This window comes from Salinisphaera hydrothermalis C41B8 (assembly GCF_000732535.1).
Lineage (GTDB): Bacteria > Pseudomonadota > Gammaproteobacteria > Nevskiales > Salinisphaeraceae > Salinisphaera > Salinisphaera hydrothermalis.
The window spans coordinates 1-57,004 of record NZ_APNK01000022.1 but is presented as its reverse complement, the minus strand read 5'-3'; the positions used below and the strand labels follow the sequence as shown (position 1 = coordinate 57,004).

The 57,004-nt window shown below is 64.6% G+C and carries 54 protein-coding genes (1 of these 54 cut by a window edge); 28 read left to right on the top strand and 26 right to left on the bottom strand.

Features of this window, described 5'->3' with window-relative positions:
- Positions 1–1,454 carry the 5' portion of an ATP-dependent DNA ligase gene (locus tag C41B8_RS13350; RefSeq protein WP_037339098.1) on the bottom strand. It extends 178 nt beyond the left edge of the window, so only the first 1,454 of its 1,632 coding nucleotides appear in the window; the start codon lies at positions 1,452–1,454; the stop codon falls past the left edge of the window.
- Between the two features lie 252 nt (positions 1,455–1,706).
- On the opposite strand from C41B8_RS13350, the gene C41B8_RS13345 reads away from it, so the two are divergent.
- The 3 genes from C41B8_RS13345 (at position 1,707) to budC (ending at position 4,316) form a co-directional block, all read left to right on the top strand.
- Complete coding sequence (locus C41B8_RS13345) at positions 1,707–2,564, top strand: glycine/sarcosine N-methyltransferase (RefSeq protein WP_084188969.1); 858 nt, start codon at positions 1,707–1,709, stop codon at positions 2,562–2,564.
- Positions 2,565–2,582: 18 nt separating this feature from the next.
- Positions 2,583–3,416, top strand: coding sequence for an SAM-dependent methyltransferase (locus C41B8_RS13340; protein ID WP_037339094.1), 834 nt, complete (start codon positions 2,583–2,585; stop codon positions 3,414–3,416).
- A gap of 129 nt (positions 3,417–3,545) precedes the next feature.
- Positions 3,546–4,316, top strand: coding sequence for a meso-2,3-butanediol dehydrogenase (gene budC / locus C41B8_RS13335; protein WP_037339091.1), 771 nt, complete (start codon positions 3,546–3,548; stop codon positions 4,314–4,316).
- 55 nt (positions 4,317–4,371) lie between these two features.
- Here budC and C41B8_RS13330 read toward each other — a convergent pair whose 3' ends face one another.
- The gene (locus tag C41B8_RS13330; protein ID WP_037339088.1) at positions 4,372–4,803 is read right to left on the bottom strand and encodes an RrF2 family transcriptional regulator; all 432 of its coding nucleotides are present in this window, start codon (positions 4,801–4,803) and stop codon (positions 4,372–4,374) included.
- A gap of 78 nt (positions 4,804–4,881) precedes the next feature.
- Here C41B8_RS13330 and hmpA point away from each other — a divergent pair, with 78 nt between their 5' ends.
- A complete protein-coding gene (hmpA, locus tag C41B8_RS13325) occupies positions 4,882–6,108 on the top strand; it encodes an NO-inducible flavohemoprotein (RefSeq protein WP_037339085.1) in 1,227 nt (408 codons plus the stop codon).
- A 42-nt stretch (positions 6,109–6,150) separates the two neighbouring features.
- Here hmpA and C41B8_RS13320 read toward each other — a convergent pair whose 3' ends face one another.
- Both C41B8_RS13320 and lipA read right to left on the bottom strand, forming a co-directional pair.
- On the bottom strand, positions 6,151–6,606 hold the full coding sequence (locus C41B8_RS13320; RefSeq protein ID WP_051883506.1) for a pyridoxamine 5'-phosphate oxidase family protein: 456 nt from the start codon (positions 6,604–6,606) through the stop codon (positions 6,151–6,153).
- A gap of 114 nt (positions 6,607–6,720) precedes the next feature.
- On the bottom strand, positions 6,721–7,716 hold the full coding sequence (gene lipA, locus C41B8_RS13315; RefSeq protein WP_037339082.1) for a lipoyl synthase: 996 nt from the start codon (positions 7,714–7,716) through the stop codon (positions 6,721–6,723).
- A 220-nt stretch (positions 7,717–7,936) separates the two neighbouring features.
- Here lipA and C41B8_RS13310 point away from each other — a divergent pair, with 220 nt between their 5' ends.
- Complete coding sequence (locus C41B8_RS13310; RefSeq protein ID WP_232226074.1) at positions 7,937–9,013, top strand: DUF5924 family protein; 1,077 nt, start codon at positions 7,937–7,939, stop codon at positions 9,011–9,013.
- Between the two features lie 9 nt (positions 9,014–9,022).
- On the opposite strand, the gene C41B8_RS13305 is transcribed toward C41B8_RS13310, so the two are convergent.
- Together C41B8_RS13305 and C41B8_RS13300 are read right to left on the bottom strand one after the other, a co-directional pair.
- On the bottom strand, positions 9,023–11,200 hold the full coding sequence (locus C41B8_RS13305) for an acetyl-CoA hydrolase/transferase C-terminal domain-containing protein (RefSeq protein WP_037339080.1): 2,178 nt from the start codon (positions 11,198–11,200) through the stop codon (positions 9,023–9,025).
- Between the two features lie 12 nt (positions 11,201–11,212).
- Positions 11,213–12,133 (bottom strand): lipid kinase, encoded by a 921-nt coding sequence (locus tag C41B8_RS13300; protein ID WP_051883505.1) that lies wholly within the window; start codon positions 12,131–12,133, stop codon positions 11,213–11,215.
- Between the two features lie 156 nt (positions 12,134–12,289).
- Between C41B8_RS13300 and C41B8_RS13295 the strand changes: the two genes are divergently transcribed.
- A complete protein-coding gene (locus C41B8_RS13295) occupies positions 12,290–12,847 on the top strand; it encodes a YIP1 family protein (protein WP_037339077.1) in 558 nt (185 codons plus the stop codon).
- A gap of 114 nt (positions 12,848–12,961) precedes the next feature.
- Here C41B8_RS13295 and C41B8_RS13290 read toward each other — a convergent pair whose 3' ends face one another.
- The 5 genes from C41B8_RS13290 to cydD are packed head-to-tail and all read right to left on the bottom strand — an operon-like array spanning position 12,962 to position 19,445.
- Positions 12,962–13,150 carry a hypothetical protein gene (locus C41B8_RS13290; protein ID WP_037339075.1) on the bottom strand — a complete coding sequence of 63 codons (189 nt, stop codon included), beginning with the start codon at positions 13,148–13,150 and terminating at the stop codon, positions 12,962–12,964.
- A gap of 9 nt (positions 13,151–13,159) precedes the next feature.
- Positions 13,160–14,293, bottom strand: a complete 1,134-nt coding sequence (gene cydB, locus C41B8_RS13285; RefSeq protein WP_037339073.1) for a cytochrome d ubiquinol oxidase subunit II — start codon at positions 14,291–14,293, stop codon at positions 13,160–13,162.
- A gap of 3 nt (positions 14,294–14,296) precedes the next feature.
- Positions 14,297–15,877, bottom strand: a complete 1,581-nt coding sequence (locus C41B8_RS13280) for a cytochrome ubiquinol oxidase subunit I (RefSeq protein WP_037339071.1) — start codon at positions 15,875–15,877, stop codon at positions 14,297–14,299.
- A gap of 44 nt (positions 15,878–15,921) precedes the next feature.
- Positions 15,922–17,700, bottom strand: a complete 1,779-nt coding sequence (gene cydC / locus C41B8_RS13275; RefSeq protein WP_051883504.1) for a thiol reductant ABC exporter subunit CydC — start codon at positions 17,698–17,700, stop codon at positions 15,922–15,924.
- Positions 17,697–19,445 carry a thiol reductant ABC exporter subunit CydD gene (gene cydD / locus C41B8_RS13270; protein WP_037339068.1) on the bottom strand — a complete coding sequence of 583 codons (1,749 nt, stop codon included), beginning with the start codon at positions 19,443–19,445 and terminating at the stop codon, positions 17,697–17,699. The genes cydC and cydD overlap by 4 nt, the downstream gene beginning before the upstream one ends.
- Before the next feature lie 193 nt (positions 19,446–19,638).
- Here cydD and C41B8_RS13265 point away from each other — a divergent pair, with 193 nt between their 5' ends.
- Positions 19,639–20,382, top strand: coding sequence for a helix-turn-helix domain-containing protein (locus tag C41B8_RS13265; RefSeq protein WP_051883503.1), 744 nt, complete (start codon positions 19,639–19,641; stop codon positions 20,380–20,382).
- Between the two features lie 84 nt (positions 20,383–20,466).
- On the opposite strand, the gene C41B8_RS13260 is transcribed toward C41B8_RS13265, so the two are convergent.
- On the bottom strand, positions 20,467–21,153 hold the full coding sequence (locus tag C41B8_RS13260; protein ID WP_037339066.1) for an OmpW/AlkL family protein: 687 nt from the start codon (positions 21,151–21,153) through the stop codon (positions 20,467–20,469).
- A 183-nt stretch (positions 21,154–21,336) separates the two neighbouring features.
- Here C41B8_RS13260 and C41B8_RS19685 point away from each other — a divergent pair, with 183 nt between their 5' ends.
- The 3 genes from C41B8_RS19685 (at position 21,337) to C41B8_RS13245 (ending at position 23,594) form a co-directional block, all read left to right on the top strand.
- Entirely contained in the window at positions 21,337–22,206 is an 870-nt protein-coding gene (locus C41B8_RS19685) for a universal stress protein (protein ID WP_051883502.1), read from the top strand.
- Positions 22,207–22,294: 88 nt separating this feature from the next.
- Positions 22,295–23,266, top strand: coding sequence for a DnaJ C-terminal domain-containing protein (locus C41B8_RS13250; protein ID WP_037339065.1), 972 nt, complete (start codon positions 22,295–22,297; stop codon positions 23,264–23,266).
- A 1-nt stretch (position 23,267) separates the two neighbouring features.
- On the top strand, positions 23,268–23,594 hold the full coding sequence (locus C41B8_RS13245) for a chaperone modulator CbpM (RefSeq protein WP_037339063.1): 327 nt from the start codon (positions 23,268–23,270) through the stop codon (positions 23,592–23,594).
- 67 nt (positions 23,595–23,661) lie between these two features.
- Here the strand turns inward: C41B8_RS13245 and C41B8_RS13240 are convergent, their stop codons facing one another.
- On the bottom strand, positions 23,662–24,474 hold the full coding sequence (locus C41B8_RS13240) for a universal stress protein (protein ID WP_037339061.1): 813 nt from the start codon (positions 24,472–24,474) through the stop codon (positions 23,662–23,664).
- Positions 24,475–24,582: 108 nt separating this feature from the next.
- A complete protein-coding gene (gene dusB, locus C41B8_RS13235; RefSeq protein ID WP_037339059.1) occupies positions 24,583–25,557 on the bottom strand; it encodes a tRNA dihydrouridine synthase DusB in 975 nt (324 codons plus the stop codon).
- Positions 25,558–25,693: 136 nt separating this feature from the next.
- On the opposite strand from dusB, the gene C41B8_RS19680 reads away from it, so the two are divergent.
- From C41B8_RS19680 to sppA, 7 genes are all read left to right on the top strand, one after another.
- A complete protein-coding gene (locus C41B8_RS19680) occupies positions 25,694–26,260 on the top strand; it encodes a BON domain-containing protein (RefSeq protein WP_051883501.1) in 567 nt (188 codons plus the stop codon).
- 157 nt (positions 26,261–26,417) lie between these two features.
- The gene (locus C41B8_RS13225; protein ID WP_037339057.1) at positions 26,418–26,792 is read left to right on the top strand and encodes a glycine zipper 2TM domain-containing protein; all 375 of its coding nucleotides are present in this window, start codon (positions 26,418–26,420) and stop codon (positions 26,790–26,792) included.
- Positions 26,792–27,223 carry a PepSY domain-containing protein gene (locus C41B8_RS13220; protein ID WP_037339055.1) on the top strand — a complete coding sequence of 144 codons (432 nt, stop codon included), beginning with the start codon at positions 26,792–26,794 and terminating at the stop codon, positions 27,221–27,223. The genes C41B8_RS13225 and C41B8_RS13220 overlap by 1 nt, the downstream gene beginning before the upstream one ends.
- Positions 27,224–27,248: 25 nt before the next feature.
- Positions 27,249–27,956 (top strand): response regulator transcription factor, encoded by a 708-nt coding sequence (locus C41B8_RS13215; protein WP_037339052.1) that lies wholly within the window; start codon positions 27,249–27,251, stop codon positions 27,954–27,956.
- Entirely contained in the window at positions 27,956–29,302 is a 1,347-nt protein-coding gene (locus C41B8_RS13210) for an ATP-binding protein (RefSeq protein WP_037339049.1), read from the top strand. The genes C41B8_RS13215 and C41B8_RS13210 overlap by 1 nt, the downstream gene beginning before the upstream one ends.
- 55 nt (positions 29,303–29,357) lie before the next feature.
- Positions 29,358–29,873 carry a hypothetical protein gene (locus C41B8_RS13205; protein ID WP_037339046.1) on the top strand — a complete coding sequence of 172 codons (516 nt, stop codon included), beginning with the start codon at positions 29,358–29,360 and terminating at the stop codon, positions 29,871–29,873.
- A complete protein-coding gene (sppA, locus tag C41B8_RS13200; protein ID WP_051883500.1) occupies positions 29,873–30,865 on the top strand; it encodes a signal peptide peptidase SppA in 993 nt (330 codons plus the stop codon). Before C41B8_RS13205 ends, sppA begins: the two co-directional genes overlap by 1 nt.
- A gap of 74 nt (positions 30,866–30,939) precedes the next feature.
- On the opposite strand, the gene C41B8_RS13195 is transcribed toward sppA, so the two are convergent.
- The 6 genes from C41B8_RS13195 to C41B8_RS13170 all read right to left on the bottom strand — a co-directional run bounded on the left by C41B8_RS13195 (position 30,940) and on the right by C41B8_RS13170 (position 37,224).
- Entirely contained in the window at positions 30,940–31,212 is a 273-nt protein-coding gene (locus tag C41B8_RS13195; RefSeq protein ID WP_037339042.1) for a hypothetical protein, read from the bottom strand.
- An 80-nt stretch (positions 31,213–31,292) separates the two neighbouring features.
- Positions 31,293–33,785 carry a glycerol-3-phosphate 1-O-acyltransferase PlsB gene (gene plsB, locus C41B8_RS13190; protein WP_037339039.1) on the bottom strand — a complete coding sequence of 831 codons (2,493 nt, stop codon included), beginning with the start codon at positions 33,783–33,785 and terminating at the stop codon, positions 31,293–31,295.
- Positions 33,786–33,791: 6 nt separating this feature from the next.
- On the bottom strand, positions 33,792–34,457 hold the full coding sequence (locus C41B8_RS19675; protein WP_156962530.1) for a protein kinase family protein: 666 nt from the start codon (positions 34,455–34,457) through the stop codon (positions 33,792–33,794).
- A 37-nt stretch (positions 34,458–34,494) separates the two neighbouring features.
- On the bottom strand, positions 34,495–35,286 hold the full coding sequence (locus tag C41B8_RS13180) for an MlaA family lipoprotein (protein ID WP_037339036.1): 792 nt from the start codon (positions 35,284–35,286) through the stop codon (positions 34,495–34,497).
- Positions 35,287–35,319: 33 nt separating this feature from the next.
- Positions 35,320–36,402, bottom strand: coding sequence for an NAD-dependent epimerase/dehydratase family protein (locus tag C41B8_RS13175; RefSeq protein ID WP_156962529.1), 1,083 nt, complete (start codon positions 36,400–36,402; stop codon positions 35,320–35,322).
- A gap of 3 nt (positions 36,403–36,405) precedes the next feature.
- Positions 36,406–37,224 (bottom strand): lysophospholipid acyltransferase family protein, encoded by an 819-nt coding sequence (locus C41B8_RS13170; RefSeq protein ID WP_037339034.1) that lies wholly within the window; start codon positions 37,222–37,224, stop codon positions 36,406–36,408.
- Positions 37,225–37,321: 97 nt separating this feature from the next.
- Between C41B8_RS13170 and C41B8_RS13165 the strand changes: the two genes are divergently transcribed.
- Positions 37,322–38,155: a ParB/RepB/Spo0J family partition protein gene (locus tag C41B8_RS13165; RefSeq protein WP_051883498.1), complete on the top strand. Its 834-nt coding sequence runs from the start codon at positions 37,322–37,324 to the stop codon at positions 38,153–38,155.
- A 69-nt stretch (positions 38,156–38,224) separates the two neighbouring features.
- On the opposite strand, the gene C41B8_RS13160 is transcribed toward C41B8_RS13165, so the two are convergent.
- Positions 38,225–38,908, bottom strand: a complete 684-nt coding sequence (locus C41B8_RS13160) for a hypothetical protein (RefSeq protein WP_037339032.1) — start codon at positions 38,906–38,908, stop codon at positions 38,225–38,227.
- A gap of 56 nt (positions 38,909–38,964) precedes the next feature.
- Here C41B8_RS13160 and C41B8_RS13155 point away from each other — a divergent pair, with 56 nt between their 5' ends.
- On the top strand, positions 38,965–39,237 hold the full coding sequence (locus C41B8_RS13155; protein WP_037339029.1) for an acylphosphatase: 273 nt from the start codon (positions 38,965–38,967) through the stop codon (positions 39,235–39,237).
- Between the two features lie 341 nt (positions 39,238–39,578).
- Positions 39,579–41,198 carry a peptide chain release factor 3 gene (locus C41B8_RS13150; protein WP_037339026.1) on the top strand — a complete coding sequence of 540 codons (1,620 nt, stop codon included), beginning with the start codon at positions 39,579–39,581 and terminating at the stop codon, positions 41,196–41,198.
- Positions 41,199–42,003: 805 nt separating this feature from the next.
- On the opposite strand, the gene C41B8_RS13145 is transcribed toward C41B8_RS13150, so the two are convergent.
- The gene (locus C41B8_RS13145) at positions 42,004–43,542 is read right to left on the bottom strand and encodes a Ppx/GppA phosphatase family protein (protein ID WP_084188957.1); all 1,539 of its coding nucleotides are present in this window, start codon (positions 43,540–43,542) and stop codon (positions 42,004–42,006) included.
- 118 nt (positions 43,543–43,660) lie between these two features.
- On the opposite strand from C41B8_RS13145, the gene C41B8_RS13140 reads away from it, so the two are divergent.
- Complete coding sequence (locus C41B8_RS13140; protein ID WP_232226073.1) at positions 43,661–44,254, top strand: C40 family peptidase; 594 nt, start codon at positions 43,661–43,663, stop codon at positions 44,252–44,254.
- A 12-nt stretch (positions 44,255–44,266) separates the two neighbouring features.
- Complete coding sequence (locus tag C41B8_RS13135; protein WP_232226072.1) at positions 44,267–45,151, top strand: ion transporter; 885 nt, start codon at positions 44,267–44,269, stop codon at positions 45,149–45,151.
- A gap of 302 nt (positions 45,152–45,453) precedes the next feature.
- Here the strand turns inward: C41B8_RS13135 and C41B8_RS13130 are convergent, their stop codons facing one another.
- The 4 genes from C41B8_RS13130 to C41B8_RS13115 form a co-directional block, all read right to left on the bottom strand.
- Positions 45,454–46,659: an acyl-CoA desaturase gene (locus C41B8_RS13130; RefSeq protein ID WP_051883496.1), complete on the bottom strand. Its 1,206-nt coding sequence runs from the start codon at positions 46,657–46,659 to the stop codon at positions 45,454–45,456.
- Between the two features lie 146 nt (positions 46,660–46,805).
- A complete protein-coding gene (ttcA, locus tag C41B8_RS13125) occupies positions 46,806–47,645 on the bottom strand; it encodes a tRNA 2-thiocytidine(32) synthetase TtcA (protein WP_084188955.1) in 840 nt (279 codons plus the stop codon).
- Between the two features lie 61 nt (positions 47,646–47,706).
- Positions 47,707–48,585 (bottom strand): fructosamine kinase family protein, encoded by an 879-nt coding sequence (locus C41B8_RS13120; protein WP_037339023.1) that lies wholly within the window; start codon positions 48,583–48,585, stop codon positions 47,707–47,709.
- Positions 48,582–49,466 (bottom strand): 5'-3' exonuclease, encoded by an 885-nt coding sequence (locus C41B8_RS13115; protein ID WP_037339021.1) that lies wholly within the window; start codon positions 49,464–49,466, stop codon positions 48,582–48,584. The genes C41B8_RS13120 and C41B8_RS13115 overlap by 4 nt, the downstream gene beginning before the upstream one ends.
- Positions 49,467–49,534: 68 nt before the next feature.
- Between C41B8_RS13115 and C41B8_RS13110 the strand changes: the two genes are divergently transcribed.
- The 6 genes from C41B8_RS13110 to C41B8_RS13085 all read left to right on the top strand — a co-directional run bounded on the left by C41B8_RS13110 (position 49,535) and on the right by C41B8_RS13085 (position 56,646).
- A complete protein-coding gene (locus C41B8_RS13110; protein ID WP_037339018.1) occupies positions 49,535–50,302 on the top strand; it encodes a hypothetical protein in 768 nt (255 codons plus the stop codon).
- Positions 50,303–50,504: 202 nt separating this feature from the next.
- Positions 50,505–51,710 (top strand): Re/Si-specific NAD(P)(+) transhydrogenase subunit alpha, encoded by a 1,206-nt coding sequence (locus C41B8_RS13105; RefSeq protein WP_037339015.1) that lies wholly within the window; start codon positions 50,505–50,507, stop codon positions 51,708–51,710.
- A 55-nt stretch (positions 51,711–51,765) separates the two neighbouring features.
- On the top strand, positions 51,766–52,050 hold the full coding sequence (locus C41B8_RS13100; RefSeq protein ID WP_037339012.1) for an NAD(P) transhydrogenase subunit alpha part 2: 285 nt from the start codon (positions 51,766–51,768) through the stop codon (positions 52,048–52,050).
- A gap of 32 nt (positions 52,051–52,082) precedes the next feature.
- Positions 52,083–53,480, top strand: a complete 1,398-nt coding sequence (locus tag C41B8_RS13095) for an NAD(P)(+) transhydrogenase (Re/Si-specific) subunit beta (RefSeq protein ID WP_037339010.1) — start codon at positions 52,083–52,085, stop codon at positions 53,478–53,480.
- A gap of 151 nt (positions 53,481–53,631) precedes the next feature.
- Positions 53,632–54,168, top strand: a complete 537-nt coding sequence (locus tag C41B8_RS13090) for an NUDIX hydrolase (RefSeq protein ID WP_198025187.1) — start codon at positions 53,632–53,634, stop codon at positions 54,166–54,168.
- Positions 54,169–54,453: 285 nt separating this feature from the next.
- Positions 54,454–56,646, top strand: coding sequence for a primosomal protein N' (locus C41B8_RS13085; protein ID WP_037339006.1), 2,193 nt, complete (start codon positions 54,454–54,456; stop codon positions 56,644–56,646).
- The last annotated feature ends 358 nt before the right edge of the window (positions 56,647–57,004 follow it).

The window sequence follows — 57,004 nt, the reverse complement described above, 5'->3', positions numbered from 1 at the left end:
TACGGCGTCACCGAACGCACCGGGCCGAAGCGCTCTTTTGTGTTTTTGCGAATCCACGAATCGACCTGCCGGATCTCTTTGTCGGTCAGTCCGGAGTAGGCCTTGGCGAACGGGACGAGTTCGTCGCCGTCCCAGACCGCAAACGTATAGTCGGTCAGCAGATTCGAGCGCCGGCCGGAACCGGGCTGGGCATACAGCAGCACGGCGTCGATCGCATAGGGATCGACCTTCCATTTCCACCAGTCGCCGCGTACGCGCCCGACCCGATAGGGCGAGCCGCGCCGCTTGAGCACGAAGCCTTCGGTCGCAAATTCGCGCGAGCGCTCGCGCAGAGCGGCCAGTTCGTCCCAGGAGTTCGCGGCCAGATGTTCCGACAGCGCAATGCGCTCATCGATACCCGCAAGCGCGTCGGCCAGCAGGGCCCGCCGCTCTTCCAGCGGGCGTTCGCGGATATCGGCGCCTTCATATTCCATCAGGTCATAGGCGAAAAACCGTACCGGATGCTTTTTCTGCATGTTGGCCGAGGGCTTGAGCCGGCCGATGCGGCGTTGCAGCCGGGCGAATGGCAGGGGCAAGGCCTCGCCGGGGACCCAGGCCAGGATCTCGCCATCGAGCACCGAGCCGTTCGGCAACGCGGCCGCGGCGGCTTCCAGCTCGGGGAACCGGCCTTCCATGAGATCTTCACCACGCGACCAGATATGACATTCCCCGGCCCGACGGATGATCTGGGCGCGAATGCCGTCCCATTTCCATTCAGCCTGCCAGTCGGCCACGGGCCCGAGCTCGCTGATCGACTCGATCGGCGCGTTCTCGATCGGCGAAGCAAGGAAGAACGGATACGGCTGCGCCGCGTCCTCACCCCGATCGGCCGGGTCGACGAGCCGTTCGAAGAATTCGGGCGTGGGCTGCCAGCGCCCCATTAGCCGATGCGCCACCCGGGCGGGCTCGATATCGGCCACTTCGGCCAGGGCCCGCGTGACCAGTCGGCGCGACACACCGACCCGGAACGCGCCGGTCAACAGCTTGTTGAGCGTGAAGCGCGCATCGGTCGGCAACTCGCGCCAATAGCCGAGCAGACGGGCTTTCTGTTCGCTCTCGTCGAGATCCTTCAGCGGCAGGATACGATTTTCGACCCACGCATGCAGCGGCACATCCAGCCCGGCATCGCCGGCCTCGATCTCGTCGAGCAGCAGCGTCATGGTCTCGGCGGAGTCGCCGACCGCCGAATAACTTTCCTCGACCAGCCACATCGGCATGCCGATCGCCTCGGCAACCCATTCCCGAAGCCGCGTTCCGGGGATCAGCCGCTTGATCCGGCGGCCACACAGAAACGAGACCGCCCAGGCCGCGTCGGCCGGCGGCGCCGCGGCGAAATAATCGCGCATGGCGGCAACTTTCGGGTGGGTCGCCGTGGTGGCGTCCAGATGTGTGTACAACTCAGTGAATCGGCGCATTAGCCCACTCGATTTGCGCAGATCGACGCGCTTCCGCCGACGATTACAACGCCGTCACAAAAAATACATGGATCGCCCCGGGCCTTGGCTTAGCTGCCTTACAGGACATCGGACGCAGACAATCCGCGATATCTTGCGTACAAGCCAAATTGAAGTTCATCCGTAACTCTGACTAGGGTGGAGGCGATCCATTTGAAGAGCTTGTGGCCGGCGCCCAAAGCGCAGCAACGGCTGCAACAAAAGGATATGCGTATGAGTAGCGGCTCGACCGCCGACCCGATGTTTCAACGCACGCAGGACTTCGGCGACACGCCGACCGAAATCCGCGAAACCGACCACTACCAACACGAATACGTCCACGATTTCGTCGAACGCTGGGACGACCTGATCGACTGGGACGGCCGCGCTGCCAGCGAGGGCAGTTTTTTCATCGATGTGCTCAAGCACTACGGCTGCGAAACCGTCATCGATGCAGCTTGCGGCACCGGCTTCCACTCCGTCCAGCTGCTGCGCGCCGGCTTCGAAGTCGCCAGCGTCGACGGCAGTCCGCAGATGCTCACCAAAGCCTTCGACAACGCCCGTGAGCGCGGCTTCATTCTCAAGACCGTACACAGCGACTGGCGCTGGATGAGCCGCGATCTGGTCGGCCGCTACGACGCCATCATCTGCCTCGGCAACTCCTTCACCCATATCTTCAACGAACACGACCGCCGCCGCACGCTGGCCGAGTTCTACTCGATGCTCAAGCACGACGGCATCCTCATCCTCGACCAGCGCAACTACGATGCCCTGCTCGACGGCAAGACCGGCGGCCCGAGCCACAAGTTCTACTACTGCGGCGAAGGGGTATCCGCCCAGCCGGAGCATGTCGACGACGGCCTGGCACGCTTCCGCTACGAGTTCTCGGACGATGGCTCCGTCTACCACCTCAACATGTTCCCGCTGCGCAAGGCCTACGTGCACGACCTGATGCACCAGGTCGGTTTCCAGCGCGTGACGACCTACGGCGATTTCCAATCGAGCTATCGCGAGGACGACCCGGATTTCTTCATCCACGTCGCCGAGAAGAGCTATCTCTCGGCTGATGAAGACGACGACGTCAGCGAATAAACCGAGGGGGGACAACCGATGAGCGAATATTCCACGGCGGTGAAGACCGCCCAGAATTATTACAACAGCAGCGACGCCGATACGTTCTATTCCCGGCTCTGGGGCGGCGAGGATATCCATATCGGGCTGTACAAGTCCGACGACGAACCGGTGCTGAAAGCCAGCCGCCGCACCGTCGCCCGCATGGCCGAACTGGTCGCCGACAAGCTCGGTCGCGACACGCGCGTGCTGGATATCGGCGGCGGCTATGGCGGCTCGGCCTGCTATGTCGCCGAGCACTACGGCGCCCATGTGGTGTCACTGAACCTGTCCGAAGTCCAGAACGAACGCGGCCGCCGGCAGATCGACGAACGAGGACTGGAGGACAAGGTCACCATCGTCGACGGCAATTTCGAAGACATCCCTTACGAGGCCGACAGCTTCGAAGTGGTCTGGTCGCAGGACGCCATCCTGCATTCCGGCAACCGGCGGCGGGTACTCGATGAAGTGGTCCGCGTACTCAAGCCGGGCGGCGTATTCGTGTTCACCGATCCGATGTCCGCCGACGACGTATCGCCGGATGCGCTGCAGCCGGTACTCGACCGCATTCAGCTCGAGACCATGGGCTCGCCGGGCTTCTATCGCGAACAGCTGACCCGGCGCGGCCTGACCGAGCGGACGTTCGAGGATCATACCGAGCAGGTGCCACGCCACTATGACCGGATTCACCGCGAGCTCGACGCCCATCGCAGCGAGCTCAACGGTCATATCTCCGAGCGCTATGTGTCGAATATGAAGAAAGGCCTGCAACACTGGGTCGAGGCCGGCTCGGCCGGCCGCCTGGCCTGGGGCATCATGGTGTTCGAAAACTGAGCGGATATCGTCACTCCGTATCGGCCCGGATTTGGGTTGTGACGCCCAACGCGTCATAGTCCCGATCACTGGCTTTAAGCGCCGCCCGGCCCAGCCGGCGGCGCTTTTTTATCGACTAAGGATAAACGCATGACTGAACGATTCTCCGGCAAGACCGTCGTCGTCACTGGCGCCGGCTCCGGCATCGGCGCCGCCACCGTCAAGCGCTTCGCCGCCGAAGGCGCCAACGTGGTGCTGGTCGGGCGCACGCGCGAGAAACTCGAGACGCTGCTCGGCGAAGTGGCGGACAAGAACAAGCTGATGATTCACGCCGCCGACGTATCCGACGCTCAGCAGGTCGATGCACTCTTCCAGGCCGTGATCGACCGCTTCGGCCGGCTCGATGTGCTGGTCAACAATGCCGGCGTGGCCTCGGGCGGGCCGATTGCCGAAGTTTCCGACGACGACTGGAAGCGCGTCATGGCGATCAACGTCGACGGCGTGTTCCATTGCACCCGCGCGGCCATGCCGCATCTGCAGGAATCCGGCGGCTGTATCGTCAACACCTCGTCCGTATCCGGCCTCGGCGGCGACTGGAACTTCGCCACCTATAACACCAGCAAGGGTGCGGTCAGCAACTTCACGCGCGCGGTCGCGCTCGATTATGCGACCACCGGCGTGCGCGTGAACGCGGTCTGCCCGAGCCTGACCCGTTCGGAGTTGACCGACGACATGTTCGAAAAAGACGACCTCATGGCCAAGTTCGCCGAACGCATCCCGATGGGGCGCGGCGCCGAACCCGAGGAAGTCGGCGACGTGATCGTGTTCCTGGCCAGCGACGACGCGCGCTTCGTCAACGGCGTGAACCTGCCGGTCGACGGCGGCCTGTCGGCCTCGAACGGCCAGCCCGCGCTCGGCTGATCGGCAACGACACGACGTACGATGGCCCCGGTCGCTGCATGGCGCCGGGGCTTTTTCATGTCCCGCCGAGCAATGCGCGCAACTCCGCGCCATTGGCAGCGATCTGCTCGAGCGTATAAGCATCGAGCACTTGGACGAACGCCTGCTGGGCCTCGCCCAGCGCCTGCTTCAACCGGCATGCCGGGTCGATCGGACAGGTCGAGCCCGGCCCGAAACACTCCAACAGCTTGAAGCTTTCGGTCTGGCGCACGACGGCACCGATATTGATCCGCGCCGGCGCCATGGCCAGCGCAACCCCGCCACCCCGACCGCGATAGCTGTGGATATAGCCGAGCTGCACCAGCGTCTGCGCCACCTTGGCCATGTGATGGGCCGAAATGCCGTAGCGCGCGGCCACGTCGCCGACCTGCACCGGCTGATCGTCATCGCGAACCGCCAGATAAATCAGAAGGCGCAGCGAATAATCGGTGTGGGTGGTGAGCTGCATGCTTGGCTTCCAAATAAGTATTCAATATACTTCTTTTAAAGCGGTAAATCACATACCGATTTAAGCAGGAGAGAAAGGATGCCCAGTCGCGAACAGATCGCGGTTATCAAACAGACCGTGCCCGTCCTACAGCAATACGGCGAACAGCTCGCCCGGCATATGTATGCCCGGATGTTCGAGCACAACCCGGAAGTCCGGCGTTACTTCAACCCGGCTCACCAGCGCAGCGGGAAACAACAAAAAGCACTGTCCGACGCGGTCTGTGCTTATGCCGCGAACATCGACAATCCGGCCGCGCTGGCCGGCGCTGTGGAATTGATCGCGCAAAAACACGCCTCGCTGGGCATCGCGCCAGAACACTATCCGATCGTGGGCGAACATCTGCTGGCTTCGATCCGCGAGGTGCTCGGCGACGCGGCCACCGACGACATCATCGACGCCTGGGCGGTGGCCTACGGCGAGCTCGCCGACCTGTTCATCGAGCGTGAGCGCCAGATCTATGTCGCGCAGGAGAACCAGCACGGCTGGGCCGGTTTCAAACCGTTCGTCGTTACCGATCGCGAGCACGTGGCGCACGATGTGGTGTCGCTGCATCTGGCTCCGGCCGACGGCAGACCACTGGCCGATCACGCGCCGGGGCGTTACGTCGCTGTGCGCCCGAGCGACCCAGACGATGGCGCCGAGCCACGCAACTACAGCCTATCGAACGCACCGGGCACGCCGTATTACCGGATCAGCATCAAGCATGAAACCGCCGCGACAGCCGATGCGCCGAGCGGCGTGTTCTCGAGCTTCGCGCACCAGCGTCTCGACGTCGGCGATCACATCCTGGTCAGCCCGCCGTGCGGCGAATTCACCCTCAATCTGCCCGCCGATCCGGTCCGGCCTCTGGTCTTCCTGGCTGGCGGTATCGGCATCACGCCGCTGCTGTCGATGCTGCATGCCGCCCTGGCCGAGCCCGGCGAACGCCCGGTCGTTCTAATCCAGGCCGTTCGCGATCGCGCCCGGCGGCCGTTTGCCGACGAAATCGACGCGCTGGCCGAACAGCATCCGCGATTGCAGGTGCATGTCTGCTACGACCAGCCCGCCGCCGGCGACGTGGACGCAACCGCCGCCCCGGCCAGCAAAGGCTATATCGAGGCCGGCTTGCTCGACCGGCTGGTCGGCAGCGCGCCCGCCGAGTATTACTTCTGCGGGCCGCAGCCAATGATGGCGCACGTACGCGGGCTGCTGCGCGATCGCGGCGCACCCGACGACGCGGTGCACTACGAGTTCTTCGGCCCGGCCGCGTCGCTGGCAGCCTAAAGAACGATACCGATCGCCGATCCCGGCGCCGCGCCGGGATCCTTAGCCCATCAAATCGGTCGCATCCTGCCCGTGCCAGACTCGGCCGGGCATCACCCAGCCACGATCCGGCGGGATGCGACGGCCACTGATGTCGTCGATCGACAGATGGACGACGTAGGGCCGTTCCCCGCCGGGCATCGGCTCGGGCAGATTTGGCGATTCGAGCTCCTCGGTGAGAACGAGCCGGCCTCGCACCATCACGCTCCAGCCCGATCGCCGCGCGGCGTCCACGCCGTCGATCTGGAACGTTGCAGGCTGACCGCGGACGGCCGCTTCCTGCTTGGCGCCAAGCCCGGTATGGAAGATCAACCCGTCGTCACGCAGCACGTAATCGACCGGCAACACCTCGGGACTCGGCTCGCCATTGATCGCGATTCGGCCCACGCGATGTGATGCCAGCAACTGGCGACACGTGGCGTCGTCGAGTTCCGTGAGCCGTCCTTGCTCCGATGCCATCCCACAATCTCCTGAACCGCGTCGACTCCATACGAAAGAGCCGACGTATTCATCGTAGGAAAAACGGCTCTCGCGGCGTTGATCGAGATCAAGCCGCCCATCATGCGAAGCCGATCAGGCGGTTTCGTCCAGCCCGGCGTTGTTCTTGTCGAACACGCGGTCGGCGCGATAGGAGCTGCGCACCAGCGGGCCGGAGACAACTTCCATGAAGCCGCGGGCCAGGCCCCACTGCCGGTACTTCTTGAAGTCGTCTGGCGGTACGTAGCGATCGATCGGCAGATGATTGACGGTCGGCCGCAGATACTGGCCGAAAGTGACGATATCGACGCCGATGGCGGCGAGATCGTCGAGGGTCTCGGCGATTTCGTCCTCGGTCTCTCCGAGGCCGAGCATTACGGAGGTCTTGGTCAGGACTTCCGGATTGTGTTTTTTCGCGTGCGCCAGCACGTCCAGCGTCTGCTGATAACCGGCACGCGCATCGCGCACGACGTGCGTCAGGCGCTTCACCGTTTCAACGTTCTGGGCGAAAACCTCGAGGCCCGAGTCCACCACCGTTTCGACGTGGGCTTTCACGCCGCGAAAATCCGGCGCCAGCGCTTCCACGCGGGTGTCCGGCGTCCGGCGCTTGATCGCCTTCACGCAGTCGGCGTAGTGCTGCGCGCCGCCGTCGGGCAGATCATCGCGGTCCACCGAGGTGAGCACGATGTAGTTCAGGCCCATGATCTCGACCGAGTCGGCGCAGTGCTCGGGCTCGTCGGCATCCAGCCAGCCATGCGGGTTGCCGGTATCCACCGCGCAGAACTTGCACGCACGCGTACAGGTATCGCCCATGATCATGATGGTGGCGGTACCGTGGGTCCAGCATTCGCCGATGTTCGGACACATCGATTCCTCGCAGACCGTGGCCAGCTTGTGCTGGCGCACGTTCTCCTTGACCTTGCCGTACTCGCCGCCCGAGGGCAGGCGCGCGCGCAGCCAGTCCGGCTTGCGCCCGATCGGCACCGCGGCCGCCTTCTTGGAGGCCTTCATGCCGTTCTTGATGGCACGGGTGCCGTTGGGTTTGCTGACCTTGGTTCCGGTGATTACCGGAATACCCTTGAACTCGCTCATATGCTCGATCCGGTCCGACGGTTATCGATCGGACGCCGATGGTAACACTCGCCGATACGCTTGGCCGGTTGAACGACCTCCCGAAACGGGCGCCATCGGCGCTCGATTGCCTCGCTTAACCGAGCCTGTCTACGCACGCGCTGCGTTAGCCGTTGCAGCCACGCCGCACTGCTATGATGCGCTGTTGCCCGTTACGCCTGCTACCGAGTTCACGCCGCACGTGTCGACCCCTGATCCCGCGCTTGAAACCCCGGCCCCGGCGAACCGCACCGATCAGCTGATCGAGCGCGTGATGAACAGCCGCGCGGGGCGCCTTGCCTATCGCTTCAGACGGCTGGTGCCGCTGGCCTCGTTCGCCATCGGCCTGGGCAGTTACTTCCTCATCCAGCGCCAGAACGCATTGGCCCAGTGGCTGACCGCGCTCATGCTGCTCGGCTGGCTGGCATTGCTGTTCGAAGGCCTGCTATGCCGTATTCTCGCGCGCTTCGTGGGCGAACGCGTGCCACAGATCCTGGTGCGCTATGCGGCGCAGGCACTGCATCAGGAAACCCTGTTCTTCGTACTGCCGTTCTTCCTGGTCACCACCACCTGGCTGTCGCCACAGTGCTTTTTCACCGGACTTTTAATCGTGGCGGCCGTGGCCTCGGCCATCGATCCGCTGTATTACGAGGTGATCGCCCCTCGACGCTGGCTGTTTCTGGGCTATCACGCCTTCACGCTATTTGCCGCTATTCTGGCCGGCGGGCCGATCATCCTGTCGCTGACCACGGGCGACTCGATCGCGCTGGCGTCGGCGGTGATGGGGGTATGCGCTCTGCCCAGCTTCAATGACGTACTGCAGGCACGCCACTGGTCGCGCTGGTTTGTACTGGCGGGCCTGTCGCTGGCGCTCGGTGCCGGCGCGTGGGCGGCGCGCTTCTGGATTCCGCCGGCCACGCTCAGCGCCAGGCATATGGCCATCACCACGCAGATGGACGTGGCTCATCGCGAGCCGGGTCCGGACCGGGATCACTTCACGGTGGCCCAGCTGCAGGCCAACGGGCTGTATGCGTTTTCGGCCATCAAGGCGCCACGCGGGCTGCACCAGAAAGTGTTCCATGTCTGGTCGCACGACGGCCAGGTGGTCAGCCGGATACCGCTACAGATCCGGGGCGGCACCCGCAAGAACGGCTTTCGTACCTGGAGTCACAAGACATCGCTCGGCGCGCATCCGGCCGGGCACTGGCGGGTGGCGGTCGTCACCGACGACGGTCAGCTGATCGGCGCGGAGCGGTTCACGGTCGGCCCGGGCCACTGACGGCTAGACTCAATCGCGCCCGAGGGCGCCCGACTCCAGCAGCGCGAGGGTCACCAGCCGCGCCTGCCAGCGCTCGCGTCGGTTTTTGGGCGCCGCCAGATTCATGCGTTCGAGATACGGCGCGGCCGCGGCGTGATGGCGTGCCAGTTTCGGTGCATTGCGGGCGAAGATGCCCGCCAGGCGTAGCGGCGTCGCCGAACCCAGCGGCCGGAGCGCGCCGATCAGTGCCAGCTCAGTCTCGGTGAAATCACAGCTGTAGGGATATGGCGGAAACAGCCCCTCATCGCGATCCGGCGTCAACCAGCCGTGCACTGCCGCCGGCGTGTTGCCCCGGGCGGCCGGCGGAATGCGATAGCGCGACGACAGTTTGCCGGCGGCGATGGCGGACGCCCGCAGTTCGTCCTGAAAACGGGCGTCGGCGATCTCGATCAGGGCGACGGCGACGTCTTCATCGGTCTTGCCGCGTAGATCGGCCACGCCGTATTCGGTCACGACGATATCGCGCAGGTGGCGCGGGATCGTGTTGTAGCCATAGCGCGCCACGATATTGGACTCGGGCCCGCGCGGCCCGGAGCGGACGGCGCGCAGGCACAGAATCGAGCGCGCGCCCTCGAGCTCCTGTGCCTGGGCCACAAAGTTGTACTGGCCGCCGACGCCCGACAAGACCTGCCCGGATTCCAGTCCATCCGAGGCGACCGCGCCGTCGAGCGAGGCCTTGAGCGCGGTATTCACGAAGCGTGCGTGGTGGCGCTGGGCCCGTTTCAACGGCTCATCGCCGTAAAGATGATTGATCGCGCCGACGCTGGTCATATGGAAACGCTCGCGCGTATCGGGGTCGAGATCGCGCAGGCGTTGATAGAAATCGTTCGGGCCGAGGAAGAAACCGCCGTGCACGAGCGTCGGCCCGGCCAGATGCGTGCCCAGGCAGCGGGCTTCGATCTCGCTGCGCGCCGCCCGATCGGCCAGATTCGGCGCCATGCGCGGTTCGTTGTCGCCGGCGCTGAGGTGGTCGTCAGACCAGGCCACCGCCGAATGGAAAACGCCGATGGATTTCAGATAGTCGACATCGGCGGCGCTCAGCTCGGCCCGGATCGCGCCGGCATCCAATAGCGCGGTCAACGTGCGCGGCCCGACGTCATCGTCGATGGCGCCCGCGTTGAGCAGGGTCTGCACGGTCAGATCGGCATACACGGCGCGCTTGATCACGCCGGCCCGATGCAGATGCAGATAGGCGTCCACCAGCATCTCGGTACAGCCATACAGCCCACGCTGGAACACCTCGCGGCCGGCATAGCGATCCACGAGCGTCTTTTCGGCGGCCCCGGCCGGCATGCGCCCGATCAGGCGTCGATACCGCGCGTTGTCGTTATGCCGCAGCGACAGACAGTAGGCGATGGCATCGGACAGACTGCCGATACCGATCTGCAGCGTACCGCCATCGGGCACCAGCGCAGCCACACGAGCGGCAATCGCATAATCGGCGTCCGGCACCGGTGCGGCCGGCGCGCCGAACGGCTTGAAATCGGCGGCCTCGCCTTCGAACACCGCATCGAACCGTTGCTTCGACACCAGCGCGCTGCGCGTCATCGTCGGTAGCCGGCGATTGATCTGAGCGACAACCAACGGCGCATCGCCGGCCTCGCGCATACGCTCGACCACCGGCAGCAGATCGAGCGTGACATCGGTATTGCACGACAACGAGATCTCGTCGTCGTGCGTACCCGGCGCCACCATCTGCATGAGCACGTTCACGCCGGCGTTCATCAATTCGCGCCCGGCGTGAGTGTAGTTCACCGAGCGATAGTGGCGCTGGGCATCGCTGTTGCCGAGCATGGCCCCGGGCTGGAAGAAGAATTCCGACACGGTGATATTGTCGGGCAGCGCGCCGCGCCGAAGATCGCGTAAATAATCCAGCCCCGGATAATCGCCGAACACGCGCTCGACGATCGGGTCCATCAGACGTCGTTCGAGATCGCTGGACGGCGCCGGCACATCCAGCGACAGGGCGGTAATGAAGGTCAGATCGATCGACGGATCGGCGCAGGCCCGGCGATACAGCGCATTCATGAGCGTGGCGGCCTTGCCGAGCCCCAGCGGCGCGCCCACACGCAGGCTGGGGCCGACACGCGCGATCAGCCAGTCAACGAGCGCCTCGGCGTCGGTGAATTGCTTCGGGGCAAGCGCCACGGCCCAGCTCCGCTACGCGGCCGAAGCCGACTTGCCGCTGCCGTAGCGGTCGAGATAGGCCTGCGGCACCTTGACCGTCAGGGCGCGCGGCAGCACGCGAAACGTGGCGGGTGTCGCCGTGAGCAGTTCGCCGTCGGTATTGATATCCATCGGCTGTTCGGTGCGGAGTTCGAATTCCGTGCTCTCGAACAGCTGCACGCCCTGCATGGCCTTGTGCGGCCCGCGCATCAGCCCCGGCAGCATCGCGATCAACGACGACAACGGCTGTGGCTTGAGGCTGTACAGATCGAGCCGCCCGTCATCCAGCGCGGCATCGCTGGATACGGCCATGCCGCCTCCGAAATAACGGCCGTTACCGACCGCGATCTGGATCGACTGCAAGCGTTCGCGACGACCGTTGAAGCGGACTTCCGCGCTGAAAGGCTCGGTATCGCGCACCGCCGAGAAGACGTTGGAAGCATAGCCCAGCGAGCCGAACCATTTCTTGGCGGTGTCGGAGCGATATTCACAGGCCCGCACAGCCAGCCCGATACTGGCTACGTTGAGGAAATACACGTCGTTGCACTGGCCGAGATCGATGCCGTAATCCACGCCGTCGACGACGTTGTCGCAGGCCGCCGCCAGATCGGTGGGAATGAGCAGCGTGCGGGCGAAATCGTTGGCTGTGCCCAACGGCAACACGGCCATCGGCTTACCGCACTCCATCATCGCCTTCGAGGCCAGATTGAGCGTCCCGTCACCGCCGCCGAGCACCACCACGTCGACGTCATCGGCATGTCGTCGAATTTCGGCGGGCACATCGTCGGGGTCGTCGAAACGCCCCTCGACGACATCCACATCACGCGCGGCCAGATGTTCGACCGCGTTCTGCGCATTGGCCTCGCCCTGGCGCGATTCGCGGTTGATAAGCAGTAGAGCGCGCAGCCTAATCACCCTAATTGAGATGTGTTCCATTAGCGTAAGCGGCTGTCGCGGGCAGAGCAATCAGCATTTGCATGGATATTGACCGGCGTCATGCCGGACCCCGGCTGGTCTTCAACGCTTGTTTACGCCACGCTGTCGCGAGTTCACGCAAACCAAGACCATCGCATGAGTGGATTCATTGAACGCATGGTCGGCGCCGCCAAACTCGAGGCGCCGATCTACGAAGAAGTCGAACACGACAGCAACGCCACCGGACAGGCCGCCGGCGTCGTCATTCTCGCCTCGATTGCCGCCGGCATCGGCGCGCTTGGCCATGCCGGCTTCGGCGGCCTGATCCTGGCGCTGGTCGGCGCGCTGCTGGGCTGGGTGATCTGGGCCGTCATCGTCTGGTTCGTCGGCACGAAAATGCTGCCGCAGGCCCAGACCGAAGCCAATATCGGCCAGCTGCTGCGCACCATGGGCTTTGCGGCCTCGCCGGGACTGCTGCGTCTGTTCGAGATCATCCCCGTTCTTGGCGGCCTGATCGCCCTGGTGGTATCGATCTGGATGCTGGTGGCCATGATCGTCGCGGTGCGCCAGGCCCTGGATTACGACAACACCTGGCGCGCGATCGGCGTGGTGGTGATCGGCTGGGTCATCCAGCTGCTGATCGCCTGGTTGATCGGCGGCGCGGCCATCTACGGCATGGGCGGCCCGCCCGCCGGCGGTGGCGGCGCGGTCTGATCCGACCCGTCGATCGCTCTCACTCCGGCATGACCAGACTTTCACGCCGGAGTGATAAAAAACGCCGGGCGTTGGCCCGGCGTTTTCTCCCCTCCCTCGCTTCCCCCTTCGTTCTTACTCGAGCGGATCGTCCTCGTAGCGCGCATCCAGCATGACCGTACCGGCCACGGCGATCAGGATGATCATCACCGTGCCCAGCACCCAGGCCAGATACCAGGCACCGCGCTCGCCGAGCACGATGGCCAGGAACAACGCCACGAAGGCCACGAGCAACCAGAAGATGAACTGCAATACGGATTTCATGGCGCGCTCCTAGTAGGCGTGGTCGTCGTTTTCGATCGAAGCCGGCGTGACCTTGCCGCGCATCACGTAGAACGCCCAGCTGGTGTAGACGAGGATGATCGGCACGAAGATCAGCGTGAACACCAGCATCCAGCCCAGCGTGCCGGCGCTCGACGAGGCATCCCACACGGTCAGGCTCTGGCTGGGATTACTGGATGACGGCATGAGAAACGGGAACATCGCCGCCCCGACCGTGCTGATGGTCGCGGCCCAGGCCACGGCGCCTGCCCACCAGGCCACGATGGCAGCACCGCGACGTGCCGCAACGACCCCGGCCGCGATCGCGGCATAGACCAGCCCCGGAATGATCCACAACACGGGAACTGCGCCGTAGTTGGCGAGCCACGCCCCGGCTTCGCGCGTCACCGTCTTGTTCAGCGGCAACGCGGGCCCCGCCGGATCGGCGCCGCTGGTGATGACGTAGCCATGCATGAACATGACCCATAGACCGCCGATGGTGAACAGCACCAGCGCAGCCGGCCCGCTGACCGTCGCCAGCCGTATCGCGCGTTCGCGAATCACCCCTTCGCCGCGCCCCATGATCATGGTCGCGCCCTGATAAAGCGCCAGCGCCAGTGACATGAGCCCGCACAGAATCGCGAACGGATTGAACAGCGTGATGAAGCTGCCCGTGTAGTACGAGACCATGTCCCACGAGAAATGGAACGGTACGCCTTCCAGCATGTTCCCCATGGCCGCGCCGAACACGATCATCGGCACCGCGCCGGAGACGAACAGCGACCAGTCCCAGAGATTGCGCCAGCCCATGCTGGGCATCTTGCTGCGATATTCGAAGCCGAGCGGCCGCACGATCATCGCCCACAGCAGAAGCAACATGACGACATACAAACCGGAAAAAGCGGTCGCATAGATCGTCGGCCAAGCCGCAAAGACCGCGCCGCCGCCGAGAATGAACCAGACCTGGTTGCCATCCCAGTGCGGGGCGATCATGTTGATCGCCGCCCGGCGCTCGCCGTCGTTACGCCCGAGATAACGCAGGGCCGCGCCCACCCCCATGTCCATGCCGACCATGACGGCCAGGCCGATCAGCAGGACGCCGAGCAGCGCCCACCAGATCAGTTTGAGTACGACATACAGTTCCATGATTTATGCCTCGCTCCACTGCGACACGCGGGGTTGGGTGGCCGATTCGGTCGCGCCGTGGCCATCGTCGTCCGGGCCGAGCCGGATGTACTTCACCATCAGATACATCTCGATGACGATGAAGATCGAATACAGCAGCACGAAGCCGGTCAGCGAGAAGATCATGTAGCCGACCGAATGCGTCGAAGCCGAAATCCAGGTCGGCAGCTGCTCGTAGACCGTCCAGGGCTGACGCCCCAGCTCGGCCACCAGCCAGCCCGCCTCGTTGGCAATAAACGGGACCGGGATCATCCAGGGCGCCACTTTGAGGAACCAGCGCTTGTCGACGATCGTGCCGCGCAGCGAGTAATTCACCGCGAGAATCAAAAAGCCCAGCATCAGGAACGCCGCCGCCACCATAATCCGAAAACTCCAGAAGACGGGAGCCACCGGCGGGATGGAATCCGCCGCGGCTTTTTGGATCTGGGCACCGGTGGCGTTCGAGACGTCCGGCGCGTAACGCTGCACCAGCCGCGCGTAGCCGAGATCGGCCTTGTGAGCATTGAACTGAGCCAGTGCGGCAGCGTCGTTCGGATGCTCACGCAACGTCTTGAGCGCGACCAGTGCGGGAATGCCGTTGCGAATGCGCTGCGCGGCCTGTTTTTCCAGGGCATCCACGCCCGGGATCGATTCAGTGAAGCTGTGCGTGACCAATGGCGTGAGCAGATACGGAATCTGTAACTCGAACTCGTTTTTCTGCTCGGCCTGATTCGGCCAGGCGATCAGGTTGAACCCCGCCGGTGCCGGCGCGGTTTTCCACAGCCCTTCCATGGCCGCCAGCTTGGTCGGCTGGTCTGCGCCATTGATGAAGCCGAGCGCGTCGCCCAGACAGATCACCGCAATGCTGGCAAAGATACCGAACAGGGCCGCCACCCGGAACGAGCGCTTGGCCAGTTCGATATGGCGCTTGCGCAGCATGTAGAACGCGCTGATGCCGAGTACGAACATCGCCGCCGTCAGATAGCCGGCGATGCTGGTATGCACGAATTTGGCCTGGGCATCGGGGTTGAACACCAGGTTGCTGAAGCTGGTCAACTCCATGCGCATGGTTGCCGGGTTGAACGTGGACCCCACCGGCGACTGCATGTAGCCGTTGGCGATCAGGATCCACAGCGCCGACAGGTTCGAGCCGAGCGCGACCATGTAGGTCACCAGCAGATGCTTGCCGCGCGAGAGCTTGCCCCAGCCAAACAGCATCAAACCCACCATGGTCGACTCGAGGAAGAACGCCATCAGGCCCTCGATGGCTAGCGGCGCTCCGAAGATGTCGCCCACATAGTGCGAGTAAGTCGACCAGTTGGTGCCGAACTGAAACTCCATGGTCAGCCCGGTGGCCACGCCGAGGGCGAAGTTGATGGCGAACAACTTGCTCCAGAACAGCGTCATCTGGCGATAGATCGCTCGGCCGGTGATGACGTACACCGTCTCGATGGTCGCCAGCAGCATGCTCAGCCCGAGCGTGAGCGGCACGAATATGAAGTGGTAGAGCACGGTGGCTGCGAACTGCCAGCGCGATAAGTCGACAACGGTATCCAGGGAATGCATCGGTCACGTCTCCGATCGAAGCGGCCCGGCCAGACAGCAGCCGGTCACGGCAAGGTTAAAGAGGCCCGAGGGGTCGACCGTTGATCTGAATCAAGGCGATACCCGGGGTGGGTCAAGCGACGGTACTCAGCGCAGGTGTCAGCCAGCTCACCGGGCGCGCCGTCGCCCACGAGCCGCCCGCGATCGAGCACGACTACGCGCGGGCAGTGCGCCACCCATTCGGGCTGATGGGAGACGAGAATCAGGGTGCGCCCGGCCAGACGCGGCGATGCCGCGGCCCATAGCCGGGCCGCCGTAGCGCTGTCGAGCCCTTCCCCGGGTTCGTCCATGATCACGACCGGAGCGTCCCGCAGCAGCGCGCGGGCTATGCCAATACGCCGGATCTGGCCGCCCGACAGGCGCAGCCCTTCCTCGCCTACCAGCGTGTCGTAGCCCTCGGGTAACGCCATGATTTCGTCGTGGATCGCCGCGGCCTTTGCGGCCGAGATGATGGCGTTCTCATCGGCGTCCGGATCGCCGACCGCGATGTTGTCGGCCACCGACGCATGGAACAGATAGATCTGTTGCGGCACCAGCGCGATCGCCGCGCGCAGATCGGCGCTACGATAGGCCGCCACCGGCGCCCCGCCCCAGTACACCGTACCGCGCTCGGGCACCGTCATACGCGTAAGTAAATGCACCAAGCTGCTCTTGCCCGCGCCGCTCGCGCCAACGACGGCCACATGCTCGCCTGGCGCAATGGATAGCGTTGCATCCGCCAACGCCCAAGGCGCATCCGGCGCATGTCGCACGAACACACGCTCGAAAATCAGTCGGTGATCCATCGGTGCCGGACGTGGCGTCTCGGGTTCGACGATGGCCGGGTGCAGCGCCTCGAAGGCTCGCAGCCGCCGGGTGGTCGCCTGTAGCTGGCCTAGCGCCTGCCAGGCACCGGGCATCTGGGCCACCGCCTCCACGCTGGCCAGCACCAGCAGTACCACCGGGGCGAAATCCACCGGCGCCAGCGCGCCAGATCGGATCGAGGGCACGATCAGGCCGATCGAGGCCAGTACGGCGACGTTGGTCAGCAGCAGAATGCCGGCCTGGCCCAGACCGGTCAGCCGCGACAGGCGCGCCTGTTCATCGAGATGTTGTTCGGTCAGCTCGGCGATCTCGCGTGCGCGCGCCGTAAACGCGCCGAAGACGACCAGTTCGCCGAGGCCTTCGACCATATCCACAAGCTGGGTCTTGAGCCGGGCCGCTACCGCGACCGAGGCCGCGCCGGGGGCACGACCGGCGCGGGCCACCCACCAGGGCAGCAGGCCACCGGCGGCGATCAACAGCGCCAGATTGGTCAACGCGACCGCCACGCTGTACCACGCCCAGACGCAGACCGCGCCAGCGACACAAACCACGCCCACCGTGACCGGCAGGATCAACTGCAAATAAACCGCGCTCAGGGTGTCGATATCGGCGCGAACCCGAGCCAGCAGATCGCCGCCGCGCAGGCCCGACAACTGGTTGGCCGATAACGGTTCGACCTGCCGATAAAACCACACGCGCAGCCCGGTGAGCAGCTTGAGCGTGGCATCGTGGGTCACCAGGCGCTCCAGATAGCGCCCGCCGGTACGCGCGATCGCCAGGCCGCGAATAGCCGCCGCCGGGGTGAAATAATTCATATCCGCCGCCGCCAGACCGGCAACCGCCATGCTGGCGATGAACCAGCCGGACACCGCCAACAATGCCATGTTGGACGCCACGGTCACGATGCCGAGCGCGATCCCCAGCGCGAACGCCCCGCGATACGGCCGGGCCAGCTGCAGCCACCAGCGTAGATCGCTCATGGTGCGACGCGCTCGAGCATGGCGGCATACCGGCCGCCGGCAGCAAGCAGTTCGTCGTGGCGGCCGGTTTCGGCCACGCGGCCGGCCTCGAGCACCACGATCCGGTCGGCATCACGGACGGTCGCCAGCCGATGAGCGATCACCACCAGGCTGCGATCCGCGCCGAGCTCGCCAAGAGCGGCGGTCAACGCCTGTTCGTTGGGGGCGTCCAGATGGGCGCTGGCCTCATCGACCACCACGAACGGCGCATCGGCCACCAGCGCCCGGGCGATCGCGAGCCGCTGGGCCTCCCCGCCGGACAGCCGCAGGCCGCGTTCGCCGATCGGCGTCTCGAGGCCGTCCGGCAACGCCGCGACGAACGCCCGCGCCTGGGCCCGTTCCAGCGCCCGCCAGAGCATGTCGTCGGTCGCCTCGGGCGCGCCGAGCACGAGATTGTCGCGCACGCTGCCGTGGAACAGCCTCGGCTGTTGCGGAACCCAGGCACACCCACGCTGCCAATAGTCCGGCGCCAGTGTGGCCCGGTCGATACCGTCGACCGTGATGCGCCCGCTCGTCGGCTGGAGCAGGCCGAGCAACAGCAGCGCCAGCGTGCTCTTACCGGCCGCCGACGGGCCGACGACGGCCACGGTTTCGCCCGGGGCGATCGTCAGATCCAGATCGGCCAGCGCCGCCGTGCCGCTGGGATAGACATACGACACGCCGGACAGCGCCACCGCCGGAGCGCGGCCGGGGACCAATCCGTCCCGCCGCGTGCCCGGCGCCCGATCCGGCTCGGCGCTGGCATCAAGTAACGCCACAATGCCCTCGGCCGCGCCGATCGCTTCCATGCGCGCGTGATAGACCGTGCCCATGTTGCGCAGCGGCAGATAGAACTCGGGCGCCAGCAGCAGCACCAGAAAACCGTCGGTGAAGCCGATATCGCCCCAGAGCAGGCGGAAACCGATCAGTACGGCGACCATGGCGATGCTGACCGTGGCCAGGAATTCGAGCACCAGCGACGAGACGAATGCCAGTCGCAGCACACGCATGGTGGCCACCCGATATTCCTCCGACAGCCGCGCGATCAGGCGCGCCTCGCGAGCGCCGAGATTGAACAGCTTGAGCGTGGTCAGCCCTTGCAGCGCGTCCAGGAAATGCCCGGACAGTACGCCCATGCGCTGCCACTGGCGCTGGTTGAGCTTTTCCGCGCCGCGCCCGATAAAAATCATGAATACCGGGATCAGGGGCGCGGTCACGATCAGAATCAGCCCGGAAATCCAGTCGATCGGGGCGATCACGGCAAGAATCGCCAGCGGCACCAACGCCGCGAGCGCGCTCTGCGGCAGATAACGCGCGTAGTAGGCTTCCAGCGCTTCGACGCCATCGGAAAGCGTGTTGACCAGATCGCCGGCCGCCTGGCTGCGCTGCCAGACGATGCCACGCTCGGCCAGGCGCGCGACCAGCCGCGCCCGGATCTCGGTCTTGATGCCGCGGCCGGCGGCGAACGCGCTTTGCTGGGCGAGATAAACCAGAACAGCGCGTACGATCACGAGTGCCGCCAGGCCGGCCATCAAGCCGACCAGCCCGGACAACGCCGCCCTCTCGAAAATCACGGCATTGGCCAGATGCGCGAGCACGCTCGCCTGCACGATCAACAATACGCCGCCGGCCAGACCCAGCCCGATGGTGATCGTCACCGGTCGGCGCACGATGTCGCGATTGGCTTTCAACCAGGGCAGAACGGACACGGCGGCAGAATGGCTCATTGATTTAGGCGGTCCGGCCGCCGGTCGAATCGAACGCCGCCACACTAATTGGTCAGCCGATCAACCTCGTTGATCTGGATCAAACCACTCGTCCCGCTCTAAATATGATCGTCCACCACCTTTCTCCGTAATACGGCACTTTTTAGTTAAAGTGTTGGATTATCGTTCGGCAATACACCGTGTGGAGCCAGGCATGCCGGCCACTTTTCGACATCTCGATGACGTTCAGGAAGCCTGCGGCCGTTGCTCGCTAGCACACCTGTGTCTGCCGTACGGGCTCGGAATCGACGACATCCAGAAGCTGGAAACGCTGGTGGATGTAGGCATACCGATTGCACGCGGCAAGGACCTGTTTAACCAGGGCGACGCGCTGACCGCGATCTATGCAGTCGGATCGGGCGCCTTGAAAACCTCGATGATCGACGCCGAGGGCCTGGAACAGATCATGGGGTTCTACTATCCCGGCGATCTGCTGGGCCTCGACGGTCTGGGCGATGAAGTCCATCACTGCACCGCGACAGCCCTCGAGGACAGCCAGATCTGTCGCATCCCCTTCGAACAGCTTGATCATCTGGTTGACGAAGTACCGGGGCTGCGCCGTCAGCTGATGCGGCTGATGAGCCAAGCGCTGTCCGACGACGAGCAACTGCTGCTCACGTTGGGCCGCAAGAGTAGCGAAGGACGGATCGCCACCCTGCTGGTCAGCCTCTCGCGACGGCGCCAGATGCGGGGACTGGACGCCTCTCCGGTTCGCTTGTCGATGAAACGGGTCGATCTGGCGAACTTCCTCGGCATGCGTATCGAGACCATCAGCCGCGTACTGCGCCGGTTGCAGGAGCGACATATTATTGCCCTCGACCGCGCCGACGTGATGATTCTGGATTTTCCGGCACTCGAAAACTGGGCCGCGCGCGGGGCCTGGGTGGCCGACCAGTAGCGACCGCCATCCCGGGCCGGGCGGCGCCGGTTCGCATCGAATCGCGATCCGGAATCGCCCCGCCCTACCGTGGCGCCCCAGGCGTCAGAACCGATAGCCGACTGCGGCGGTATAAACCCAGGGGTTGATGTCGAGATTCACCTTGGTGCGCCCCCCGCCGGCGGTTCGCACATGGGCGTTGGTATCGATCTGCAGGTAGCGCACGTTGGCATTCACCAGCCAATGATCGCCGATCAGATAATCGAGGCCGACCTGCGCGGCCGGGCCGAACGAATTACTCAGATCGAGGCTCGTCACACCGGCCGCTTTGGCCTGGTCGTCGACATGCTCATCGAAGAAGATCGTGTAGTTCATGCCCACCCCGACATACGGCGAGAAGGGTGTGCCGGTATTGAAGTGGTAATCGACGCTCAGTGTCGGCGGCAGGTGCTTGATCGAGCCCAGGCGGGTACCGCCCAGCGCGCCGCCTGACAGCGATACGTCGTGCTTGAACGGCCAGGCACCCAGCAGTTCGACATCGATATGGTCGGTCAGCATATAAGCCAGCGTCACGCTGGGCTTGACGTCATTGCCGACCGATACGTGAGTCCCCTGCAACGCCGGCGCCAGTGTCCCCGATTTGCCGTGGGTTTTCTCGTCGGGCACGACCCAGGTCGCGCCACCACGCACGATGATATCGCCGGCTTGCCATGCCGGCGCGGCATTCGCCGCGGTCATACCCAGCGCAAGCGCCAAACCGGCCCCGGCCCCGATGATGGTCTTCTGGTTCATGATGCACTCCCTGTATGAATGAATTCGGAAGTGAATCTAGGCCGGTGGCGACGACCGCGAATTGACACAGATCAACGCGCCGAGCGGGCGGCTCGAGCCGGCGCAAGTGCTTGATCTGGATCAAGCCGAACGCTGTTCGGCGTGGCACGATGGGGTGTTCGATCGACAGCCGAATCCCTCGCCATGAGCTACGCCAGTCTTCTCGTCCATGTTCAGGACACGCCGAGCCAGCCGGTGTTTACCGATACCGCGGCCGCGCTGGCCGCGCGCTGGATGGCCCGCGTCACCGGGTTGCACACGCATGTGCCGACCTACAACAGCTATATTGCGACCGGCGATTACCCGGTCGCGCCCTCGCCGACCATGATCGCGGAAGACGAGACCGCCGCGCGCGATCGCGATGCCGAGATGGCTCGGACATTCGCCAAGCGTGTCGAGGCACGACACGTGGCCGAGCACGACTGGTGCTATCGCAGCGCCGACCTGGCCGGCCTGCAAACCGCCGAGCTGATCGCCAATGAGGCGCGCGCGCACGACCTGGTCGTCATCGGTCGCCCGGCGCCCACGACACACGATCACACCAGCGCGGACACGCCGGCCATCGTCGCCCAGGCCTCGTCGCGGCCGGTGCTGGTACTGCCGGCCCACGACACACCGTTCACCGAACTCGGACGCCATATCGTGCTCGGCTGGAACGCATCGCGCGAAGCCCAGCGCGCCATCAGCGGGGCGCTGCCGCTGCTGCAGGACGCCGAATCAGTGAACCTGGTCGTGATCGACGACAGCCACGCGCTCGTTTCGCCGCATGGCGAGGAACCCGGCGCCGATATCGCCCTCTATCTGGCCCGACACGGGGTGCATGTCGAGGTCTCACGCCTCGAATCCGGCGGTCGCTCGGTCGCCGACTTACTGTGTTCGCATATCACCGAAACCGGCGCCGATACGTTATGCATGGGCGCTTACGGCCATTCGCGACTGCGTGAATTCATCCTGGGCGGAACCACCTACGAAATGCTGCGACGGCTACCGGTCCCAACGCTGGTCGGCGCTTAGAGCAGGGCCGCACGCGGGCTCCACAGCTGCGCGCACCAGTCCTATACTCGACCCACACGTCCACGCCGACCGTCGCATCCCAGCGCTCATGGAATACAAGGACTATTACAAGATTCTCGGCGTCGATCGCGACGCCGACGACGCCACCATCAAGCGCGCCTATCGCAAACTGGCACGCAAGTACCATCCCGATGTCAGCAACGAAGACGACGCGGCCGAGAAATTCCGCGAGGCCAACGAAGCCTACGAGGTCCTCAAGGACCCGGAAAAACGCGCGGCCTACGACCAGCTCGGCCGTGGCGGCAGCGCGCGTCAAGACAGCGCGGGCGGGTTCCAGCCGCCGCCGGGCTGGGATTCGAACTTCGAATTCCGCGGTGGCGGTTATACCGGCGCCGATGCCGGCGACTTCAGCGATTTCTTCGAATCCCTGTTTGGACGGGGCGGATTCCGCGCCGCCGGCGGCCGAGGCCCCGGTGCGTCGGCGGGCGGTTCAATGCGCGGCCAGGATCAAACCGCCCGCATCGCGCTCGATCTCGAGGACGCTTTTCAGGGCGGTCAGAAGATGATTTCCCTGCGCGTCCCGGAAACGGACGAGCACGGTCGTGTGGTCAATCGCGAGCGCACCGTGCGGGTGAACATTCCCAAGGGCGTGCGCGCGGGTCAGCAGTTGCGCCTCACCGGCCAGGGCATGCCCGGCCTGGGCGGCGGCGAAGCCGGCGATCTATACCTGGAAATCGAATTTCGCCCCCATCCGCTGTTTCGTCTGGACGACCGCAATCTGATGCTCGAACTACCGGTGGCGCCTTGGGAGGCCGCGCTCGGCGCCACGGTCAAGACGCCAACGCCCGCCGGGCCGGTCGATCTCAAGATCCCGGCGCGGTCCAATTCGGGCCGGCGGTTACGCCTGAAGGGGCGCGGCATGCCGGGCAAGACGCCGGGCGATCTGATCGCAACCCTGAAAATTGTGTTGCCCGAGCACCTCGACGACGAGACCCGCGCGCTCTACGAACGCCTGGCGCGCGAGAGCGATTTCAACCCGCGCAAGAAACTGGGGGTCTGACATGCAAGACACGCGCTACACGCTGACCTGCGAGATCGTCGAGCACGGCGAAACCCTGACACTTGCCCAGCTCTGTCGCTCCTGCGGCGTGCACGCCGAGTGGATTACCCTGCTGGTCGAGCACGGCGTGCTCGAACCGGTCTCCCCTAACGAGCGTCAGTGGCGATTCGCGGCGGCGCACCTGCCACGGGTACATACCGCACGACGTCTGGCTCAGGACCTGGAGCTCAATGCGTCAGGCATTGCTCTGGCACTGGAACTGATGGACGAAATTCGCACGCTACGCGGCCGGCTCGCTGCGCAAGAGGCCCGCGACGAGCAGCGCTAGACGACCGAGGCCGCTATTCGAGCCGCGAAGGGGTCGGCAGAGCGCCGCGCCGACCCCGTACTCCATCTCAATGCGCCAGCAACAACGGCACCGGCGGCGGCGCGTCAATCACATCGCGCGTCACACCGCCAAGCACCAGCTCGCGTAGCCGCGAATGACCGTAGGCGCCCATGCAGATCAGATCGGCGTTCATCTCGACCGCTTCGGTGAGCAGGGTTTCGGCGACCCCGACACTGTCGCTGTCGGCCCGGCGCACCTCGGCCTCGATGCCATGGCGCGCCAGATAGAGCGCGATATCGGCCCCCGGGTTGTCACCCAGGTCGCGGTGGGCGGAGCCTTCGGCATCGATCGTCAATACGCTGACTTGCTCGGCCCCGATCATCAACGGCAGCGCGGCCGTCGCGGCCCGGGTGGCCTCGCGGCTGGCATTCCAGGCCAGCAGGATACGCTGGCCCAGCGTGCGATCCCGGTCGGCCTCCGGCACCGCGATGACCGGCCGTGAAGACACGATCGCCAGACGCGCGGCCAGATCGCCGCCGCTCATCACGAGTGCATCGGCATAACGCGCGTGTAGCGCCAGCGTGTTCAGGGTTTCCCCGCGCACGAAACGCCATTCGTTGGTTTCCACCCCTTCGGCGCGACAGGCCGCATCGAACGCCTCGCGCGCGGCGAGCGTGGCCTCGTCCTTGCCACTGGCCGCCTCGGGGTCGATATCGGCGATATTCGGATAGGCCAGCGGATAGCGATAGTAGGGGGGCTCGTAGACGTACAGTCCGGTCAGATGGGCATCGAAACGCGCGGCCAGCGCGGCAGCCTGATTGATCGCGGCGCGATCCAACGAGACTTCCGTAATGGCGATGATCAGACTCTTGTAGCTCATGTCCGTTTTCCCCGAGTGATCCGGTATCGACCCGGCTTAAACGCCAGGCATGTCATCAGACTACCCCTCGGGGCCGTCGATAATCTGATCTGGATCAAGTTGCCGGCGTCAGGCTGCCAAGTTCACGGCGTCGAAATACCGATCGAGCAGCCGGATCTGACGCGCTGCGGTCGCGGCGGTCATCAGGTCCATGTACAACGCGGGATGCGGGGCCCTGCGCTCGCACAACCAACCGATGTGCTTGCGGGCCACCCGTACGCCCTGTTCCTCGCCGTAGAAATCGTGCACCTGCTCGACCAACCCCAGGACGATCTCGGCCTCGTCTGCCAGCCCCGGCTCGGCCACAGGCGGCCGGCCTTCGGCCGCCGCCGCAATCTGACGAAACAGCCAGGGACGCCGACAGGCCGCCCGGCCGATCATGAGGCCGGCGGCACCGGTGGCGGCCCGCACTTCTCGTGCCCGCGCGACCGAATCGACATCGCCGTTGGCCCAGACCGGAATCGACACGGCCGCGACCACTGCGGCGATCGTGTCGTATTCGGCCACACCGCGATAATGCTGGTCGCGCGTGCGGCCGTGCACCGCCAACGCCGCGATGCCGGCGCGCTCGGCCATCTTGGCGATCGCGACCGCGTTGATCCGGTCGGCCGAGACACCGGTGCGCATCTTGAGCGTGACCGGAACCGGCGAAGCCGCCACCACGGCATCGAGAATCCGGCCGACATGATCGATATCGGCCATCAGCGCCGAGCCGGCCGCCTTGCGACAAACCTTCTTGGCCGGACAGCCCATATTGATATCGATGATATCGGCCCCCGCGTCGGCGTTGACGCGAGCCGCAGCCGCAAGATCCGCGGCGTCACCGCCGGCGATCTGAATGATGCGCGGCGCCGGCTCGCCGGAGAAATCGAGCCGCAATCGGGACTTGCGCGTATCGCGCAGCTCGCTTCGTGCCGAGACCATCTCGCCGACCGTCACCGACGCCCCGAACCCGCGGCATACCCGTCTAAACACGCGATCGGTCACACCGGCCATGGGCGCCAGCGCCAATGCATTGGGAAAACGATAGCCGGCGATCTCCATGGGCGCGCAGTTTAGGGCCTGTTGCCGTTTGGTTCGAGCACTGCGGCGCAGACCGACATGATCGGAGATACCGGGCGGGCCCCGTTCATCTGCGAGCTGTTATGTTTGGCGGATCGTTCCGACGCCAGTACCGACCATGACTCTACGGCCATCGCGTTTCATCGTCATCGCTTGTCTCATGCTCGCCACGCTGATCGCTGCGGGCTGCTCCGAATCGCCGCAGGAGAAGTACAACGACGCCACCAGCAACCTCAACGACGCGAAGAAAGCGCGTAAACAGGCGCAGGAGAAAGTGGCGGACGCACGCGAGAAGGTTCAGGACGCGCAGAAAAACCTCAAGCAGGCGCAGAATAAACTTCAGCAAGCGCGACAGAAGGTGATATCAGCCACCCAGGCGGTCAACCAGACCGTCAGCGACGAAGTCCTGTTTCGTACCCTGCAGAAGAAGCTGCTGGACAACGACGAATTCTCCAAGTCCGCGATCTCGGTCGGCGTGAACCAGCGCGTGGTGACGCTCACCGGTACCGTGCCCGACCAGGACACGCGCAAGAAGGCGGTTCAGGCCGTGCGTAGCCAACCGGGCGTTGAGAGCGTCAACGATCAGCTACAGGTGTCCAACGGCAAGAACGACGCCTCGCAGTCCGGCGGCGGCGATACCGGTCAACACGACAACACCGGCCAGAGCGGAGCCGGTAACAGCTGATCGCTCGGGAGACGGCTGAAACCGATTGGCGTCAACGCCCAGGCGGACGCCGCCGGCGGCAGACGGGCGCTGAATCGATTGTACGAGCGGCACGACCGGCGCTTAAGCATGGATTCAGCGCTTTTTGTCTATTTTCGAGGCTCTACGAGGCTCGACCATGCGCAATTCGATTCGTCTCCTTGCATTCTCCGGCGCGATCGCCGCTGTGCTCTCGGTCTCCGCCTGCGCGAGCCGTAACGGCCCGCAGGTTGATCCGATCTTCAACGCCGTACCCGGCGGCCGATACGCCTGTGCCAACGCCACCGATGAGCGCAATCCGCTCGTGGGCAGCCTGACCAGCCCGGTGGGTCAAGCCATCGTGGGCGGTGCCTTGGGCGGCCTGGTCGGTAATCAGTTCGGCAGCCACACCGGCAAGGATATCGCCACCGGAGCGGGCGCCGCCGCGGGTGTGGCCGCCGGCGCCTGGAATGCCAACCGGATGGCTGAAAATCGCTATCAGCGCTGCCTGCAAAACCAGCAATCGGGGTACTGATGCGCTCGTTGCCTAGCGACATTTACCCCGGGTCCTCGATACCAGCCCTCGCCTCGGACCGCTGCGCCTTCATTCTCGCGGCCGCGTTGCTGATGCTCCTGATGTCGAACGGTGCGTTCGCCCACACCGAGGGGCACTCGATCCCGCCGCACATCGGCGCCCATGCGCTACAACACAGCCACGCGGGCGTCGCGGCCGGGCACCGCCGGAACGCCGACGGGCACGATGACTCGCAATCCGACCACCGGAAGCCGTCGTCGTCGCAACGACCGGCGATCTCTCCAGAGCAAGCCGCGCAGCGCGCGCGCAAGCGCTTCGGCGGCCGTGTGCTCAACGTGATACTGGAACAAGGACCGGGCGGGCCTTACTATCGGGTGAAACTTCTGGAACGCGGCCGCGTTCGCGTCGTGGACATCGACGCACGCCGCTAAGCGGTCAAGGCAAGGACAGTCGCCCATGCGAGCTCTGGTGATCGAAGATGATGTCGAACTGCGTACCCAGGTCTGCGAGCGGCTGCGCTCGGAAGGCTTTGCGGTCGACGAAACGGGCGAAGGCGAGGAAGGCCTGTTCTATGCCAAGGAATATCCGATCGACATCGCGATCATCGACCTCGGCCTGCCCGGCCCGACCGGCCTCGATATCATCGCCGAAGTCCGCGAAGCCGGGCTGGACTATCCCATTCTCATACTGACCGCGCGCAGCCGTTGGCAGGACAAGGTCGAAGGCCTGGAAGCCGGCGCCGACGACTACGTGGTCAAACCGTTCCAGCCGGAAGAGCTCTCGGCTCGCATTCAGGCGCTCGTACGCCGCTCGCGCGGCTGGGCGCAGCCACGGCTGGAGTCCGGCGATATCGTGCTCGACACCTCGCGCCAGGAAGTTTTTGTCGGCGAGGAATCGATCGATCTCACGGCTTATGAATATCGCGTACTCGAATACCTGATGCTGCACGCCGGTGAAGTGATCTCGAAGACGGCGCTGACCGAGCACATCTACGAAGAAAACGCCGAACGCGACTCCAACGTCATCGAGGTGTTCGTGCGCCGTCTGCGCGCCAAGCTCGACCCCGACGGCACGCGCAAACCCATCGAAACCCTGCGCGGCCGGGGCTACCGCCTGGCCCGCGATGACCGCCCGCGGCCGACCGCCGATAGCGCTGCACCGTGATGAATTCGCTGCGGGCGCGGCTTCTGGCCGCGACCGCGGTTCTGCTGGTCGCCTTTATCGGGCTGACCGGTGTCGCCCTTCAGACCGCGGTGCGGGAACGAGCCGAGCAGGCCGAGCACGATCGCCTGCAGGGGTTGTCGTACGCGCTGCTCGGCAGTGCGGATATCACCGATGACGGCCAGTTCAATCTGGCGCCGCGCGTATTGCCCGAGTCCGATCTGTCGCGGCCCGATTCCGGGCTGTATGCCATGGTGCTCAACGAGAAGAAGCAGATGATCTGGCATTCGCCGTCACTGCTGGGCAGTATCGACATGCCGAATCTGCCAGCGGTCGGCCAGTGGCAGGAAATGCGCATCACGCGCGGCAACGGTAATCAACTGCTCACCCTGTCGTTCGGTTTTCGCTGGGTCACCGAGGGCGGCAAGGATTATCGCTATACGTTGGTCGTGGCCGAGAACACGTCGACCTTCGTCAAGCAAATGCAACGCTTCCAGGGCGTGCTCTGGACACTGCTCTCGGTCTCCGCGCTGATTCTTTTGATCGTCGAACTGCTGATCCTGCGCTGGGGCTTGGCGCCGCTGCGCCGACTGGCGCGAAACCTGGCCAATCTGGAGTCAGACGACGATCGCCGGCTGCAAGGCGACTATCCGGACGAGATCCAGCCGCTGGTCAACAACCTCAACACCATGCTGGTCAACGACCAGGCCCGCCTGACCCGTTACCGCAACGCGCTGGGCGATCTGGCCCACAGCCTGAAGACACCGATGGCCATTCTGCGCGGCATCGCCGAGGACAAGACGCTGCCGGACGATCAACGCAGCGCCCTGCGCTCGCAACTCGCACGCATGAACGATATTCTCGACTACCAACTGCAGAAGGCCGCGGCGGCGGGCAAGCGCAGCCTGACACGCCGGTTGGCGATCGCACCGATCGCCGAACGCCTGGGCCGGGCGCTGACCAAAGTCTATGCCGAGTACGGCACCCGCTTCGAAATCCGTATCCCACAGACGCTGCAGGTGCCGGTCGACGAAGGCGATATCACCGAGCTGCTGGGCACGCTCATGGACAACGCGGCCAAGTACGGCAAGGATCGCGTGATCGTGGGGGCTCGGCGCAGCAACAAAGGCGTGCTGTCGCTCTGGGTCGACGACAACGGATCCGGCTTCGGCGAGGCCCAGCCCCAACGATTGCTCGAGCGCGGCGTTCGAGCCGACAGCACCCGAGAAGGCCAGGGTCTCGGCCTGGCGGTAGCCGCCGAGATCGTGCATTCCTACAACGGCGAAATCGAGCTGACCGGCAGTGACATGGGCGGCGGCCGGGTGCTGGTACGCATCCCGGAAAGCTGATCGGCGATACCGCCCGGTTTTCTTTTTATCTTTAACGGCACGGTAGAGTGACGCGATGAACAGTAATCACAATCAGACCCCGCTGAACCCCGAGTCGGCCAACCCGGAAGCACTGGATCACACAACCTATCACCGCGTGGTGGGGCCGGCGCTACGGGCCGCGGCCGAAACCGCTGCTAAGCGCGGGCATAAATATCTGTTCGACGACATGCCGGCCATGCTGGCCCTGGTTGACATGGTCACCCGGCTGGCCGATTTGTATCGTGAACACTATCCGGACGTTGCCACTGACCAGAACGACTGGATCGACAAGGCCGCGACCGCCGCGTGTGTCATGGTCTTTCAGGAAGCCGAGCTGCCCGCGGATGCCATTGGCCAGTGCCTGGCGGCACTCGAAACCGCTTATCAACAGGTGCATGAGCAATCGGTGCTCGACCCCGGCGTGCGTTATATCGCCATGGCCTGGTCGCATCTGGACGACGACGAACGCGAGGACGCTCACCATTGCCTGACCCAGGCCGCCGAGCACATGATCGCTGCGATCGAGACCTGGCAGAGCGAAGTCCACTGATGCGCCGGCTGATCCGCCTCGTCGTGCCGGCCCTGGCCTGTCTGGCCCTGGCCGGGTGCATCACCATCAACGGACCGTTCGGCGGCGGACAAAGCAACGCGCTGCACGAGACGCGCATCAGCGGCCACGGCCAGGCCAAGATTCTCTGGCTCGACGTGGACGGTTTCATTTCCGCCCATCCGTCCAGCCATGCCTTCGGTCTGGCCCGCAGCCCCTCCACGCTGACCGATATCAGCCGAGCGCTCGACAAGGCGCAGAAAGACGACCGGATCAAAGCCGTGGTGCTGCGTATCGACAGCCCGGGCGGCACGGTCGCCGCCAGTGATGAGATCTACCATCGCATCAAGCGCTACGAAGCACAGACCGGCGTGCCGGTGATCGCCAGCCTGGGCGGCGTCGCGGCCTCGGGCGGCTATTACATCGCGATGAGCGCCGACCGCGTCATCGCCGAGCCGACCACCATTACCGGCTCGATCGGCGTGATCATCGTCGACGTCAACGCGGCTGGCCTGATGCACAAGATCGGGCTCGCCGACACCAGCGTCACGTCCGGACCGCATAAAGACATCATGTCGCCGCTGCGCGCCCCGAAGCCGGACGAGCACGCCATCGTGCAGCGCGTCGTCGATAGCCTGTACCACCGTTTCGTCTCGGTAGTCGAACAGAATCGACCGCATGTCGATCGTTCCAAGATCGACATGATCACCGATGGCCGTATCTTCGCCGCGCCCGAAGCAAAACAGCTGGGCCTGGTCGATGCCATCGGGCATCGGGACGACGTCATTGCCGCCGCGCGCCGGGCAGCCGGCGTCAGCCAAGCCCGTGTAATCCGTTACTACCAAGGCAAGCGGGCACCGGACACCCTGAGCGCGGCGGCCAACACCGACGTCGGATCGGCGAATGCCGCCGCCGGCTGGCTGAGCGCGCTCGGCGCGAGCGGCCGCTTCGACGGACCGGAACCGCTCTATCTCTGGCGGGGCAGCGCCCAATAGAGCGGCTTGCCCGCTCCAGGCGCTACTCGCAGCGCCTGGAGCGGGCGCGTACAGCCTCTATACCGCCCTGGCACTCAATCGGGCGACCCGCGCGTCGTAGACAATCCGCGCATCGAAAACCGCAGGAGCAACGCGGCGCCCGCGATCAGGCAAACGCTGCCTGCACACACGAGCGCCAACATTGTGCTCGAGTGCACGAATAGCCCGGCCGCCATCACGACCAAACCGATCGCCATCAGCCACGGAAAGACATACCAACGACGATCGCGCCGTCGGAGTATCAGGGCCGTGGCGATATTGACGAGCGCCGCGACTGCGGCCATGAGCGCGATCAGCCCATTAACCATGGGCGCCGCCGCCCTGAACCATCGATCGGCGAGCGGTGCCGGCCGCCAATGTGACCGGCCAACGCGTCGTATATCGCATCTCAGCCCAGCGTCTGTCCCGGCGTGGCGTCCTCAAGCTGCGGCATGGACGTGAGATGCGCAATGGTCTGGCGGATATCGGAACCCAACAGCCGCAGCGCATGCTCGGCCAGATGCCGCAGTGATTCGTCGATGTACAACTTGTTGCCCTCGGGCCGCAGCAGTCCGGCCTTGACCAGGGTCTGCAGGTGGTTGCGGAACAGACGCGCATCGAAGAACTCGGGGCTGTTGCGGCCAGTGAGCAGCGCCATGCGCTCGGCCATGAGCTGACATTGGCGCTCGAAGCGACCGCGCTCGACCACGCCGACTTCGAGGTTGTGGCTGAGCAGCATCGCCGTCATGGCGTAGCGCTCCAGCGCCTCGCGCATGATCCGCGCCAGGCTCATCAGCGCGGCAAAGGTCTGGGTGCCGGCCACGGGACGCCGCAAGGCGCCCTTCTCGGTCCGCGACAACAGGTCGCATTCGATCATGCCCTCGATCGCGTCGACGAGCGCATCGCGGCAGGCATCGACCGGCCAGCGCAGGAACAACTCGGAGGCCAGCAACGGATAAAGCTCGGCGGCGTCGTCGAGCAATGCTTTTTCGTTGCGCTGCTCGAAATGCGCAAAGAAATTGGCGATCAGCGAGGGCAGCGCAAACAAGTGCATCACGTTGTTGCGCGTATAGGTCAGGAGCACCGCTTGGCGCGAGTCGACGGTCAGAATATCGCCCCAGGCATGCGGCGCCCGGATCAGTCGCATGAGCGGCTCGGCCTCGGCCAGCAAGGCGGCGCCATCCGGCTCCGGCGCGCTGGCGTCGTTCGAATACGGGCAGGCATGCGCGAGCCGGGCCAGCAGTTCGAGGCTATGCACCATTTCGTCCTCGGCCACCGACTTCTGCGGCGCGCCGAGCAGAATCAAACAGGCCAGTCCGGTCGCGTTGAGTGTCGCCGTGGCATTGATGCCGCGCATAACGTCGTCGGCCAGCGCATCGGTGAACTGCTGCAGCCATTTCGGCCGCGAATCCACGGCGAGATCGGTCATGCGATCGCGCCAGTCCGGCAAATGGTCGTCGGCAAAGCGCTGTAGCTCGATCGGCTCGCCGAAGGACACGAACACACGGCCATATTTGCGTTTGAGCACCCGTGTGGAGCCACGCACGAGATCGCCCATGGTCTCGCCTTTCTTGACGCGGGTACCGCGCAGCTCATCGAAATAGCCCTTGACCTCCATCACCCGGTCGTAGCCGATATAGACCGGCACCACGGCCACCGGCGCGTTGCCGCTGGAGGCCAGGGCGCTGGCCACGGTCATCTGCAACATGCCGGTCTTGGGCGCGAGCAGCCGCCCGGTGCGGCTACGCCCGCCCTCGGGATAGAACTTCATGGGCTGGCCGCGCGCGACCAGGGTCTCGACATAGGTCCGGAATACAGCGGCATAGAGCCGGTCACCCTTGAAGCTGCGCCGCAAGTAGAACGCGCCGCAGCGCCGCAACAGCCCACCCACCGGCCAGAAGTTGAGATTCACACCGGCCGCGATCTGCGGCAGAGCCAAGCCTTCCTGATACAGGATGTACGACAGCAGCAGATAATCCATATGCGAGCGATGGCTCGGCAGATAGATCACCTCGCGGTTGCCGTGCGCCGCCTCGCGCAGGCGCGGCAGATGCTTGACGTCGATACCGTCGTAGATCCGGTGCCACAGCCAGGTCAGCACGCGCAGCATGAAGCCGATCGCGATGTTCGAGTAATCGGCGGCGATCTCGTCGGCGTATTCGCGGGCTCGGACCCGGATCGCGGCCACATTCTTGCGCTCGCGCCGGGCGGTCTCGGTGATCTCGGTAACGACCTTGGGATCCGCCATCAGCGTATCGATGAGCTGAGCGCGCCGCGACACGCCCGGGCCCAGCGTGGCCGCGCGCTGGCGTCGGAAGTGCACGCGCAGTACGCGCACCAGCTTGCGTACCAGCGCGCCCGGCGTGGCCGACGCGTCGACCACGTTGCGATAATCGATCGGCTGGCCGAAATGCACCAGCGTATTGCGCCCGTTGGCGGCCACGATCAGGATCTTGCGCAGCCGACTCGATCGCTCGGAATCGGCGAACAGGATCCGAAAGATCGAGGTTTCCTGAACCGGATTACGCCCCCAGAACACCGACACCGGCACCAGTTGTACATCGAAGCTATGGTCGTGCAGTCCGCGGGTGACGATGCGTTGTAGTTCCGAGCGTTGGCGCGAGCGCCCCACCGGTAGCGCCAGTACCACGGCCCGTTTGACGGTGGGCGGTCGATTGCCTGCCAGATAGGGCCGCGGCATGCCATGGGCATCGCAGACCGCTTCCAGGGCGAGCCAGTCGAGCAGGCTGGCAACCGGCAGCACGTAGCAGACCGGCTTGTCGAAATCGATCGCCAGCTCGTTGAGATCCGACGGCGAGACATGCGTCCGGATCCACGCCCGCAACGGCCAGCGCACGAGCGGCATGAAGATCAGCAGGACACGCAGAACGAATCGAAGCATGGCGGCTCAGCTATGCGCGCCGAAGAATCGCACACCGCGGCGAATACGCTGGCCCAGGCGCCGAGCGAATCGTGCGAACCCGGTATTCGGATGGCGCAATTCATAGTCGACAGCGGTCGCCAGATGCCGTGCGTAACGCACCCGCAGCTTGGCCAGCGCGCTACGATCAGCCGCCTCGAGTTGGCCAAAGATCCAGTTCCACGGCAGGTTCCACGGGCGGCCCCGCCGGACCCGCGAGACGAAGTCCACCAGATACGGCCGATCCTGATCGTCGACCAGAATATTGCCGCCGCCACGCAGGTCGCCGTGCGCTACGCCGCGCTTGTGCATGGCCGTCACCAGCGTATCCAGGCGCTCATAGGCGACATCGCCCGGGTTGGCATGCGGCCAGGGCATGGCCGGGCAGTGCTCGATCAGCAAACCGCGACGATCGACCCGGCGATACAACTGCGGTACGCCCGCGAGATCGGCCAGCGCAGCGAGCGCGGTTGCCTCGCGCCAGAGCAGAACCGGCGCGATGAACCGGTTGAACCAGCCGGGCGCGCGCCCGTAGTCCTTGAACACCGCGCGCGCGGCGCCGTGTTCGACCAGCGCGACGTCCGGCTCGGTCGGCCCGCGTGTCTTGTAGTAACGCGTGGCCGAGGCATGCAGCTGATCGCGCGTCATATGCATGAGCGCTCGCATATCCGTGTCGGACGACACGGCTCGATCAGTCGCTGCTGCCCTGATCGGGCGCGGCGGACGGAAAATCCTGCGAACCGTCGTCGGAGCGCTTGAGCTTCGCCGGCACATGGCCGTCGTAGACTGCCTCCCGTCGATTTTCCAGGTAGTAGCTGCGCACGAAGGCATAGGGGTCAAACTGCTGCTTGAGCGTCGAATCGAAGCCAAGCAGGCTCGCCCGCAGATTCAGCCCCTCGATCCCACGCAGCGCATACGGCACCCAGGGATAGTCGTTGTTGATCGTATCGATCTGGTCGACGTAATTGATCGGGTTGGTGAACTGATCTCCCAACTTGCCGAACAGATCACGTCCGTCCGACGGCCCGAGCAGCGGCAGATAGATGTACATCCCCGGGCCAAGGCCCCAGTAACCGAGCGTCTGGCCGAAATCCTCATCCGGATGCGGCACCTTCAGCTTGCTGGCCACATCGAATAGACCGCCGAGACCGAACGAGCTGTTGATCATGAACCGGCCAAGCGACTGGTTAAACTTGCCCCACTTCAGCTGAAGCAGGCTGTTGACCATGGTCACCGGTTGGCTGGCGTTGTCGAAGAAATGCGTCACGCTGGCCTGCACCGGAGCCGGCACGATCTTGTTGTAGACCTGGGCCGCCGGGCGCACCGCGTACTGATCGGCCTTCTCGTTGAGCTTGTAGTTGAAGCGGTTGACGGGCTCCAGCGGATCCCACGGGTCAGAGGGCGGGCTGTGAACACAGCCGGCAAGAAGCAGCACAGCCAGCAGGCTGGCCAGGGTGAAATGGAAGCGCGACGTTGTTGGCATGAAATTCAGACCTCGGAACGGGGCGGCCCGGCGCTATTTCAAGGCGCGGTAATGGGCAAACAACTCCGATAGCGAATACTGCGGTGTGAAATCGTAAGTACGCGAAAACAGGCTGCCATCGATGATCACCGAGTACTTGAAGAAATCGATCAGATATTCGGACGGTGCCAGACGACCGAGCGCGCGGACCGCACGACGGGCAAGCACCGGGGGAATCGAGGGCAGGAACAGGCGACGGCACCCCGCCATCTGCAGTGCATCCTGATAGGTCACGTAATCGTCTGGTGCCACATTATATACCCCGGGATGGTTCTGCTCGAACGCTGCGACCACAGCCGCCGACATATCGGCGACGTGGATGAACTGCATCAGCGGGGAGAATCCGACCAGACACGGCGCCACCGGCTGCGCCAGCATGCGACTGATCTCGTTCTTGATGCCCGGCCCGGCAATATTGCACGGCCGCAGCACCACAATGTTGAGCTCGGGATGCTTGTAAAGATGAATGTTGAACAGATTCTCGAGCTCGACGGCGTCCACGGTCTCCGGCATGAGATTGGCCGCGCGCATCGGATATTCCTCGTCAATGAGGCTCGGATTGCGGGCGTCCGCCCCGTAGACGTGGAAGGTGGATAGCGCAAGCACCTTCTCGACGCCGTACTTGCGTGCCAGGCGCAGCAGCCGAGACGTGCCAACCACGTTGGCTGAATAGCGCCGGCCGCGGGTCGATTGCGTGAAGCGAATACGGCCCAGATGCGCGATGCCAACGAAATCGTGCTCGCGGAAGACATCCTCGAACGGGCGCTGGTTGAAGTCGATGACATAATCAACCGTATCGGGATAGTCGTCCTGTACCCCCCGAAACTCGACACCCACCACCTCGTAGCCGCGCTCGGTCAGATCGGCGATCACATGCTGGGCGAGCGCCCCGGCCGCACCGGTAACCATGATCTTGCCGCGATGGCCGTACCCCATACCAAGCTTGGCGCTGCGATCCCGCGGCGCGCCCACGGGGCCGCGTCGCGCCGGCGTCTTCCGCCCGCCCCGGCCCGCTTCGGCTGCTTTATGGCCGCCCGCACCGGACGGCTTTTTCTCTTGGTTTTCGTTATCGCTCATGATCTAGAAAATGCTCTTGCGCTGGGCGATCCCCGCATCGATCAGATCGCGGATTGCATCTTTGACCTCCTCGACCCGCCATTCCACATCGCGCTCGCTGTTGGCGTCGTTGGGAAACTGCATCGGCTGGCCGAAGTTCAGGATCACCCGGGCCGGCAGCGGCACCAGAGGGGAAAGCGGGAAATACGGCATGCCGAGCATCCGGGCCAACGGGCGGATGTTGACCAACGACGGCATGGTTTCCTCGCAGCCCACTACCCCCACCGGCACGATCGGCGTGTTGTGCTCCATCGCCAGATGCATGAAGCCGTGCCCGAAGCGCTGCAGCTGATAGCGCAACCGATAAGGCTTGCCGGAGCCGCGCACGCCCTCCGGAAAGACGACGAGCGCCTCTTCACGCTCGAGCATCTTGGCGCAGTTCTTGGGATCGCCGATCACCCCGCCAACCGAATTCATCCAGTTGCCGAGAAACGGCACCGAGGGAAACCAGCGCTCGATCATCGAGCGCGGCAGGCGCGCTCCCTCGCCCTTGTTGGCGACCGCGAACGATACCAGCACCCCATCCATGGGTAACTGCCCGCTGTGGTTGCCGACGATCAGCACGCGACCGCTGGCCGGCACGTTGTCCAGCCCATGAGCAACCACGCGGAAATAGTTTTCGTAGAGCCAGCGCACCGCCATAAAAGTGATCTTGGCGGTGTCGGGGTTCAGCCCCCAGGGGTCGTAGCCCAGCGACCCGATATTGCCCATCGGTAGCCGGTCCACGATCGATTCGACCTCGCGCGATACGGTCCGCGGCTTCAGATACTGCCGGATGCGCATACCACTCCTCGCTTGCGGACCGAAAGCGCCCGCGGGGCTAACCGGGTTTACACTAAGTACGTACGTTTTCGAGCTTAGCACGCAGATCCCGCCGGCCTTGAGCACCGATATCGACAAGCCATTTGCACGCCCCGAGCACCGCATCGCCCGGTTGCCGATCGAATCGATCGCCCGCGACCCGCATCAGGCGCGCACCCGCTTCGACGACGCGGGCCTGGCCGAACTGGCCGATTCGATCCGCGAATCCGGGGTAATCCAGCCGGTCGTCGTCACGGGCGACCCCGAACAGGGTTTCCGGCTGCTGGCTGGCGAGCGTCGCTGGCGCGCGGCCCAGCGCGCCGGGCTGGCTGAACTGCCGGCGATCATACGCAACGATCTCGACCCCGAGCAGGCCCGCGTACTCGGGCTGATTGAGAACCTGCAGCGTGAATCCCTCGGCGTGATGGACACGGCCCACGGGCTGGCGCGTCTCGGCGAAAGCCATGGCTTGACGCACGACGCGATCGCGGCGCGCATCGGCAAATCACGCGCTTATGTGAGCAACTTCCTGCGTCTGCGTCAGCTGGCCGAGCCGGTGCAGGCGATGCTCGACGAACACATTCTGTCGATCGGCCACGGCAAGATCCTGGCCGGCCTCGATGCCGCCACCCAGATTCGTCTGGCGCGACGCGCCGCCGCCGAGCGCGTCAGTGTGCGTCGTCTGGAACTCTGGGTGCGCGAGCAGAGCCAACCGCGAAGCGAAGCGGCCGCGGCCGCACCGCCCGAACTCGCCGCGCTGGAGCAACAGCTGGCCGAACATGTCGGCAACAGCGTGCGCATCCACTACAACGCCAATCGTCGGCGCGGCGAACTGCGTATCGCCTTCCACGACCTGGATGAATTCGAGGGCCTGCTCGCCCGGCTCGGATTCGACCCGGAAAGCGCCGATTGACCGCATGGAGGCCGGCTATGTCTCCCGGCGAATGGCCTCAGCCCAGCCGAGCGCCCGACGCGGCCGGTTTCAGTCCACGTCGCGATCGTCGCCGGCCGCCGGCTCGACGACCTCGGCAATGCTCAGATTCAGGCTGAAACGCTCGCGATCGTCGCCGCGTGCATCGGAGCTGAGGTCGTTCTGGTCGAACTGAATCATCGCCAGCCGGGCCATGCCGCCGCGAGCGCCGCCGGCCGGCCCGGACCAGACACCGACACGCGGCCCGCCGGGTGCAATCTGAGGCAGCGCGTCGCCGTAGACCGCTCGTAACCGCTCCGGCATCAACGCGGCGGCGCCTGCATCCAGCGGTGCCGTGCTGATCTGCATGTCGATCCAGTTCTGTCGCCGCTGCTCGGCGAGCCGCATGCGCGCCGCACGCGGCAGACGCTCGAGCGCCCGGCGCGTCAAAGAGGCCGCGGCTTGACGGCCGTATCGCATCAGCGGGTGTGTATCGTTGCCGGCGTCGTGCGCCAACGCCTCGCGATCGCCGCTGTCCGCGGGCATCCGAAAACAGCTATCGATATGCCCACGCACGCGTACGGTTTCTCCCATGCCGCGCGGACGGCTCGACAAGGCGACTGTGGCCGTCACCCAGGCTGGGCCGCCGTAGGGGTTGGGCAACGTGAGCCGCAGACTCGCCTCCCGCGGGCCGACCCGATCGACCGCCGCCAAACTGCTCAGCCGCGTCGCCCGTCGTTTAAAGGCCTGCCACATGCACGCGTCTCCGAACATGTACAATCTGGGCTTTGAGTATACGCGCGCAATACGCCATGTCCGAAACACGATATTTCCGTGTCCGCGGCCGGGTTCAGGGCGTGGGTTTTCGAGCCGCCACCAGCGATGCAGCCCGTAAACTGTCGCTCGACGGCTGGGTAAGAAACCGCGCCGACGGCGATGTGGAACTCATGGCACGCGGCGCCCCCGAGGATCTCGACGCGCTGCGCGTTTGGCTGCACGACGGCCCCGGCATGGCTCGGGTCGGCGAGGTATCCGAACAGAACGCGGACGATACCGATCTGCCGTCACCGTTCACGGTGACCTGACACTGCGTTCGTTATCGTAGTCCCAAAAAAAAGAGGCCCGGATCGGGAGGGCATCCGATCCGGGCCAGCCAGTGGGCGCCGCCAGGGGGCGGGCGACACCCTGAAGCATAGCCGCCCGACTCGGGTAGGATGCGGCTATGCGGGCAGAGTCGGTGAAGGGGGACACCGTTTCTGCGGTGGCAGCGGTATTGCGCCGCTGCCGTCGAGATCAAATATAGTCATCGGCCCTAACCGAGGCTAATTAAATTTCTTTTAATGGAACATAGAGCTGTACTATACAGCTATTATTTCGAGTCGACTCAGCGACATACGAACGTTCGGTCGTCCGATCGGAGCGCAAAATGAACCAGCCGGCCACGGCCCACACGAGTCAGACCGCGCAAGAGGCAGCGCTCAGGCGTACCTTCGCGATCATCTCGCACCCTGACGCGGGCAAGACCACGCTGACCGAAAAACTGCTGCTGTTCGGCGGCGCCATCCAGCTCGCGGGCACGGTCAAGGGCCGCAAAGCCTCGCGCCACGCCACGTCCGACTGGATGGCGATGGAACAATCGCGCGGCATTTCGGTGACCACGTCGGTGATGCAGTTCCCGTACAACGACCGCATCGTCAACCTGCTGGATACGCCGGGCCACGAGGACTTCTCCGAAGACACTTATCGCACGCTGACCGCGGTCGACTCGGCCCTGATGGTCATCGACATCGCGCGCGGCGTCGAGCCGCGTACGATCAAGCTGATGGAGGTCTGCCGGCTGCGCACCACGCCGATCTTCACCTTCATCAACAAGATGGACCGCGACGGCCGGCCACCGATCGAGGTGCTCGACGAGATCGAGGACATCCTCAAAATCGAATGCGCCCCCATCACCTGGCCGATCGGCATGGGCCGTGCCTTCAAGGGCGTCTACCACCTGCTCGACGACAAGGTGTATCTCTACGAGGGCTCCGACAACGAAGCCGGCGGCAAGACGGTCACACTCGACGGGCTCGAGGACCCTCGGCTCAAGGAGATTGCTGGCGACTATTACGACGAACTCCTCGAGGAAATCGAACTGGTGCGCGAGGCGGGCTCGGGCTTCGATCTGGAGCGCTATCTCGCCGGCGAGGTCACACCCGTGTTCTTCGGCTCGGCCGTGAACAACTTCGGTATTCGCCCCCTGCTCGACTCGTTCGTCGAGTGGGCGCCGGCGCCGCAGCCGCGCGAGACGACGTCGCGCGAGGTCGTGCCGACCGAGGAACCGTTATCCGGCTTCGTGTTCAAGATCCAGGCGAACATGGACCCGCAGCACCGCGATCGCATCGCCTTCATGCGCATCTGCTCGGGCCACTACAAGAAAGGCATGAAGATGCGCCATCTGCGTGCCGGCAAGGACATCCGTGTGGGCGATGCCATTACCTTCATGGCGAATCGGCGCGAAGCGGCGGAAACCGCCTGGCCCGGTGACATCATCGGTATCCACAACCACGGCACCATCGCCATCGGCGATTGCTTCTCGGAAGGCGAGGATCTGTCGTTCACCGGCATCCCGAACTTCGCGCCGGAGCTGTTCCAGCGCGTGGTGCTGCGCGACCCGCTCAAGGCCAAGGCATTGCACAAGGGCCTCGACCAGCTGTGCGAGGAAGGCGCGACCCAGGTGTTCCGTCCGTTGCACAACAACGACGTAATCCTGGGGGCGGTCGGCACGCTGCAGTTCGACGTGGTGGCCGAGCGCCTGCGCACCGAATACAACGTCAATGCCGGCTTCGAGGGCGTGGAGGTCTATACCGCGCGCTGGATCTACGGCGAGCCGCGCGAGATCGAGCGTTTTCGCAATCGCATGGACACCGGCGTGGCCGAAGACCACTCCGGCGCCCTGGTCTATCTGGCCCCTTCCCGGGTCAAGCTACAGCTGACCGAGGAACGCTGGCCCGATATCAAGTTTGCCAACGTACGCGAGTTCAATACCGGCAGCCGGGCATAAAAAAAACGACCCGCGGGGCAACCCATAGCAGTTTCAGTCCGCCAATGAACGCCAAGGGCGCAAATGGCGGACTGGATTTGCGACTTCCTGGTTTCGGGGCGCCACGTGATCTGTCTCTTCGTTCCTTGAGACATTGATCCGCAGATCACGCAGATGGCGGTTAATCGTTAGGGGCATGAGTTCGACCGGGGCGCAAATTGCGGTATGCGCTTCGTTCCCGTACGAATCAATATAGTTGCACGCGTTGTTCGGCTTCGTCGCCCGTTAGCGCCCCAGGGCCGCTGCGCCGGGAAAGCCGAACCGCATCTGTGTAAATCGGCGTTGATCGGCAGACAGCCTTTTTCGAGGGAACAAAGCCCGACAAGCGAACGGCGCCCCGCATCCCCCAGGTCGAAATACCAATCCGCCATTGGCGTTATTCGCGTTCATTGGCGGACTGGATTTAACGACCGCCTTGGTTTCGGGGCGCCACGTGACTGCTCTCTTCGTTCCTCTTAAGGCATTGATCCGTAGATCGACGCAGATCACGCAGATGGCGGTTAACCGTCAGGGACGTAAGTTCGACCGGGGCGCAAATTGTGCTATTCACTCCGTTCCCGAACGAATCAATTGGGTTGCAAGCGTTGTTCGGCTCCGTCGCCCCTTAGCGCCTCGAACCCGCTACGCCGCGAAAGCCGAACCGCATCTGTGTGAATCGGCGTTGATCTGCGGACAGTTTTCTTCCAAGAAACGAAGCCAGAAAAGCACAGCGGCGCCCCGCATCATCCGGGTCGCAAACCCCATCCGCCATTAGCGCACTTCGCGTTCATTGGCGGACTGGCGTCGCCGCTTCGGGGATCGTCGTTTCCACAAGATCGAGGGTGAGGCCGGCCTTGGCCAGGCGCTCTCCCTCGTGCTCTAGATCGGTACGCGTGAGCGGGCGTTGGGCGAGCCACTCCGTATCGATCGATACCGTGAGCTTCTTGTCGCCGTGGGTGAACGTGACCGGCGGACGCGTCGCGGGATTGCGTCCGCGATGCAAAATTACTGCAATACGCAACGCCAGTACGATGTCCCAGGTACGTGACTGCCACACCGGCGGCAGCGCATCGATCAGCTCGGTGCGAAAACGCCCGCGGTGCAAACGCACGATGGTCGCCAGCAGATGTTGGTCGGCCTGGGAGAAACCGCGGATATCGGCGTTGTCGAGCAGGTATTCACCGTGCTTGTGATAGGCCCGATGGGCCACCACGAGACCAATTTCGTGCAGCATCGCGGCCCAGCGCAGCACCCGCGCGGCCTCGGCGAGCCCATTGTCGTCATCGGCGGCATCGCCGCCATGGCCGGAGCGCCACAGCCGCGTCGCAGTATCGGCCACACGCCGGCCGTGCTCGCGATCGATCACGAATCGTCGGGCGGCATCGTCCACCCCATCATCGCGTGAGTCGTGCGCGGACAACCGGCCCAACAAATCGCTGATCACCCCTTCGCGCAGCGCCTTGTCCGAGACTTGCATGGCCTCGATGCCAAGGCTTTCGAACACGCCCACCAGCACCGCGAGGCCACCGGCAAAAATCGCGCGGCGCTCGGCTGAGACCCCGTCCGGCGACAGCTTCTCGACCGAGCCGGCCTTGTACAAGCGACGTGCCAGCTTTTCCAACGCATCACCGGTGATCAGTTCACCCGGCCCGTCGGCGCCCACCGCCCGGGCGATCGACTTGATACTGCCGGACGCGCCGATGGCCACATCCCAGCCAAGTTCGCCATAATCGTAGGCCAGCGGCTCGAGCGCGAGGCGAGCCTCGGTGACCGCGGCCTTCCAGGACGATTTGTCGATCTTGCCGCTGGCGAAAAACCGCGCGGTATAGGTCACCGCACCTAATGCCACGCTCTCCGCACGATATGCCTGCGGCCCGCGACCAATCACGAGCTCGGTCGAACCGCCGCCGATATCCACCACCAGCCGTTGCGCCGCCCCGGCATCCAGGTCTTCGGCCACCCCGGCATAGATCAGACGGGCTTCCTCGACCCCATAGATGATTTCGATGGGGTGGCCCAGCGCCGCTTCGGCCCGGGCGATGAATTGGCCCGCCCCCCGCGCCTGACGCAGCGTATTGGTGCCCACCACGCGCACCCGGGTCGCATCGAACTGGGCCAGCCGCTGACCGAACCGGGCCAGACAATCGAGCGCCCGTTGCTGGGTCTCCTCGTCGAGACGACCATCCGCCGAAAGCCCGCCGGCCAGGCGAACCGACTCCTTGATGCGATCCAGAACGCGTCGCTGACCCTGTTCAGACCGCACGACCAACATGTGAAAACTGTTGGAACCGAGGTCCACAGCGGCTACGGTAACGGACGGAGTCATGCGTTAGGGCTTTTCAGGGCGCAGTCCATGCGTCTATCTTAAGCAGCTTGTGCAGGGGTTGCGAGGGCGCGGTTTGGCAATCACGACAACAGACGGCATGAGCCGAAGGGGTTGGGGGATGGCTCTGATGCGTAGAGCGGTGTCCATGCCGCGTCTGCGGAGCTATCGATTCATCATCATCATGGCGGTGACTCTGGTCGCTAGCGGATGCGCCAGCCAGGGATTGCAGCGGGGGCATACCGACCTGAGTCGGGCCGGCGGCAGCGTAAAGCAACGCGACGGCCGCGGTACCGACGACTCCGATCCGGGCATGCTCTCGAGCGCGACAGCCCGGCTGGAAGCCGCCCTGCATCAGGTCTACGAACGCTGGGCCGGTACCCCGTATCGATACGGGGGGCAGAGCCGCAACGGGGTGGACTGCTCGAGCTTCGTGCGCCAGACCGTGGATACGGTCGAATCCTATGAACTGCCGCGTACCACCGTCGAGCAGGCCCAGGTGGGCATGTCGATCCCGCGCCAGGACCTCGAGGCCGGCGACCTGGTGTTCTTCAAGACCGGGGCGCTGTCGCATCACGTCGGGATCTATCTCGGCCGGGGGCGTTTCATGCACGCCTCCAGCAGTCAGGGCGTGACGATTTCGCGTCTGGACAACATCTACTGGCGCCATCACTACTGGCAGGCCCGCCGGATACTGGCCACCAGCCGTATGTAACCGACGGGTGGCGTGATCGCTCATAGCACGGACACCGGCCTGAGGCTCTGGCTTCGAACTGTCATCTTCGGCACCGACACCCCCGCGGGCCGAGGCTTCGATATCGTCCTCCTCGTGCTGATCGTCGCCAGCGTGATCAATCTCATGCTGGTCTCGGTCGCAGCCATCGAAGCCCAATTCGGCGCCCTCCTGCAGGCGCTCGAATGGCTATTCACCCTCGCGTTCAGCCTCGAATACGCGGCCCGGATCTATGCCGCGCGCCGCCGCTGGGCCTATATCTTCAGCTTCTACGGCCTGGTCGATCTGGTCTCGATCCTGCCTTTGTATATCGGCCTTTTGCTGCCCGAGGCCCAGTACCTCGTCGCGGTTCGCACCCTGCGCATGATGCGGATCTTCCGGGTGCTCAAGCTGGTCCGTTACGCAAACGACGCTGGCGTGATGACGCGAGCCCTACGCCACGCCCAGCGCAAGATGCAGATTTTTCTGGGCATGCTGGCGCTGATGGTCACCATTCTCGGGGCCCTGATGTATGTCGTCGAAGGCCCGGCCCACGGGTTCACCAGCATTCCGCGCTCGATCTACTGGGCCATCGTAACCATCACCACGGTCGGCTACGGCGATATCTCGCCGTCGACGCCGCTCGGCCAGGCCATCGCCGGCGTGGCCATCCTCGGCGGCTATGCGATTCTCGCCGTCACCGGCGGCATCATCACGGCCGAACTGACCAACGAGATCTCTGCCCAGCGCAGGAAGACCCTGTGCCCGCACTGTGAGCGCAGCGGTCACGAGATCGATGCCGATTATTGTAAGTTCTGTGGCGGCGATCTCAGTCATGAGCCGGAAGACGACGCGCCGGTCGACGAAGAACAGGCGAGCGCTCGCGACAAACTCGACTGAGCCAATACCAGCCCGCTGGCCGACCTCCACCGACGCACGGGCAGAAGCTTAAGAGCCTATTGGAATAGGCTTGAAAGCGGCGCGCATCCCACAGGTGGCGCCCGCCTTTGCGCACGGACCGACAACACGGCTGCCCCGCACACTATCGCCACTTTTTTTACCGGCATCTGGCCACGGCAAGCCCGAAGCGAAGCGCCGATCCCCGGCGCGGCGCCCGGGCCTGTTTGCCCCCCCTGCATAAAAAAACCCGCGACGGAAACCGTCGCGGGCTGCTTTTCAGAGCGGCTTGTGCCGTGAAAGCATCAGACCTGCTGAACGTGCCCCTGCTCGGACTGAGCCTGCTCGATCAGCCGGTGAGCGACCGATCGCCGCAGCATATCCTGGGCCCGCTCGATGGCACGATCCAAGCCTTCATGACGGATCTTGAACTGCTTGTGTGCGCGCGCCTTGAGCTCGTCGACGCTCGGGAACTCCGGCAACTCGACCTCGGCCAGATAGGCTTCGGCCGCGCTCCATTTATCGCGAGCGTGCTTGCGCAGATCTTCCATAACATGGCTGCCTTCCCAACGCTCACGGATGTTGGCGCTGATGCGATCAGCCGAGAAGCCGGCGGCGATGTAAACCGCACACTTGTCGATGATCTTCTGGGTCGGCGGTTTCTCGTTAGCCAGGATCGATTTCGGCGGTTGACGCAGATCCCATACCAGGCCGACTTTCTCCAAACCCACCAGCATGTAATAGGTGGGGTCGAACTCCCACCAGAAGAAGCCGTTACGCGCAGTGGCCGGGTAGTAGTGATGGTTGTTATGCCACCCCTCGCCCAGCGACAGCAGCGCCATGATCCAGTTGTTACGCGAATCGTCACCGGTGAGGTAACGCTGGCGACCGAACATATGGTCCAGCGAGTTGATGGTGAAGGTGGCGTGGTAAACCAGAATGGTCGACAGCAACCAGCCCACCAGCAGACCACTCCAGCCGCCGATCAGGAAGCAGATCACAGCCAGCGTGACGCCAGGCAGGAACTGGTGACGCTCGATCCAGCGAATCTCCGGATACTTGGAGAAATCCTTGATCAGATCCATGTCCGGGCTCGACCGGGCTTCGCGGTAGACCCAGCCCACATGCGCATCAAGGAAGCCGTAGTGGCGCGGCGAATGCGCATCTTCCGGCTCATCGGTATCACGATGATGCTCGCGGTGCTTGGCGGACCACCACAGCGGCCCTTTCTGTAGCGCGGTCGAACCGAGCAGCGCCAGCAGGAACTGGAATACGCGGCTGGTCTTGTAGCCCCGGTGCGAGAAATAACGGTGGTACCCGGCGGTGATGCCGAATACGCGCGCAACGTACAAGAACGCGCACATCGCGACCGACGTCCATGTGAAACCGGTCCACCAGATGCCGATCAGGGCCACGTGCATCAGCCCCATGGGCATGAAGTTCCACCAGTCGAAGTGGTCATCCATGTGCTGGTTCTGCGGAAACCTGAACCGCTTGGTCTTTTCGCTCATTGCTCAGCGAGCCTCTCAGAAATCGTCAGTCTTTCGCTGTAGTGTACAAACGTGCACAGCGTATCCGTGAGTATGCGGAGATTGAGAATCGTTTTCAAGAACCGCCGCTGCCGCTCGTCGGCTACGCACGCGCGCCGGCGATGGATTCAACCCCTGTCGGCATCGGTCTCGAGGCCGGCAAAATCGAACAGATCGTTATCGGCCATCTGTGACGGCGCGATCCGTGTCATCGATCGGAAGATGCGCTCGCTGCGCCCCGGATCGATGCGTTCCCAATCGGCCAGCATGGCTTTGACATTCTGGCGCGCCAGATTCTCCTGGGAGCCGCAGAGATTACAGGGGATGATCGGGAACTGCTTGAGCCGCGCATACTTCTCGATCTCGGCCTCGGCGCAGTAGGCCAGCGGCCGGATCACGACATTGTCACCGTCGTCGGACTTCAGCTTGGGCGGCATGGCGGCCATGCGCGCGCCATGGAACATGTTGAGAAACATCGTTTCCACGATATCGTCGCGATGATGCCCCAACGCGATCCGCGTGAAGCCGTTCTCGCGCGCATAGCGATAGAGAATGCCGCGCCGTAGACGCGAGCACAGCCCGCACATGGTCGCGCCCGGCTCGATCTTTTCGGTGACCACCGAATAGGTATCGCGCTCGATGATCTCGTAGTCCACGCCGAGCTCGGACAGATAGTTCGGCAGGATATGTTCGGGGAAGCCGGGCTGCTTCTGGTCCAGATTCACCGCCCGCAGCGTGAACGATACCGGCGCCACCTGCTGCAGATACAGCAGGGTATCCAGCAGCGTGTAGCTGTCCTTGCCGCCGGACAGACACACCATGATGCGCTCGCCCTCACGGATCATGCCGTAATCGACGATCGCTTGGCCGGCCTGACGCCGCAGTCGCTTGGTCAGTTTCTCGGCCGCATTCGAGCCGGGGGTCAAACCGGCCGGGGCCCGGGTATCGAGAACGGGGATGTCACTCATGGCGCGCCGCGCGCTTGAAATGGGAACGCCGCGTATTGTACCGGCGCCTCGATCGGCCCGGCTACGCCCGCGCGATGAGCTGATTCATCACGCGGCGTGCCTGGGCCGCGTAACCGCCGCCGAACAGACGCGCGTGGTTGAGCAGATGATGCAGCTGGTACAGCGGCCGGCGAATCTCGCGATAACCGGCGGCCGCCGGCCAGGCGCCCCAGTAGGCTTCGTAGAAATCGGGCGAGAAACCGCCGAACAGCTCGGTCAGCGCCAGATCGGTCTCGCGATCGCCGTAATAGACCGCCGGATCGTAGATCACCGGACGCCCGTCTTCGTCCATGCCGGCATTGCCGCCCCAGAGATCGCCGTGCAACAGCGACGCCTCGGGTTTATGCCCACTCAGCAGATCCGGCAGAACCGCCAGCAGCCGGTCGCCATCACGCGCGACGTCGGGATAATCCGGGGCCAACGCGTCGAGCATCACCGCCAAGCGGTTCTCACGCCAGAACTCGGTCCAGTCGGCGTGGCGGGCGTTGTGTTGGGGGTTGGGGCCGAGCGTGTTGTCGCGGTCCCAGCCGTGGCGGGTGGCCACGATGCCATGCAACTCGGCCAGCCCTTCGCCGAGGCGCGTCATCGATTCCCGGGTCGGCCGTGCGAGCGGCACGTATTCGAGCACGATAAACGCCAGTTCCCCTGTCGCGTCGACCGTAATCGGCTCCGGCACCCGCAGCAGCGTAGCCTGGCGCAGCTCGACCAGGCCGGCCGCCTCGGCCTCGAACATGTCGCGGCGCTCCGGCCGGTTGGTCTTGACGAAAAAACGGCGCTCGCCGTCGCCGAGAATATGCGCCTCGTTGATATCGCCGCCCAGCGCCGCGCGTCGATCGTCGATGCTGAAGGCACGGCCGGTCGCCGCTGAAATCGCGTGTTCGATGGCCGCCCAGTCGCTCATGTTGCCTCGCTTTCGGTATCGCCCAGGCCGAGTTGATTGCGCAACCGCCGGCCGACGCCGAGTTCGTCGCACAGTTGTCGTAGCCGCGTCGCATCGGGCGCCCGGCGCTCGATATCGCGCTGCGCGGCGTCGAGATCGATATCCGCCACTACGGTGGCCAGACGTCGAGACAACCTCGCCTGCTCGGCATGTGCCTCGAGTTTCGACGCCAGCGATTGGGCGCCGCGCACATCCGTGGCGCGCACACCCTCCGGGTCGCCCAGCATCGTCTCGAGGTCGGGAAAACGCGCCAGCAGCGCCGCCGCCGTCTTGGCGCCGATCCCCGGCACGCCGGGGATGTTGTCGGCGCTATCGCCGACCAGCGCGAGATAATCCGGAATCGCCGCCGGCACCACGCCGAAGCGCTCGTGAATCGCGGCCTCGTCGTAGCGCATCTCGCGGGCATAGTCCCAGAGGATATCGCCGGGTCCGAGGATCTGCGCCAGGTCCTTGTCCGAGGTCACGATCGTGACCGACTCGTCACTCGTGGCAGCCAGCGTCGCAATCAGATCGTCGGCCTCGTAGCGCGGGCTCGACAGCGTCGCGACGCCGAGCGCCTCGGTAATCGCCCGGCAAGCGCCGATCTGATCGACGAGATCGGCCGGCGGCTGCTCGCGATTGGCCTTGTAGTCGGCAAAGAATTCGTTGCGAAACGAGCTGGTCAGTGATTCGTCGAAGGCCGCGGCGATCCGTTGCTCGCCGGCCGCTGCCGCGAGCAGGCCGGTCAGAAACCCGACGTAGCCATGCACGGCGTTCAGCGGCCGGCCGCCAGACCCGGTGATAGAGTCCGGCAACGCATGGAACGCCCGGAAGATATAGACGCTGGCGTCGATCAGCAGCATGTGCGTAGTGTACTGACCGATCGCCGGTTGGCGCCACGGCGCCGGTCACCTGTTATTCGGAGACACACATGATTCGCAAGACGTGGGGCGCGGCCCTGCTCGCATTGGCCGCTCTGGCGGCGTTCGCCGGCCCGGCCGCCGCCGACACGACGCTCACCTATGTCGGCGCCAGCGGCCAATACAAGGTCTATATCACCCCCAACGCGGTGCGCATCGACGGCGACGGCGACGGCTGGCAACTCTACAAGCGCAACGACCCGGCCATCATCTCGGTCTCGCCCAAGGATCAGACCTACACCCGGCTGGACAAGAACACGGCGGGCGAGATCCGTCATCAGATGGACGCCCTGCGCGCCCGGATCGAGAATCGTCTGCAGCAGTTGCCCGCCGATCGTCGCGCCGCGGCCCGCGCAGCCATGGCCGAAAAAGTGCCCGGCCTGAACGGCAAGCAGCAGTCCATCGGACTGGATCACACCGGTGCTACCGATCACGTGGATGGCGTTGCCTGCGACGTCATCCAGATCGTGCGCGGCGGCCAACCGGCCGACAAGATGTGCGTGGCCAGCGCTAAGGCGCTGGGGCTGTCGAGTGCCAGCTTCGCGACCGTGAAATCCATGTTCGCCCTGCTGCGCGACATGTTGTCGGGCACCGGCCTGGAAGGCATCGGTTTGCCCTATCGCAATCTGTCCGGCATGCCGGTGCGCTTCCAGGATGGCCTGTCGGGCGAACAGCGCACGCTGGCGGCCGTCAGCCACCGCTCGATTCCCGACAGTCGCTTCCAGATCCCCGACAACTACGTCGAGCAGAAGCCGGAGGCCCCGACCGTCAGCCAGTGAGGCACTGAGGCCAAAACCGATAAAGAATAAAAATTCCAACAATAAAATATTTGGAAATTATATTCTTTCAAGCTCGCTATCCGGCCGATTATGTGGTTAGACTCGGTGCTCCGGTGTTTTCACCGGTCAGGGAGGAGCGGCCACCACCGGCCGAACACGTAACTCACGTCATCGACGACTCGAACACGGGCCGAACAAGAATATGACCGTATCGATTGCTGTAGCGAAGGAGACAGCGGCGGGCGAGAAGCGCGTCGCGATGGTACCCAAGGTCGCCGCCAAGCTGACCAAGATGGATGTGGCACTCACCGTGGCGAAGGGCGCGGGCGAAGCGAGCCGGATTCCCGACGAATCCTACGAAGAGCCTGTCGTGCTGTCCGGGCGCGCGGACGAGATCTACAGCGCCAATGTGGTGCTTGCGGTCAACGCGCCCGAGATCAAGCAGATCGAGAAGATGAAAAAGGGGTCGGTCCTGGTCAGTTTCGTTCAGGGCCACAACAACCCGGACGTGGTCGACGCCCTGGTGAAGAACAACGTCACCTGCTTCGCCATGGAGCTGATCCCACGCATCAGCCGGGCGCAGTCCATGGATGCCCTGTCCTCTCAGGCCAACGCGGCCGGCTACAAGGCCGCGCTGATCGCCGCCAACGCGCTCGAGCGTTTTCTGCCCATGCTCACCACGGCCGCCGGCACCATCCGGCCGGCCAAGGTGCTGGTCATCGGCGCCGGTGTGGCCGGCCTGCAAGCAATCGCCACGGCCGGACGCCTGGGCGCCAAGGTCTACGGCTATGACGTCCGCACCGAAACCAAGGAACAGGTCGAGTCGCTGGGTGCCGAGTTTCTGGTGGCCGAAGGCGTGAAAGCCGAGGCCGAGGGTGGCTATGCCCGCGAACTCACCGACGAAGAAAAAGCCAAACAGCAACAGATGTTGGCCGACAACATGGCCGACGCCGATGCCGTGATCACCACGGCCGCCGTACCCGGCCGGCCCGCGCCGAAGATCGTGTCGAAGGCTATGGTCGAGCGGATGAAGCCTGGCGCGGTGCTGGTCGATCTGGCGGCTTCCGGCGGCGGCAACTGCGAGCTCACGCAGCCCGACGAGATCGTCACCCACGGATCGGTCACCATCCACGGGCCGTCGAACATGCCATCGCTGCTGGCCGAGCACGCCAGCGAGATGTACGCCCAGAATCTGTTCAACTTCCTCCAGCTGATCGTGGTCGAGGAAGAAGGCCAGGACGACGTCAAACCGGGCGACAAGAAACATAAACTCGATTTCGACTGGGACGACGAGATTCTGGCCAAGGCCGTGCTCACGCACGACGGCAAGCTCGTCAACGAATCGGTTCGGACCGCGCTCGGCTATGCGGAAACCGACGAATCCGTCGCCAGCGGCAACAACGGCTAGACGCAGAACAGAAACCGTTACAACAACAGTTCACGCGCATTCGGGGAGAATTACCATGATCACCGGCTTCGTCGCCCTTTATATCTTCATGCTCGCGGCCTTTACCGGCTACGAGATCATCGGCCGCGTGCCGACCATCCTGCACACGCCCCTGATGTCGGGCTCGAACTTCGTGCACGGCATCGTGCTGGTCGGCGCGATGGTCGCGCTCGGCAACGCCGACGGGTTCTGGGAGACCCTGATCGGCTTCGTGGGCACGATTCTGGCCGCCGGCAACGCCGTAGGCGGCTATGTCGTGACCGAGCGCATGCTCGAAATGTTCAAGTCCTCCAAGGACTGATCCAAGAAAAACCACGATAAAAGGGGTCACCTATGGGTTTCTGGGGCTTTCTCGTCAACGCGAGCTATTTCGTCGCCGCGGTCCTGTTCATCTACGGTCTCAAGCAGATGGGCTCGCCGCGCACCGCGCGCAACGGCATCAAGGTCGCCGGCGCCGGCATGCTGGTGGCAACGCTCTTCACCTTCTTCCACCCGGCCATTCACGGCAACGCCTGGCATTACATCCTCATGATCGTGGCCATCGCCATCGGTGGATCGGCGGCCTGGGTCTCGGGCAAGCGCGTCCAGATGACGGCCATGCCGCAGATGGTCGCGCTCTACAACGGCATGGGCGGCGGCGCGGCCGCGGCCATCGCTCTCATCGAGATGTACTCGCACGAGGCATTCTCGGCCGGCTTCGGGCTGATCATCATGGCCGTGGTCGGCGCGCTGATCGGCGGCGTGTCGTTCGCCGGGTCGCTGATCGCCTGGGCCAAGCTTGAGGGCAAGCTCACCAAGAGCTTCCGTATCCCCGGCCAGCAGTTCGCCACGCTGGCGCTGGCCGCGCTGATCGTGATCTTCGGTTGGGCGATCGTGGCCTCCGATTTCTCGGCGCCGGTACTGGTCACTCTGTTCTTCTTCATGAGCCTGGCCTTCGGCGTGCTGCTGACGATTCCGATCGGCGGCGCCGACATGCCGGTGGTCATCTCGATGTACAACGCCTTCACCGGCCTGGCGGTGGCCTTCGAGGGCTATGTCATCGACAACCCGGCCATGATCATCGCCGGCATGGTGGTGGGCGCGGCCGGCTCGCTGCTCACCTATCTGATGGCCAAGGGCATGAATCGCTCACTGACCAACGTCCTGTTCGCCGGCTTCGGCGTGGACGACGGTGCCCAGGCCGAGGGCCCGGAAGGCGAGATGAAATCGGTCGAGGCCTTCGATGCCGCCGCCTCCATGGCCTATGCCGATTCGTTGATCATCGTGCCCGGCTACGGCTTGGCCGTAGCCCAGGCCCAGCACAAGCTCTGGGAGTTCGTGCAGGCGCTGCAGAAGGAACACGGGGTGGACGTGAAGTTCGCCATCCATCCGGTCGCCGGGCGTATGCCGGGGCATATGAACGTGCTGCTGGCCGAGGCCGGCGTGCCCTACGACCTGATCTACGATCTGGAAGAGATCAACCCGGAATTCCCGTCGGCCGATGCCGCACTGGTCATCGGCGCCAACGACGTGGTCAATCCGGCCGCCAAGGAGGACAAGGGCAGCCCGATCTACGGCATGCCGATCCTCAATGTCGGCGCGGCGCGCGAGGTCTACGTAATCAAGCGTGGCAAAGGCACCGGCTTTTCCGGCGTGGCCAACCACCTGTTCTTCGGCGAAAACACCCGCATGGTGTTCGGCGATGCCAAGCAGGTCTGTGCCGATCTGACCAGCGGGTTGAAGCAGATCTAAGCGTCGCGTCTCCTGCACTTTTGAAAGCCGCCTTCCGGGCGGCTTTCCTGTTTGCGCATGCAGCGCTTGGCGATCGGTCGTATCCTCGATCGCCATGCATGAACTCGCCCCGCTCGTCGCCCGACTCCGGCGACACCACCCACGCCGCAATATGCTGCGCCGCCGCCTCAAGCGCGCGGCGGTTGCTGCCCTGCTGCGCGATTCGCGCCAGGGCGTGGAAGTGCTTGTGGTCGAACGCGCCCATCGCCCCGGCGACCCGTGGTCGGGCGACATGGCGCTGCCCGGCGGGCGTATCGAGGCCGTCGACGAAGCCAGCGCCTCGCGCGCGGCCTGTCGCGAAACCGCCGAGGAGATCGGGGTGGCGATCGATCGCACCCGGGGTATCGGCCGGCTGTCCGACCGGCTTACCCTCGATCATCGCCGCCGGCGGCCGATGGTGATTTCTCCATTCGTCTATCGCTGGCCGAGCGACGCGCAAATCGCGCCCAACGCCGAGATTGCCGGTTGGCAATGGATTCCGCTCGCCTGGCTCGACGAGCCCATCAACCGCGGGCAGCTAACCTGGCATATTCGCGGCTTGGCGAAGACGATGCCCTGCTACGATTGCGGCAACGGTCGACGTCTGTGGGGTCTGACCCTGCTCATGCTGGATGAGCTGCGCCGCATCGGATCCGGTTCGCCCCGATGACCACGCCGCGACTGACCCAAGACGTCACCTGCCGCAAACCATCGCGCTGGCATGGCCGTATGGGAAATTGTCTTGTTTCCACATTCAGTTGTGCACAAATCCACAGTCCCGATTCGGCCGACGTCCTGAGCCCCGAAATGTCCGGGCTCATGAAGACAAATTATAAGATATTGAATCGATACGTTATTTATAGGGAATTTCGCGCCATAGGCACGATAGGCGTCCGCCTCGGGCGCAGGCGTCCCAAATTCATCCACGCACTTATCCACAGGATATAGAGCGTTGATGGAACAGGATTACCCCGTGATCCGGGTCGCCGTGCCAGTGCCCCTGTACGGCACTTTCGACTACCTCGTCGACCCGGCCGCGTCCGCGCCAGTCGGTGCGCGGGTACAGATCCGATTCGGCCGGCGACCGCTGGTGGGCGTGATCGTCGCCACCGATGTCGAAAGTCAGGTCGCCCCCGACAAGCTCAAGCCGGTGCTGCGCGTGCTGGATGACACGCCGCTGTTCGACGAGGCCCTGCTCAAACTGCTGCGCTGGACCGCGCGCTATTACCATCACCCGCTCGGCGATACGCTGGCCACCGCCCTGCCGGCCGCGCTGCGCCGTACTCGCACCGACACCGAATCCACCCGCAACCGCGGATGGCAGGCGGTCGCTGACGCACCGGCCGAGGCCGAAGCCGCGTTGACACGCGCCCCACGCCAGCAGGAACTGTTGGCGGCCATCCGCGCGGCCGGCAACGCCGTAGCACACGGCACGCTGCTGGCCCGCTTCCCGGGCGCCCAGCGGCCGTTGAACGCGCTGGCCGAGCGTGGGCTGATCGAGGCCGTCGCGCTGCCGGGCGGTCTTGAGACCGGCACTGCCGGCACGCCGCCCGCGCTGACATCGGATCAACAAGACGTGGTCGATCGCCTGCGCACGGCCAGCGGCTTTGCCCCGGCCCTGATCGAAGGCGTGACCGGCTCGGGCAAGACCGAAATCTATTTCCAGCGCATGGCCGATATCCTGGCGACCGGACGGCAAGTGCTGTTTCTGGCCCCGGAGATCGGCCTGACGCCGCAGCTCATCGATCGCCTGCGCTCGCGATTTGCGGCCGCCATCGGCGTGTTGCACTCGCAGCGCTCGGACGGCGAACGCGCGGATGTCTGGAAAGCCGCCGGCGCCGGCGAGGCGGATATCGTCATCGGCACGCGCTCGGCCATATTCACGCCCATGCCGCGGCTGGGCCTGATCATCGTCGACGAAGAGCACGACGGCTCTTATAAACAAGGCGACGGGCTGCGTTACCACGCCCGCGACGTGGCGCTGAAACGCGCCCAGGACGCGGCTATCCCGATTCTGCTCGGCAGCGCCACGCCGGCGCTGGAGACGCTGCACAACGCCCGCGCCGGCCGGTTCGTCCATCACAAGCTCGTGCGTCGAGCCACCGGCGCCGCCCTGCCGGCGATCCGACTCATCGACATCCGCTCGCGGCCGCTCGACGGCGGCCTGTCCGATCCGCTGATCAATCGAATCCGGCCGCATCTGGAAGCCGGCAACCAGGTGATGATCTTCATCAACCGGCGCGGCTTCGCACCGGCGCTGTTCTGCCACGACTGCGGCTGGAGTGCGCCCTGTCATCGCTGCGATGCGCCGATGACCGTGCACGGTGCGATGAGCCGGCTCGTCTGTCATCACTGCGGCAGCACCGAGAAAGCGCCCACGGTGTGTGCGTCCTGCGGCAGCGAATCCCTGATCGCGCTCGGCGCCGGCACCCAGCGCGTAGCCGGCGCGTTGCGCAGTCATTTTCCGGATGTCGCGGTCGCGCGTTTCGATCGCGACAGCATGGCCCGTAAGGGGCGCCTGGAAGCCCAGCTGGCCGATGTCGCCAGCGGCAAGACCCAGCTGCTGGTCGGCACCCAGATGCTGGCCAAGGGCCACGATTTTGCGCGCCTGACCTGTGTCGGCGTGCTGGACGTCGACGGTGGCCTGTTCTCGGCCGATTTCCGCGCCACCGAACATATGGCCCAGGTCGTCACCCAGGTCGCCGGGCGCGCGGGCCGGGCCGATCGGCCCGGCGAAGTCTGGCTGCAGACACGCAACCCCGAGCATCCGATGCTCGTGCGCCTGCTGGGCGGCGGCTACCCCGGCTTTGCCGAGGCCGCGCTGGCCGAACGCGAAGCAACCGCCCTGCCGCCCTACGGGCATCTCGCCCTGCTGCGCGCAGAGGCCCACGAGCAGCGCTACCCGCACGACTTCCTCGCCGCCGCGGCCGAAACCATTCCGCTGGGCGGCGAACTCGCCTGCTGGGGTCCGGTGCCGGCGCCCATGGCCCGTCGTGCCGGGCGCTATCGAGCCCATCTGCTGTTGCATGCGTCGCGCCGGGCACTGCTGCATCCCGTGCTCGACCGCTGGCAGACCCAGCTCGCCGAGCTGCCCGCCGCCCGGCGCGTGCGCTGGTCGATCGATGTCGATCCACAGGACCTGCTCTAAGCGTCTTTATGCTATCCAGGCTTCGTTGGCGAAGACAAATGAAGCCACGGAGGTCGCGACATCCAGTCCGCCAATGAACGCGAAGGGCGCTCATGGCGGATGAATCTTTCGAGCGGGCCGACACGGGGCGCCATGGTGTTTTTTCGGGCCTCGTTCGTTGAAGTAGGACGATCCGCAGATTGCGCAGATTACACAGATGCGGTTCTGTTGTTGCGGCGTAGCGGGTCCGAGGCGCTAACGGAAGACCGAGCCGAACGAAGCTTGCACCCCGAGTGATTCGCGGGGGAACGAAGCGCATACAGCAATTCGCGCCACGATCGAACTAACGCCCCTGATGACTAACCGCCATCTACGTGCA

Coding starts and splice junctions, on each gene's coding strand:
- dusB (WP_037339059.1), bottom strand. CDS start 25,557: ATGGAGATCGCCGGCTATCGTTTTCCCAATGCATTGGCGCTGGCGCCC.
- C41B8_RS13280 (WP_037339071.1), bottom strand. CDS start 15,877: ATGCATTCCCTGGATACCGTTGTCGACTTATCGCGCTGGCAGTTCGCA.
- cydC (WP_051883504.1), bottom strand. CDS start 17,700: ATGAGCGATCTACGCTGGTGGCTGCAGCTGGCCCGGCCGTATCGCGGG.
- C41B8_RS13150 (WP_037339026.1), top strand. CDS start 39,579: ATGAACCAGCCGGCCACGGCCCACACGAGTCAGACCGCGCAAGAGGCA.
- C41B8_RS13245 (WP_037339063.1), top strand. CDS start 23,268: ATGCAAGACACGCGCTACACGCTGACCTGCGAGATCGTCGAGCACGGC.
- C41B8_RS13100 (WP_037339012.1), top strand. CDS start 51,766: ATGATCACCGGCTTCGTCGCCCTTTATATCTTCATGCTCGCGGCCTTT.
- C41B8_RS13090 (WP_198025187.1), top strand. CDS start 53,632: ATGCTGCGCCGCCGCCTCAAGCGCGCGGCGGTTGCTGCCCTGCTGCGC.
- C41B8_RS13195 (WP_037339042.1), bottom strand. CDS start 31,212: ATGGTTAATGGGCTGATCGCGCTCATGGCCGCAGTCGCGGCGCTCGTC.
- C41B8_RS13175 (WP_156962529.1), bottom strand. CDS start 36,402: ATGAGCGATAACGAAAACCAAGAGAAAAAGCCGTCCGGTGCGGGCGGC.
- C41B8_RS13170 (WP_037339034.1), bottom strand. CDS start 37,224: ATGCGCATCCGGCAGTATCTGAAGCCGCGGACCGTATCGCGCGAGGTC.
- cydB (WP_037339073.1), bottom strand. CDS start 14,293: ATGGAACTGTATGTCGTACTCAAACTGATCTGGTGGGCGCTGCTCGGC.
- C41B8_RS13145 (WP_084188957.1), bottom strand. CDS start 43,542: ATGACTCCGTCCGTTACCGTAGCCGCTGTGGACCTCGGTTCCAACAGT.
- ttcA (WP_084188955.1), bottom strand. CDS start 47,645: ATGAGTGACATCCCCGTTCTCGATACCCGGGCCCCGGCCGGTTTGACC.
- C41B8_RS13265 (WP_051883503.1), top strand. CDS start 19,639: ATGCCGGCCACTTTTCGACATCTCGATGACGTTCAGGAAGCCTGCGGC.
- C41B8_RS13225 (WP_037339057.1), top strand. CDS start 26,418: ATGCGCAATTCGATTCGTCTCCTTGCATTCTCCGGCGCGATCGCCGCT.
- C41B8_RS13160 (WP_037339032.1), bottom strand. CDS start 38,908: ATGTGGCAGGCCTTTAAACGACGGGCGACGCGGCTGAGCAGTTTGGCG.
- C41B8_RS13345 (WP_084188969.1), top strand. CDS start 1,707: ATGAGTAGCGGCTCGACCGCCGACCCGATGTTTCAACGCACGCAGGAC.
- C41B8_RS13130 (WP_051883496.1), bottom strand. CDS start 46,659: ATGAGCGAAAAGACCAAGCGGTTCAGGTTTCCGCAGAACCAGCACATG.
- C41B8_RS13180 (WP_037339036.1), bottom strand. CDS start 35,286: ATGCCAACAACGTCGCGCTTCCATTTCACCCTGGCCAGCCTGCTGGCT.
- C41B8_RS13290 (WP_037339075.1), bottom strand. CDS start 13,150: ATGAAATCCGTATTGCAGTTCATCTTCTGGTTGCTCGTGGCCTTCGTG.
- C41B8_RS13105 (WP_037339015.1), top strand. CDS start 50,505: ATGACCGTATCGATTGCTGTAGCGAAGGAGACAGCGGCGGGCGAGAAG.
- C41B8_RS19680 (WP_051883501.1), top strand. CDS start 25,694: ATGACTCTACGGCCATCGCGTTTCATCGTCATCGCTTGTCTCATGCTC.
- budC (WP_037339091.1), top strand. CDS start 3,546: ATGACTGAACGATTCTCCGGCAAGACCGTCGTCGTCACTGGCGCCGGC.
- C41B8_RS13155 (WP_037339029.1), top strand. CDS start 38,965: ATGTCCGAAACACGATATTTCCGTGTCCGCGGCCGGGTTCAGGGCGTG.
- C41B8_RS13240 (WP_037339061.1), bottom strand. CDS start 24,474: ATGAGCTACAAGAGTCTGATCATCGCCATTACGGAAGTCTCGTTGGAT.
- sppA (WP_051883500.1), top strand. CDS start 29,873: ATGCGCCGGCTGATCCGCCTCGTCGTGCCGGCCCTGGCCTGTCTGGCC.
- C41B8_RS13210 (WP_037339049.1), top strand. CDS start 27,956: ATGAATTCGCTGCGGGCGCGGCTTCTGGCCGCGACCGCGGTTCTGCTG.
- C41B8_RS13115 (WP_037339021.1), bottom strand. CDS start 49,466: ATGCTGCTGATCGACGCCAGCGTCTATATCTTCCGGGCGTTCCATGCG.
- C41B8_RS13295 (WP_037339077.1), top strand. CDS start 12,290: ATGAGTGGATTCATTGAACGCATGGTCGGCGCCGCCAAACTCGAGGCG.
- C41B8_RS13340 (WP_037339094.1), top strand. CDS start 2,583: ATGAGCGAATATTCCACGGCGGTGAAGACCGCCCAGAATTATTACAAC.
- C41B8_RS13205 (WP_037339046.1), top strand. CDS start 29,358: ATGAACAGTAATCACAATCAGACCCCGCTGAACCCCGAGTCGGCCAAC.
- hmpA (WP_037339085.1), top strand. CDS start 4,882: ATGCCCAGTCGCGAACAGATCGCGGTTATCAAACAGACCGTGCCCGTC.
- C41B8_RS13320 (WP_051883506.1), bottom strand. CDS start 6,606: ATGGCATCGGAGCAAGGACGGCTCACGGAACTCGACGACGCCACGTGT.
- C41B8_RS13220 (WP_037339055.1), top strand. CDS start 26,792: ATGCGCTCGTTGCCTAGCGACATTTACCCCGGGTCCTCGATACCAGCC.
- C41B8_RS19675 (WP_156962530.1), bottom strand. CDS start 34,457: ATGCATATGACGCGCGATCAGCTGCATGCCTCGGCCACGCGTTACTAC.
- C41B8_RS13215 (WP_037339052.1), top strand. CDS start 27,249: ATGCGAGCTCTGGTGATCGAAGATGATGTCGAACTGCGTACCCAGGTC.
- C41B8_RS13260 (WP_037339066.1), bottom strand. CDS start 21,153: ATGAACCAGAAGACCATCATCGGGGCCGGGGCCGGTTTGGCGCTTGCG.
- cydD (WP_037339068.1), bottom strand. CDS start 19,445: ATGAGCCATTCTGCCGCCGTGTCCGTTCTGCCCTGGTTGAAAGCCAAT.
- C41B8_RS13250 (WP_037339065.1), top strand. CDS start 22,295: ATGGAATACAAGGACTATTACAAGATTCTCGGCGTCGATCGCGACGCC.
- plsB (WP_037339039.1), bottom strand. CDS start 33,785: ATGCTTCGATTCGTTCTGCGTGTCCTGCTGATCTTCATGCCGCTCGTG.
- C41B8_RS19685 (WP_051883502.1), top strand. CDS start 21,337: ATGAGCTACGCCAGTCTTCTCGTCCATGTTCAGGACACGCCGAGCCAG.
- C41B8_RS13085 (WP_037339006.1), top strand. CDS start 54,454: ATGGAACAGGATTACCCCGTGATCCGGGTCGCCGTGCCAGTGCCCCTG.
- C41B8_RS13140 (WP_232226073.1), top strand. CDS start 43,661: ATGGCTCTGATGCGTAGAGCGGTGTCCATGCCGCGTCTGCGGAGCTAT.
- C41B8_RS13330 (WP_037339088.1), bottom strand. CDS start 4,803: ATGCAGCTCACCACCCACACCGATTATTCGCTGCGCCTTCTGATTTAT.
- C41B8_RS13110 (WP_037339018.1), top strand. CDS start 49,535: ATGATTCGCAAGACGTGGGGCGCGGCCCTGCTCGCATTGGCCGCTCTG.
- C41B8_RS13120 (WP_037339023.1), bottom strand. CDS start 48,585: ATGAGCGACTGGGCGGCCATCGAACACGCGATTTCAGCGGCGACCGGC.
- lipA (WP_037339082.1), bottom strand. CDS start 7,716: ATGAGCGAGTTCAAGGGTATTCCGGTAATCACCGGAACCAAGGTCAGC.
- C41B8_RS13095 (WP_037339010.1), top strand. CDS start 52,083: ATGGGTTTCTGGGGCTTTCTCGTCAACGCGAGCTATTTCGTCGCCGCG.